The following is a 57122-nucleotide window of genomic DNA, read 5'->3' on the forward strand; positions in this document are numbered from 1 at the left end:
CGCGTCGGGGGCGACGACAGGACGAAAACCCCGTCCACCAGCCGCACCATCCAGTTCGCCGAGAAGGCGGCCGTCGCTTGTTCGGCTTCGGTCGAGCCGTCGAAGCCGTCCGCGAGCAGGCCGTCGACGAGTTCGCGCTGGACTCGCGCGACGGCCGCGGCGAAGGCGTCGTCGTCCACGATCCAGCTGTCCTTCAGGTGCATCCGGCGGCGCATCCGCTCCAGGGAACGGCCTGGGCGGCGGATTTCCGCGGTCAGCCGGGCATCGTCCAAAGAGGCCAGATCGACGGCGTGGGCCAGCCACTCCCCCAGTTCGGCGGCGACGGGCGCGTGCTGCAGGACGCCGATGCGGTGGAAGTCCTGCAGGTCGTGGATCGCGTACGCGATGTCGTCGGCAGTGTCCATAACGGACGCTTCCACTGTCTGCTGCCACGGCTCGATCCGGCCGGCGAACGGGGCGCGCGACTGTTCGAAGTCGTCCAACTCCGTGACATAGGCGGAAAACTTGCTCGCGCCGGTGCCGGGTGCGTCGTCGGGTTCGGCGGCGCCGCGGGGCGGCGACGGCATCGAGGTCGGGTGCGGCTGCGGGTAATGCAGGCGCGCCCACGGGTACTTCAGGACCGCGGCGCGGACCGCGGCGGTCAGGTCCAGGCCGATGGAGGACGGGCCGCGCACGTCCGTGGTGGTGAGGATGCGGAACGACTGCGCGTTGCCCTCGAAACCGTCGGCGAGGCCGAACCGGTGCCGCGCGATGCGGTCCAGGGTCTGCTCGCCGAGGTGCCCGAACGGCGGATGGCCGAGGTCGTGCGCGAGCGCGGCGGCCTCGCACGCGTCCGGGTCGCAGCCGCCGAGTTTCGCGGCCAGTTCGGCCGACTCGCTCGACCCGGTGATCCGCTCCGCGATCCCGCGCGCGACCTGCGCGACCTTCAGGCTGTGCGTCAGCCGGTTGTGCAGCAGCCCGGCCCCGCCCGCGCTGACCACCTGGGTGACCCCGCCGAGCCGCGCGAAGAACGGCGACGCGGTGATCCGGTCGCGGTCGACGCGGAACGGGCTGGTCGCCAGATCGGTGAACCCGCCTGCCCCGTTCTCCGGGTCCCGGCGCGCTGCCCTCGGATCGGTCTCGTCCATGTGTCCCACCGTATCCGCCCGTCCGGCAGGATTGCGGGATGACCGACGTGCTGGTGGCGGGCGGCGGCCCGGCCGGACGGGCGCTGGCGGCCGCGTGCGCCCGGCGAGGGCTGGAGACGGCCGTGCTCGACCCGGATCCGCACCGAAAGTGGCCGAACACCTACGGACTGTGGGCGGACGAAGTCCCTGAGCTGCCAGAGAAGGCGATCGCGGCGGCTCCGGCGGCGACGCTCGCGTACGGCACGCGCGAGCACCGCGTCGACCGGGCGTATCGGGTGCTCGACAACGCCGGTCTGCGCGAGTGGCTCACCGAGCCGAAGGTTCAGATCATCGTGGGCAAGGCGACCGGCGCGGAACACGGTCCGCACGGTTCGACGGTCCTGCTCGCCGACGGTCGGCGGCTGGCGGCGGCGGTGTTCGTCGACGCGTCCGGCGCGCCCAAGCTGCGCGGCCCGCGTGCCGAGCAGACCGCGTACGGGCTCGTGCTGCCCGCGGATCAGGCCGAGCGGCTGGCCCCGGCCGACACCGCCGTATTCATGGACTGGCGCGACGGCACGGACAGCTTCCGCTACCTGCTGCCACTCGGCGACGGCTCCGTACTGGTCGAGGAGACGTCCCTGGCCCGCAAGCCCGGGCTCCCGGTGGCCGAACTCGCCCGGCGGCTGCACACGCGGCTCGCCGGGGCCGGAATCCGTCCTGCCGGCCGGGTCGAGCGGGTGCGGATAGTGCTCGACGTCCCGCTGCCGAAGCGCGGCCAAGCGGTGCCGTTCGGGGTCGCGGGCGGGCTCGTGCACCCGGCGACCGGCTACAGCCTCGCGACGGCCTTGCAGCTCGCGCCTCGCGTCGCGGAAGCTCTCGCGGACTCGTTCGACGCGGGTCCAGCAGCCGCGGCCGGCGCGGCGCGGAAGGCATTGTGGCCAGCCGAAGCGCGCGCTGTGCATGCCTTGCGCCGCCACGGACTCCGTGCATTGTGCGGAATGTCACCTGCCCAGTCGGCGCAATTTTTCGACCTGTTCTTCGATCTTCCGGTCCCGGCGCAGCGCGCGTTCACCTCGGGCCGCGCCGACCTCCCCGGCACCGCCGCGACCATGGCAAACCTGTTCCGCACGGCTCCGGCCGGGATCCGCCGGAGGTTGCTCGGCTGACGGCGTGCCGGGAATTTTCCGGTGCCCGATCGAGGGAACGGGAAAGCATTTTGTTAGTCCGATCCGGTGGCCAAAGTGCCGTGCCGGTGAACATCAGCTGACAACGGTTTCGCAGCCCCCTTCGGCGATGCCAGTATCGCCTCCGTGACGACGCTGCGAGCGGTCCGATTCGCCTTCCAGCCGATGTACAGCCTGCACACCGGCGGGGTCGTCGCGTACGAAGCGCTGGCCCGGCCGGGCCGGGGCACGGCGCACGAACTGCTCGCCGAGGCCCGTCGCGCGGGCAAGCTCACCGAGGTCGACCTCGGTCTGGCCGCCGCCGCGGTGCGCCAGGAAGCCGAGCGGCCCAGCGCGCTCCCGCTGCACCTCAACCTTTCCGCGCGCACCCTCGCGTCGCCGCTGGAGGCGTTCGACGAGCTGATCGCCGAACTCGGCGCGGCCGGACGGCGCACCCGCGACGTGGTGCTCGAGGTCGGGCCGCCGTTCACGCATCTGCCCACCGGCCGCCTTCTCGACGGCATGCGCGCGCTCACCGAACAGGGCTTCCGGCTCGCGCTCGACGGGCTCGGCCGCGGCGACCTGCCGCTGGCGCTGCTCGCGCAGTCCCCGGTGGACCTGGTGAAACTCGACCGCAGCGTGCTGCGCGGCCTGCCCGGCGACCCGGCGTCGACCGCGGTGGTCGAGGCGCTGCTGCACTTCACGACGCGCACGAACACCCGGCTGGTCGCGACCGGGATCGAGACCGAGTCCCAGCTCGACGCGGCGCAGAACCTCGGTGTCCGGATCGCGCAGGGCAACCTGCTCGCGCCGCCCGCCGCGCACCGGTCCGCGCCCGCCGCCGGCGCGGTCGTCCCGGAGGACCGCCGCTCGCCCGTGCCTCCGCAGGCCCCGCGCGTCGGCGATTTCCTGCGCCCGGCCACCACCTTGCCGGTCGACGCGACCTGCGACGACGTCCGCGAGGTGCTCGCCGCCGCGGACGCGCCGAGCGGCGTGGTCGGCGTCGACGCGGACAACCGTCCACAGTGGTCAGTCGACCGGACGCGCTTCCTCGTGACCATCACCGGTCCGTACGGGCATGCGTTGCACGCGAAGCGGTCCGCGGCGAGGCTGGCCGACAAACCGCATCTGATCGAGGCGGGCGCGAGCGCGCTGGAGTTCCTGGAACTGGTCACCGACGCCGACTGGGGCCGCACCGGCGACGACGTCGTGGTGGTCGACGCGGCCGGGCATTGTCTCGGCGTGGTGCTGGTGACCGAGGTCGTGCGCGGTGTCGCCGAGGCGAAGGTCGAGGAGGCGGTCACGCTCAGCCCGCTCACGCGGCTGCCAGGCAGCGAAGCGGCGGCGCGTGACGTCGAACGCCGCATCGCCAGCGGCGAGCAGTTCGTGGCGGCGTGGCTGGACGTCGATGCCTTCAAATCGGTCAACGACAACGCCGGTTTCGCCGCGGGAGACGACCTGATCCGCGCGCTGGGCGAAACGCTCACCGATCTCTCCCGGCGGCTGCCGCGGATGCGCGTGAGCCACGTGGGCGGGGACGACTTCCTGATCGTGTGCGACGTGGACGAGATCGGCACGGTCGCCGCGGCGTTGCTGGACACGCGCTGGTCCGCCGAGGGCATGCCGGTCACGGTGTCGCTGGCGACGCTCGTCTGCGGCAGCGGGACGATTCCGTCCTATCGGGACGCTTCCCGGCTCCTCGCGCCGCTGAAAAAGCGCGCCAAGGCGGTTCCCGGATCGAGCTGGGTCCTCAGCCGGCCCGGCAGCGACCGCGTCGAAGTCCTGCGCGGCATCGGCCGCGACGTCGCCATCAGCCGGTCGGCGTGACGAACCCCGATTCGTAAGCCCGGATCACCGCCTGCGTCCGGTCCCTCGCGCCCAGCTTCGACAGCACGTTTCCGACGTGCGTTTTCACCGTCTGCAGCCCCAGATACAGCTCCGCGGCAATCTCCCCATTGGACAGTCCGGCCGCCATCAGGCGCAGCACGTCGCGTTCTCGTTCGGTCAGGAAGTCCAGCGGCGCCGCCGAAGCCGCGGCGGAACGGCGCGCGGCCATTCCCCGGATCGCCGCCGGGAACAACAGCGAATCCCCCGCCAGCACCGTCCGGATCCCGGCGACGATCTCCTCCGGGCGAGCGCGTTTCAGCAGGAATCCGCTGGCCCCGGCGAGCAACGCGTCGTACACGTAGTCGTCGTTTTCGAAGGTGGTCACCACGATCACCTTCGGCGGATCGTCCATAGTGGACAGAAGGTGCTCAGTCGCGCGAATCCCGTCCACGGCGGGCATCCGCACGTCCATCAGCACGACGTCCGGCCGCAGCTGCGCGACCAGTCCGGGCACCTCCGCGCCGTCGGACGCCTCGCCGACCACGGTCAGGTCCGGTTCGCTGTCCACGATCGCGCGCAACCCGGCCCGGATCAGCCGTTCGTCGTCCACCAGCAGGACTCGCACGCTCACCGGTTCCCCCACGGCACCGTCACCACGACCTCCCAGTTTTCGCCCGCCGGTCCCGCCGACAGCTTGCCACCCACCAGTTCCGCCCGCTCCGCCATGCCCCGCAGACCGCGTCCGCCCCGGGCGCGCGACGGCCGGGCGGAGCCCAGCGGGTTCGCGACCGCGGCCCGCAACTGCCCGTCCGCGACCGCCAGCGCGACGGTGACCGGCGCCTTCCCGTACCGCACCGCGTTGGTGAGGCATTCCTGCAGGATCCGGTACACCTCCCGGGAAACCACCGCCGGCACCGCGGCGACATCGCCCCGCACCTCGTAGCGGCAATCCGTGCCGGACTGCTGCGTCACGGTGATCAGCGCGGGCAGGTTGGCGAGACCCGCGTGCGGCGTCCGGTCGCGCGCTTCGTCGCGGAGCAGGCCGAGCACGTGGTCAAGGTCGTCGAGCGCGGTCCGTGCCGATTCCTCGATCGCGGTGAGCGCTTCCTCGGTGAAGCCGGGATCGGTGTGCAACGTCCGCCGCGCGGCCCCGGCTTGCAGCGTGACCACCGAAAGCGCGTGGCCGACGGAATCGTGGAGCTCGCGCGCGAGCCGGGTGCGTTCGGCGAGCAGGTCGGTGCGGCGTTCGAGCTGCGCGATGCGTTCGGCGGCGGACCAGCCCAGCAACCGGGCCGCCACGCGGCGCAGCATTCCGCCGACGCCCCACACGACGTAGATCAGCACGGCGAACGCCACCACGAACGCCGCGGGCAGCCACGCCGAAGCCCAGCCGCGCGGAACCGTCAGCTGGAAATCCGGCGTGTCGACAAGCCGACCGGTGAAGACCGCGTTGATCGCGAACCCGAATCCGGCAGGCACCGCGAGCGTCGCGAGTCCGATGGCCATCCCGGACCCGACGTGCAGCACGAACATCACCGCGCACCGCACCCGGCCGCGTCCCGGCGCGGGCTGGGCGAGCAGTTCCCGCACCGCCGCCGCCTCCAGCACTCGCACGGCGGGCAGGAACGCGGTCGCGGCCAGCACGGCGAGCGTCACGACGAATCCGGCCAGGCTCGCCCATCCCACCGTCGTGGTGAACGGCATCAGCGACGGCATCGCGATCATCGCGAGAAGCAGGTACGGCACGCTGAGCGCGGCACCGAGAATCAAGTACACCCACCGGCGATAGGTGACCCCGCTGACCAGCGGACGGAAGAAACGCACCCGCCAATCCTGACAGGCGGTTCCGGCGGGCGCCTCCCTCCAGCGCGGGACCCGGCCGCCGATTTTCTGGCACTGTGGATCTCATGCCTCCAGAAGAGACCACCGTGGTCAACGATTACGACCTGCTGGCGGACACCTACACCAGATGGTCGGACACCGAAATCCAGAACGCCTACTACGAGCGGCCCGCCGTGCTGGCGCTGGCCGGGGACGTGGCCGGACGGCGGATTCTCGACGCGGGCTGCGGCGCCGGACCGCTGACTGTCGCGCTGCGCGAACGCGGCGCGGAAGTATCCGGCTTCGACCTCAGCAGCGGCATGCTCGAGATCGCCCGCCAGCGGCTCGGCCCCGACGTGGACCTGCGCGTCGCCGACGTCGCCGAGCCGCTCCCCTACGCGGACAACGCGTTCGACGACGTCGTCGCCTCGCTCGTGCTGCACTACCTGGAAGACTGGGGCCCGGCGCTCGGCGAGTTCCACCGCATCCTCAAGCCCGGCGGACGGCTGATCGTGGTGGTCGACCATCCGTACGCGATCCACATGCTGCAACGCCAGGCCGGGCAGAAGACCGACTATTCGGCGACTTACGAGTGGACCGAGGACTGGGAGGTCGACGGCCGCACCACGCCGATGCGCTTCTGGAACCGGCCGCTGCACGCGATGACCGACGCGTTCACCGCGGCCGGGTTCCGGATCTCGGTGCTCAGCGAGCCGAAACCCGTGCCGGAGGCGGAAGAACTGTTCCCGGAGGACTACCGGATGCTGTGCGTCAGCCCGAGTTTTCTGTTCTTCGTGCTGCACGCGGAGTAGGGCGTCGTGTGCGCTGGCGCCGGTTCTAACCGGCGCCAGCACTCACGAGGTCCGGCGAGGACTTCCCGGCGCGGGCCCGAGTGCGCTGGGGTGTCGTGAGTGTTTATGCCGGTTCTCACCGGCATAAACACTCACGAGTCCTCAGTAGACAGTCGTCGTGACCCGAGTGCCCGCGGCCCGGACCCCGTTGGCCCACAACTGCTGCACCTTCGCCGACTCCTGCGCGTCCGGTTTCGCGTTGGTGCAGGACGTGCCCGGCCCGTGGCCCGACATCAGCTCCGTGCACGGACCCGAATAGTGGTCGGGCAGGCCGAGGTTGTGGCCGAGTTCGTGCGCGGCGATGCGGGTCGGGTCGTAGCCCTCGGCGACCTGGCTCGTGTCCAAATAGACGTCGCCGTTGCCGTGCCCGTCGGTCTGCGTGTACGAACCTCCGCTGTTCACCTCGTGGATCTTCACCGTCGCCTTGCCCTCGTCCTTCACCAGCTGCACGTCGCTGACCGCGGCGTTCCAGTTGGCCGCGCCCTGGTCGATCTGCGCGACGTAGTCCGGCGCGCCCGCCGAGCTGTAGTAGACGGTGGTCGCCGCGGCGGCGGACGCGGCGGGTGCGGTCGCCAGGCCGAAGCCCAGCGGAGCGGCGGTCGCCATGGCCAGTGCGGCGATCCGCCGGAACCCTCGTGCGTGCATCGTGTCCTCCGTACGTCATCGGGAAAGCAAGCAACCCTTGTCCGCTCGACGACGTTAGAAGTTCACCACCGGGGCGACTACGTCCGAAAGTAGGACGCTCCCCCGCGAGAGGGAGGCCCGTCCCGCCCCGGCTGGATCCGCGCGCGCCGCCGCGCTGGTGTGCTCGTCGGCATGCAAACGCTGCTGCTCGGCCTGCTGGCCTACGTCGTCGTGCTGTGGCCGCTCGTCGCCGCGGCCCGCAAAGTGCTCGGGGTCCGCGTCGGTCTCGTCCGGGCGCTCGGCGCGGCGCTGGCGGGCTGGCTCGTCGCGGGCACCGTCATCCGGACGTTCCCGCTCGTCGTGCTGACCACCCCCGGGGTCGCGGTCGGACTGCTGATCCCGCTCGCCGGCAGCGCGCTCGCGGTGACGCTGTTAGTCCTTTTTGTCGCCGAACTCGCGATTCCGTCCGGCGGGCCGGGATTGCTCGCCAGGATGCGGTCGTTGCGGTCCCGCGCGGCCCGCGCCCGGCGTTACTCGCGGATCATGCGCATCGCGATCCGGCACGGTCTCGGCTCGTTCCTCACCGGCCGCCGCACCGCGGGCCCCGACGGCTCGGCGAAGCTCGCCCGGTCGCTACGGCTGGCGCTGGAAGAGGCGGGCGTGACGTTCGTGAAGCTCGGCCAGTTGCTCTCGACTCGCGCGGATCTCCTGCCGCCGGTGTACATCCGCGAGCTCAGCCGGCTGCACGATCAGGTTCCGCCCGCGCCCGAAGACGAGGTTCGCGCCTTGCTGCGGGAGGAAATCGACCTCACCGCCTTCGCCCACATCGACGACGAACCCCTTGCCGCAGCGTCGATCGCGCAGGTTTACGGCGCTCGGCTGCGGTCCGGCGCCGAGGTCGTCGTGAAGGTGCAGCGGCCCGGGATCCGCGAACAGGTGGAACGCGACATCGACATCGTCCGCCGCCTCGCCACCGTCCTGTACGAACGAGCTGCCTGGGCACGGTCGCTCGGCGTGCTGGACCTGGCTGACGGATTCGCCGAGTCCCTCGAGGACGAACTCGACTTCCGCACCGAAGCCTCGAATATCGACGCCATCGCCGCACATCCGGTCGCCGGCGTCACGTTGCCGACCGTCCACAAAGCACTGTCCACAGAGCGCGTTCTGGTGATGCGACGGCTAGAGGGCAAACCGCTCGCCACAGGTTCCGCACACTCCCGCGAAGAACTCGCCCGCACTTTCCTGCGCGGCCTGCTCGACCAGGTGCTGCTCGGCGGGGTGTTCCACGCGGATCCGCACCCTGGCAACGTTTTGCTGCTCGAAGACGGCACGCTCGGCTTGCTCGACTTCGGCTCCGTCGGCCGCCTCGACGCACGTCTGCGCGCCGGTCTGCAAGCCCTGCTGCCCGCCATCGACCGAGGCGACCCGGCCGGCGTCCGCGACGGACTGCTGGAGATCGTCGACCGCCCGGACGATCTCGACGAACAACGCCTGGAACGCGCGCTGGGAGCCCTGCTCGCCCGGCACTTCGGCCCCGGCCGCAGCCCCGGTCTCGACCTGTTCACCGGCCTGTTCCGCGTCATCGCCGACTTCCGCCTCGCCGTCCCGCCGCCGATCGCCGCGGTGTTCCGGGCGTTGGCGACAATGGAAGGCACGCTCGCGACGCTGGCCCCGGACTTCGACCTGGTCGCCGAATCCCGCGCGTTCGCCACCGAGCGCATCGGCCTGCGCCCGGAAACCCTGCACCGCACCGTCACCGACGAATTCACCGCCTTGCTGCCGGTGCTCCGCCGCCTGCCCCGGCGCGTCGACCGGATCGGCGCGGCATTGGAAGAAGGCCGGCTGTCGGTGAACATGCGGCTGTTCTCCGACGAACGCGACCGCGACCTGGTGACCGGCCTGGTGCACGAGGTGCTGCTGGCGCTGGTCGGCATCGCGACCGGGCTGATGGCCGTGCTGCTGCTGTCCAGTTCGAGCGGCCCGCAGCTGGTGCCAGGGCTGACGCTGAACCACGTGTTCGGCTACAACCTGCTGATGATCAGCGCACTGGCGGGGCTGCGGCTGCTTTTCGTCGTCTTCCGGCGCTCCGGACGACGGTCACGAGCAGACCGGCGAACCCGATGAGGAACACGGCCGCCCCGATCCCGGCGGTGATCCGGCCGGTGACCGGCCCGGAATCCGGCGCTGTCGTACCGGGCAAACCGGCGTCGGCGAACGCGGTGGTCGCCGGGAACTGCTTGACCCACAACAGATTCCCGGTCGCCGAGACGACTCCGTACACCTGGGACAGCGGCACCGCTCCGGCACCGGGATTGTTGGCGCGCCACCGGGAATCATCCGCGGTATCCCGCTGGTCCCCCGCCACGAACACCGTGCCCTGCGGCACTTTCGCGTAAAAGGTCGTCTGCTCGCCGACCGCGTAAGGCTCGTCGATCGACTTGCCGTTCACCTTGATCCGACGGTCGTAGTCGCAGCACTCGACCTCGTCGCCGCCGACCGCGATCACGCGTTGCAGGAACATCCCGCGCCGTCCGTCGTTGAACGCGCCCGCGTTGAACACGACGACGTCGCCGCGGTGGATCTCCTGCCCCTCGCGCAGCCCGAAGACCACCCGGTCGCCCTGAGCCATGGTGTGCGCCATCGACCCGCCGGTCACGGTCACCGACCGGTAGCTGAACACCTTGAGGAGCCCGGTCGCCGCCACGGCCGAGCCCGCGATCACGACCACGATGAAGACCGCGAGCAGCCAGGGAAACCGGCGCGGCGCACGCGCGGCAGGAGGTGGAGCAGCTGGGAAGCTTTCCGTCACGAAGCGATCATCGGATCAATCCGGACAGTCGTTACCCCGCCGGAAGCCACCCCGCTCCAGCGGCCGCCCGGCGTCGTTTCCGGCTCCGGCGCACTCCCGTCGCCACCGCGCCCTGGAACCCGATCAGGAACACCCCCGCCCCTGCTCCTGCCCACACTCGCCCGAGGAACGGCCCGTCGTCCACCTCGGGCGCGCCCGGCAACCCGGCGGCGGTGAACGCCGTCGTCGGAGGCAGCGTACGCGCCCACCACCGGTTCGGCCCGGTGGCCACGACCACCCCGCACACCTCGGACAGCGGGATCGAGCCGTCCAGTCCGCTGGCTTCCACGTTCCGGGAGTCCCAGCCGAGATCGCGCCGGTCACCGGCCACGAAGACCGCGCCCTTCGGCACGAGCGCGCGGAACCGGGGTCCGTCACCGCTCGCGTAGGACTCGTCGACGGATTTCTCGTTCACCACGATCCGGTGCTTCTCGTCGCAACAGCGCACGTCGTCGCCGCCCACGCCGATCACCCGGCCCAGCACGGTGAACGCCCGGTCGCCCTGATGCGAGGGCATGCGAGCCAGCACCACGTCGCCGCGGTGGTAGACCTGCCCGTCCCGCTTGCCGATCATGATCGCCGTCCCGGCTGGCACAGCGGGCGCCATCACGTTCGTCGGCACTTTCACCCAGCGATAGCTCACCACCGTCATCAGCCCGTACCCGCATCCGGCAACCCCGGCCAGCGCGAGCACGACGCACAGCGCCAGCGCGGGCGAAAACCGGCGAGGGGCGCGGGAAACCGGCGGCGGGGCCGGAAAACCGTCGATCACCTCGCGAGGATCGGCGACAACCGAGAATCCGTTACGCGGCCCGGCATCGTCCGGGCGGATTGTGCCGCTCTGTCCATAATGGACAGCCGAGATCATCCGCCGCCGTATAGGTCGTTATACGATACTTACTGCCTGATGATCGAGTTGAGCGGTCGTCCGCCGTCGCCGTAAACGGGCATCAGTCCGGGGCTCACCGTGAACGCGACCGTCCCGGCCAGCGCCACCACCACCGTCAGCCCGCCCAGCAGCGAGCCTTTGCGGGCCAGGTCGCCGCCGTAGCGCCGCCCTCCCCCGAGCATCCCCAGCACCATCGCGAGCACTCCGGCCAGCAGCGCCGCGAACCACAGCGCGCCGAGCACCAGGATGAACACCTCGGCCACGATCGGATACACCCCGGTCATCAGCATCCGGGGCCGGACCAGCAGCCAGGCCAGCCAGGTCAGCACCGCGAGCGCGAAACTCACCGCGGCCACGGACACCGCTCCCACGGCCAGGCCGCGGCTGGGTCTTTCCTCGGAGGCGGTCACGGATTCGGAGTCAGGTTCGGTCATCGATCAGTCATAGCACCCAACCCCGACAGAATCCGGCGTTCCGCCTGGCAGCGCCCGAACGCACCAGCCCCGGATACGCCGAAGGCCGCCCCCGGCGAACCGGGAGCGGCCTTCGAAAACGCACGCCTCAGACAGTGAAACCGAGCGCCCGCAACTGCTCGCGGCCGTCGTCGGTGATCTTCTCCGGGCCCCATGGCGGCATCCAGACCCAGTTGATCCGGAAGTCGTCCACGAGACCGCCGGACGTCAGCGCCGCCGACGTCTGGTCCTCGATCACGTCGGTCAGCGGGCAGGCCGCGGACGTGAGCGTCATGTCGATCGTCGCGGTGTTGTCGGTCTCGACCCGGATGTCGTAGACCAGGCCGAGGTCCACGACGTTGATGCCGAGTTCGGGGTCGACGACGTCGCGCATCGCCTCCTCGACGTCCTCGATCTTCGCGATGTCGGCGGGGACGGCGGCGGTCTGCTCGGGCAGGTCCGCGGCGGTGCGCCCCTCGCGCGGGTCGGTGGCCGTCTCTTCGCTCATGCCTTCTCAGCTCCTGTGGTGGTGCTGGACACCGCGTCCTTGAACGCCATCCAGCCGAGCAGGGCGCACTTCACGCGCGCCGGGTACTTCGCGACGCCGGCGAACGCGACGCCGTCCTCCAGTACGTCCTCGTCCGGTTCGACCTTGCCCTTGCCCTGCATCAGTTCCACGAACGCGTCCATGGTCGTGAACGCCTCGTCGACCGTGTGCCCGACGACCAGGTCGGTCAGCACCGACGCGGACGCCTGGCTGATCGAGCAGCCCTGCCCGTCGTAGGACACGTCCTCGACTTTGCCGTCGCTGACCTTCACCCGCAAGGTGATCTCGTCGCCGCAGGTCGGGTTGACCTGGAACGACTCCGCGTCGAATGGATCGCGCAGGCCGCGCCCGTGCGGGTTCTTGTAGTGGTCCAGGATGATCTCCTGGTACATGCTCTCCAGGTTCACTTCTCGGCCCCGTCCTGGGCCACCCCGAAGAACTTCTGCGCCTCGCGGATCCCGGCGACCAGAGCGTCCACTTCGGACAGCGTGTTGTACAGGTAGAAGCTCGCCCGCACGGTCGCGGGCACCGAGCAGGCCCGGTGCAGCGGCCACGCGCAGTGGTGTCCCACCCGCACCGCGATGCCGAGGCTGTCGAGCACCTGGCCGGCGTCGTGCGGGTGCACGCCGTCGATCACGAACGCGACAGTCGCGCCGCGGTCCTTCAGGTCGGTCGGCCCGACGATGCGCACGCCCGGAATCGCGCTGATGCCCGCGATCGCGGCCGCGGCCAGCTCGTGCTCGTGCGCCGCGACGCGGTCCATCCCGATGGCGGACAGGTAGTCCACCGCCGCGCCGAGGCCGATCGCCTGCGACGTCATCGGCACCCCGGCCTCGAACCGCTGCGGCGGCGCGGCGAACGTGGTGCGCTCCATGGTGACCAGCTCGATCATCGAGCCGCCGGTCAGGAACGGCGGCATCGCTTCGAGCAGTTCGGTCCGGCCGTACAGCACGCCGATCCCGGACGGGGCCAGCATCTTGTGCCCGGAGAACACCGCGAAGTCGACGCCGAGCGCGTGGAAGTCCACCGGGAAGTGCGGAACGGACTGGCAAGCGTCGAGGACGGTCAGCGCGCCGACCTCTTTCGCTTTGGCCACCAGCTTGTCGACCGGGTTGACCGTGCCGAGCACGTTGGACTGGTGCGCGAACGCGACCACCTTGGTGCGCGGCGTGATCAGACTGTCCATATCGGACAGATCAAGACGGCCTTCGGCGGTGACCTTGAACCACTTCAGCGTCGCCCCGGTGCGCTGGCACAACTGCTGCCACGGCACCAGGTTCGCGTGGTGCTCCATCTCGGTGATGACGATTTCGTCGCCTTCGCCGATCCGGAAACGCTCAGCCTCCGGACCGGCGGTGGCGGCGTTGCTCATCGCGTACGCCACGAGGTTGATGCCCTCGGTCGCGTTCTTGGCGAACACCAGCTCTTCCGGGTCCGCGCCGACGAATTCCGCGGTCTTCGCGCGCGCGGATTCGTAGGCGTCGGTGGCCTCTTCGGACAGCTGGTGGGCACCGCGGTGCACGGCCGAGTTCGACGTGAACACGTACCGCCGTTCCGCGTCGAGCACCTGCACCGGCCGTTGCGAGGTCGCTCCGGAGTCCAGGTACACCAAGGGTTTCCCGTCGCGCACGGTGCGCGTCAGGATCGGGAAGTCGGCACGCAGTGCCGCCACGTCAAGGGGAACAGAGTTGGTCGGGCTGTTCGAAGCCGTGGTGGTCATCGAGCCAACTCCTCTCTCTCGGTGTCGTCGGGAACGGGGCGCGGGAAAACGTCAGGCCTTGGCGGGCTCGGGAGAGCCGACGTACTTGACGTAGCCGTTCTCCTCCAGCTCGTCGGCCAGTTCGCGGCCGCCGGACTCGACGATGCGGCCGTCGGCGAAGACGTGCACGAAGTCCGGGGTGATGTGCCGCAGGATGCGGGTGTAGTGCGTGATCAGCATGACGCCGACCTCGTTGCCCGACTTGTACTCGTTGACGCCCTCGGACACGACGCGCAACGCGTCGACGTCCAGGCCGGAGTCGGTCTCGTCGAGGATCGCGAACTTCGGCTTGAGCAGCGCCAGCTGCAGGATCTCGTGGCGCTTCTTCTCGCCGCCGGAGAAGCCCTCGTTCACCGAGCGCTCGGCGAATTCCTGGGAGATGCCGAGCTTGCCCATCTCCTCTTTGACCTCCTTGACCCAGTGGCGCAGCTTGGGAGCCTCGCCCCGGACCGCGGTGGCCGCGGTGCGCAGGAAGTTCGACATCGAGACGCCGGGCACCTCGACCGGGTATTGCATGGCGAGGAAGAGGCCGGCGCGGGCGCGCTCGTCAACGCTCATCTCGAGCACGTTCTCGCCGTCCAGCAGCACCTCGCCGGAGGTCACCGTGTACTTCGGGTGGCCGGCGATCGCGTAGGACAGGGTGGACTTGCCGGAGCCGTTCGGGCCCATGATCGCGTGCGTCTCGCCGGACCGGATGGTCAGGTTGACGCCCTTGAGGATCTCCTTGGCGCCTTCGTCGGTGTTCACCGAGGCGTGCAGGTCCTTGATTTCCAGGGTAGCCATTCTTCGTTTCCTAAAGTCTGCGGTGGAGGGCGTCAGGCGCCGACGGCTTCGAGTTCGGCCTCGATCGCGGCTTCGAGGCGCTCGCGCACCTCGGGGACGTCGATCTTCACCAGGATCTCGTGGAAGAACCCGCGCACGACCAAGCGGCGGGCGGCTTCTTCGGCGATTCCGCGCGACTGCAGGTAGAACAACTGCTCGTCGTCGAACCTTCCCGTCGCGCTCGCGTGGCCGGCGCCTTCGATCTCGCCGGTCTCGATTTCCAGGTTCGGCACCGAGTCCGCGCGCGCCCCGGGCGTGAGCACCAGGTTGCGGTTGAACTCGTAGGTGTCGGTGGCTTCGGCCGCGGCCCGGATCAGCACGTCGCCGATCCACACCGCGTGCGCGCCCTCGCCCTGCAGCGCGCCCTTGTAACCGACCCGCGACTTGCAGTTGGGCACCGCGTGGTCGACGAAGAGCCGGTGCTCCTGGTGCTGGCCGCCGTCGGCGAAGTAGACGCCGAGCATGTCGACGTCGCCGCCCTTGTCGGCGAAGGTCGCGGTCGGCGAGATGCGGACCAGGTCGCCGCCGAGGGTGATCACGGTGTGCCGCAGCGCGGCGTCGCGGCCCAGCTTGAGGTGCTGCTCGGAGACGTGCACCGCGTCGTCGGCCCAGTCCTGGACGCTGACCACGGTGACCTTGGCGCCGTCGCCGATGACGAACTCGACGTTGTCGGCGTAGGTGCCGGACCCGACGTGGTCGAGCACGATCACGGCTTCGGCGAACGCCTCGGCGCGGACCTGCAGGTGCCCGTAGGCGACCTTGTCCTCGCCCGGACCGTGGATGCGCAGCACCGACGGCGTCGACGCCTTCGTCTCCTTGGGCACCGTCACGACGGTGGCCTTGGCGAAGGACGAGTAGGCCTGCGCGGCGATCCGGTCGCTCGGCACGCCCGCCTGGCCCAGCCGCGAGTCGTCGCGGCCGACGGTCTCGATCTTCAGCTCGGGCGCGGCCTCGGTCTCCAGCGTGATCTCGCCGGAGGCGACGGCGGAACCGTCGTGCAGGCCGCGCAGGCGCTTCATCGGAGTGAAGCGCCAGTTTTCCTCACGACCGCCCGGGACCTCGAAGGCCTCGACGTCGTAAGAGGTGAACCGCTCCGCGCGGGAGGCCGCCGGAATGACGGCCCCCTCGCGAAGCGACTCGGAAACGTTGTTCTCTGCCACGGACATTTAGCCGACGGACCCTTCCATCTGCAGCTCGATCAAGCGGTTCAGCTCGAGCGCGTACTCCATCGGCAGCTCGCGCGCGATGGGCTCGACGAACCCGCGCACGATCATCGCCATCGCCTCGGCCTCGTCGAGGCCGCGCGACATCAGGTAGAACAGCTGCTCTTCGCTGACCTTGGACACGGTGGCCTCGTGGCCCATGGACACCTCGTCGTTGCGGATGTCCACGTACGGGTACGTGTCCGACCGCGAGATGGTGTCCACCAGCAGGGCGTCGCAGACCACGCTGGAGCGCGAGTGGTGCGCCCGCTTCGCGACCTTGACCAGGCCGCGGTAGGAGGTCCGGCCGCCGCCGCGCGCGACCGACTTCGACACGATGGTCGAGGACGTGTGCGGCGCGAGGTGCTCCATCTTGGCCCCGGCGTCCTGGTGCTGGCCCTCGCCCGCGAACGCGACCGAGAGGACCTCGCCCTTGGCGTGCTCGCCCATGAGGAAGACCGACGGGTACTTCATGGTCACCTTGGAGCCGATGTTGCCGTCGACCCACTCCATGGTCGCGCCCTCTTCGCACTTGGCGCGCTTGGTGACCAGGTTGTAGACGTTGTTCGACCAGTTCTGGATCGTCGTGTAGCGGCAGCGGCCGCCCTTCTTCACGATGATCTCGACGACCGCGGAGTGCAGCGAGTCCGACTGGTAGATCGGGGCGGTGCAGCCCTCGACGTAGTGGACGTAGGCGTCCTCGTCGACGATGATCAGCGTCCGCTCGAACTGGCCCATGTTCTCGGTGTTGATCCGGAAGTAGGCCTGCAGCGGGATCTCGACGTGCACGCCCTTCGGCACGTAGATGAACGAGCCGCCGGACCACACCGCGGTGTTCAGCGCGGAGAACTTGTTGTCGCCCGCCGGGATCACGGAGCCGAAGTACTCCTGGAAGATCTCCGGGTGCTCCTTGAGCGCGGAGTCGGTGTCCAGGAAGAGAACGCCCTGCTCCTCCAGGTCCTCGCGGATCTGGTGGTAGACGACCTCGGACTCGTACTGCGCGGCGACGCCCGCCACGAGGCGCTGCTTCTCCGCCTCGGGGATGCCCAGCTTGTCGTAGGTGTTCTTGATGTCCTCGGGCAGGTCTTCCCAGCTGGCCGCCTGCTTCTCGGTGGACCGCACGAAGTACTTGATGTTGTCGAAGTCGATCCCCGAGAGGTCGGCGCCCCAGTTCGGCATCGGCTTGAGGTCGAACAGCTTGAGCGCCTTCAATCGGGCGTCGCGCATCCACTCGGGCTCGGACTTCTTGCCGGAGATGTCGCGGACGACATCCTCGCTCAGGCCGCGGCGGGCGCTGGCGCCAGCCTCGTCGGAGTCCGCCCAGCCGAAGGCGTAGTTGCCAAGGGACGCGATGGTCTCTTCCTGGCTCAACGGCTCGGTGGTGGGAGTGCGCTGCTCGGCAGCGGCAGTCATGCGGGTTTCCCTCCATTCGGGATCCGTGGTGCGTGCCCTTCGGGCGGCGGGGCCGCTTCTCCGGGCGTCGTCGTGCGGTCCGGCTCGGGATGGGCCGGGATACCCGCCGGTCCGGCGGGTACGTGTGTGGTGCACGCGTTGTCTCCGCGCGCGATGGTCGCCAGCCGCTGGACGTGGGTGCCCAGCAGCTTCGCGAACGCTTCCGTTTCGGCCTCGCACAGCTGCGGGAATTCCGCGGCGACGTGCGCGACCGGGCAGTGGTGCTGGCACAGCTGCGCGCCGGCGTTCGCGGTCGGGGCTCCCGCGCCGATCTGGCGGGTCGAGGCAGCGTAGCCTTCCCTGCTCAGCGCGGTGGCGAGGGCCTCGGCGCGCTCGACCGGATCAGCCGATCCGGTGATCGCCTGGCGGTGCGGCCCGACGAGCCCTTCGACCCGGCGCTCGGCGAACGCGCGCACCGCGTCCGGGCCGGCGTGCTCGGCGAGGAAGCGGATGGCCGAGGAGGCGAGGTCGTCGTAGGCGTGCCCGAACCGGGCGCGGCCCGCTTCGGTGAGCAGGAACAGCTTGGCCGGGCGGCCGCGTCCGCGCGGGCCCTTGCGAGGGGCGTCGCGGGTCTCGGCCTCGCCGTCGGCCTGCAGCGCGTCGAGGTGGCGGCGGATCGCCGTCGGGCTGATGCCGAGCTGCTCGGCGACCACCGCGGCGGTCATCGGGCCCTGCTCCAGCAGCAGCCGGGCGACCTCGTGCCGGGTGCGGCCCTCGGCCACGTTCACCGCGCTGACCTGCACGGGAACGCCGACGGCCGCGGTGCGCGGCTGCTCGCCGCGCCCCTCGCCGGTGGTCCCGTTCTTTTTCACAACACAAGTGTGTCTTATTTCCGGCCAGCGGGCAAAGGCGGGGTGTCGGGCAGTGACCCGACTCACGCGCGGCCGGACTCGCCGCCGCAGGACCGGCCTCCAGTCCGTGAGGGCCGCCCTGAGGGAATCTGATTCCCTCAGGGCGGCCCTCACGGACGACAGGCACCGCCGCGCCAAACCCGGCGAGAGCCGCACCGACCCGACGGGAGCGACCGGTGCGGCACCGCGGACCGAACGGCTCGAAACTCCGCTCGAACCGGACTCGATACGCTTCCGGGCGTGGCAGTCGGCGAACACCCGGACCAGCGGGCACCGGAACCGGACTTATCCGGCAAACCGGGCGGTGCTGACGGCGCCGTGGCCGCTCCGCCGGTTCCCGAGGCCGCGCCGTCCCCGGTCGGCCCGCGCCGCACCGATCCGCTGAACGCCGCCGAGACCCGCGGCCTCGACGCGGTCCGCCGCTTCGGCACGGTCGGCTCGCTGTTCCTCGCGCTCGGCTCGCTCGGGGCCGGGGCCGCGCCGGTGATCAACCCGGTGCAGGACCTGCCGGTGCTGCGCCTGTTCATCCGGATCCCGACGGTCTCGCTCGCGATCGCCTTCTCCGGGATGGGCATCCTGGTGCTGAGCTGGCTCCTGCTCGCCCGGTTCGCCCGTCCGGCGAGCGCCCGGCTGGCGACCAGCGGCCAGCTGGCCCGCACCGTCGCGATGTGGGTCGCGCCGCTCCTGCTGATCCCCCCGCTGTTCTCCCGCGACGTCTACAGCTATCTCGCGCAGAGCGAGATCGTGCACCGCGGCATGGACCCCTACCAGCTGGGCCCGGCCCAGGCGCTCGGCGTCGCCGACCCGCTCACCGCGGGCGTCACCAACATCTGGCGCGAGACCCCCGCCCCGTACGGCCCGCTGCTGCTGCGGCTGGGCGGCTGGCTGGCTCCGGTCGGCGGCAACAACATCGTCGTCGGCGTGCTGCTGCAGCGCGGCCTCGCGATGGTCGGCGTGCTGCTGATCGTGTGGGCGGTGCCGCGGCTGGCCCGGCGGTTCGGCGTGCAGCCGGCCACCGCGCTGTGGCTCGGCGCGGCGAACCCGTTGCTGATCTTCCATTTCGTCGCGGGCGCGCACAACGATTCGCTGGCCATCGGGCTCATGGTGGCCGGGCTGGAGATCGGCATCCGGCGGCTGCCGGTGCGGGTGAAAGGCGACAGCCCGCCGCCCTTGGCGAAGGGCGAACTCCTCTTCATCGCGCTCGGCGTCGTCATCATCACCATCGGCGCCACGGTGAAAATCCCGGCTGTGCTGGCGTTGCCGTTCCTTTCGGTGATGGTCGCGCGCAGATGGCACGGACGGCTGAAGGACCTGGTGTGGGCGGGCGCCCCGATGGCGCTGCTGTTCGGCGTGGTGCTCACCGGCATCTGCGTCGGCACCGGACTGGGCTTCGGCTGGATCGGCGCGACGGCGAGCACCCCGGGGCTGGTGCGGTCGTTCATCTCCCCCACCGCGGAGATCGCGAACCTCAGCGGCGTCCTCGGCATCGCGCTCGGGCTCGGCAACCACACCGACGCGCTGGTGCCGATCCTCGGCACGCTCGGCAACGTGATCACCGCGGCCGTCACGGTCAAATTCCTGTGGGCCAGCTTCAAATGGCGCTACCGGCCGATCATCGGGCTCGGCGTCTCGCTGGGCGCGGCGATGATCCTGCAGATCAACCTGCAGCCGTGGTACCTGCTGTGGGCGGTGATCCCGCTCGCCGCGGCGGCCGGGACGTCGCGGTTCCGGGTGGTCGCCACGGTCATCAGCGCCGGGCTGCCGTTCCTGCTTCCGCCCACCGGCGGCACCTTCGACGGCCGCTCGTACATCCTGCCGTGGGCCTACGGCGCGGCCGCTCTGGTGACCCTCGGCGGGCTCGCGATCGTGTACCGGGTTTCGCCGCTGCTGTTGTCCAGGACACCTCCGGCGTCCCCAGCACCGCGCGCGCCCGCCGACGTCGTATCGTGATTCGTTGTGGACAACCCCGCCGTCGAGATCTCCGGCTTGGCGAAAAGCTACGGCTCCACCACCGCGGTCGACGGCATCGACCTGCGCATGGAGCGTGGTTCCCTGCTGGCCCTGCTCGGGCCGAACGGCGCCGGAAAAACGACCACTGTCGAGATTTGCGAGGGTTTCCGCAGACCTGACGCGGGCCGGGTGCGCGTGCTCGGCCTCGACCCCGTCGCGGACAGCTCACGGCTCCGCCCGCGCGTCGGCATCATGCCGCAAGGCGGCGGCGCGTACCCGGGCGTGCGCGCGGAGGAAATGCTGCGGCTAGTGGCTTCCTGCGCGGCGAACCCGCACGATCCGGCGTGGCTGCTCGACGTGCTCGGGCTGGCCGGCGCCAAGCGGACGCCGTTCAAACGGCTCTCCGGCGGGCAGCAGCAGCGGCTTTCCCTGGCGTGCGCGCTCGTCGGCCGACCGGAGCTGGTGTTCCTGGACGAGCCCACCGCGGGCATGGACCCGCAGGCGCGGCGGCTGGTGTGGGACCTGCTCGCGGCGCTGCGCGCGGACGGCGTGAGCGTCCTGCTCACCACGCACCTCATGGAGGAAGCGGAAACGCTGGCCGACCAGGTGGTGATCGTGGACCACGGCAAGGTCGTCGTCGAAGGCACGCCGCATTCGCTGACGCTGGAGGCGGGCGAGGCGGCGCAGCTGCGGTTCCGCGCCCGCACGAAGCTCGACACGACTTTGCTCGCGGCCGCGCTGCCGGAGGGGTACCGGGTCAGCGAAACCGCACCCGGTTCGTACCTGGTGGAGGGCGCGGTCGACCCGCAGGTGGTCTCCGCCGTCACCGCGTGGTGCGCGCAACAGGGCGTCTTGCCCGAACAACTGCAAGTCGGACGGCGGACGCTCGAAGAAGTGTTCCTCGAACTCACCGGACGGGAGCTGCGCGCATGAGTTCTCCGTTCCCCGCAGGCACTTTCGCCCCCGCGCCCGGCCGCGGCTCGCTCGGCAAGATGCTGCGCACGCACGCGCGCGTCGAGGCCGCGCTGACCCTGCGGCACGGCGAGCAGCTGCTGCTCACCCTGATCATCCCGCTCGCGCTGCTGATCGGCCTGAGCTCGCTGGACATCCTGCCCGCGAGCCAGCTCGGCTCAGCGTCCAAAGTGGACTGGATGACGCCGAGGATCCTCGCGCTGGCCGTCATGTCGTCGGCCTTCACCGGACAGGCGATCGCCCTCGGCTTCGACCGCCGGTACGGCGTGCTGAAGCGCCTTTCGGCGACGGCGCTGCCGCGCTGGCTGCTCGTGGCCGGACGGGTCGTGGCCGCGCTGGTCGTGGTGGCGCTGCAGTCCGTGGTGCTCGGCGTGGTGGCGGCTTTCCTGGGCTGGTCGCCGTCGGCCGCCGGGATCGGCTCCGCGGTCGTGCTGCTGGTGCTGGGGACGCTGGCTTTCGGCGCGCTGGGCGTACTGCTCGGCGGCGCGTTGCGCGCGGAAGCCGTGCTGGCGCTGGCGAACATCGTGTGGTTCGTGCTGCTGCTGGCGGGCGGGATTCTGCTGGCGCCGTCGGCGTTGCCGTCCGGGGTCGGCGCGGTGGTGTCGCTGCTGCCGTCGGGTGCGCTGGCGGAAGGCATGCGCGCGGCGCTGGTGGACGGCCAGTTCCCGCTCGGCCCGGCGGCGGTGCTGCTGGTGTGGGCCGCGGCGGCCGGAGTCCTGGCGACACGGACTACGAAACTCACCTGAATCCCACATCCGGTTTCCGTGCGGAATTCGACCTCCGAATGTGACGGCCGCCGCACCCGATTCCTTGCGCGCGCTGGCAAATCCGCGCCGGACAATACCGCCGCGTGAAGGCGGGAAAACGCGCGCGAGTATTCTTTCCGCGTGTCCCTTCGCAGTTTGATCGCCCGCCTGCCGTATCCGTCCGCCGCGGTCCAGCGCGCGGTCGGGATCGCCGCGGTGGTCGCGCAGGCAGGAATCGGCGTCACCGGTTCCGTGGTGCGGGTGACCGGGTCCGGGCTGGGATGCCCGACCTGGCCGCAGTGCGTCGCGGGCAGCCTGGTCCCGGTGCGGCACTCCGGCATCGACGCGGTGACGCAGTGGATCGAGTTCTCGAACCGGATGCTGACCGGCGTCGTCATCGTGGTGGCGGCGCTCGCGGTGCTCACCGCGTGGCGGATCCAGATCGACCACCCGGAACGCAAGCGGCTGGTGAAGCTCGCCTGGACGATGCCCGGCGGCGTCGTGCTGCAGGCGGTCCTCGGCGGGCTGACCGTGCTGGCGAAACTGGAATGGTGGACGGTCGCGATCCACTTCCTGGCGTCCACGCCGCTGGTGTGGCTGGCGGTGCTGCTGCTGAAGGCGTTCCGCGAAGGAGACGAACCCGCGCGCCCGCTGGTCCCGAAGCTGGGACGGCAGATGCTGGTGCTGCTGACGGTGCTGATGTGGGCGGTCCTGATCGCCGGCACGACGGTCACCGGAGCGGGCCCGCACGGCGGCGACGTCAACACGCATCGCCTGGACGCCCCGATCGAGCAGCTGGCTCGGGTGCACAGCGCATTGCTCATCGCTTATCTCGTGGTGCTGGGGGTCTTCGGGCTCACGCTGATGCGCGTCGGTGCGCCGAAGAGCGTGTGGCAGCGGTATGCGTGGGTGTGGATTGTCGCGCTGCTGCAAGGCGTTCTGGGGACCGTGCAGTACGCGCTGGGCGTGCCTGAGGCGATGGTGTCGTTCCACGTGCTCGGCTCGGCGCTCGTGATCGTGGTGACGGCCGTGCTGTGGACGGGGACGCGCGACCGCGGGCCGGTCACTTCGCTGGAGCCCGCGCCGAAGCGGGAACTCGCCACCGCGAACTGACGCTCCCCGCGCTCGGCAGCGCTCCCCGGCCAACTCGTCACCGCGAACTGACGGTCATCCGGGCGTAACTGCGCGTCGGCCCGGCGGACAGGTCGGCGGCTTACCGTCATCGCCGTCCGGCTTTCCGAAAGCCCCGAAAAGCCCGAGGTGCCGCCATGCCGACCGCCCCTGCCCGCCCCGGCAAACCCCTTCTGTCCGGCCGCCGCGGGACCGCCGAGATGATCGTGCTCAAGACGTTCCTGCTCGTGCCGTTCGCCGCGCTGGTCGCCGCCGTGCCGCTGCTGTGGGGGTGGGGCATCGGCTGGACCGACCTGATCCTCGCGACCGTCTTCTACGTGCTCGCGACGCTCGGCGTGACCGTCGGGTACCACCGCTACTTCACCCACGGCGCTTTCAAAGCGAGCCGCCCGCTGCGGATCGCGCTCGCCATCGCGGGGAGCATGGCCGTGCAGGGTTCGGTGATTTTCTGGGTCGCGAGCCACCGCCGCCACCACGCGTTTTCCGACCGCGAGGGCGATCCGCATTCCCCGTGGCTGTTCGGCACCTCGCCCGCCGCGCTGCTGCGCGGGTTCTGGCACGCGCACATGGGCTGGATGTTCCAGCGCGAGGTCACCAACGCCGACCGCTTCGCCCCCGACCTCGTCAGCGACCGCGACCTGCGGCTGGTGAACCGGTTCTTCTGGCTGTGGATCACCCTCAGCCTCGCCCTGCCCGCCGCGCTCGGCTGGGCGTTCAGCGGCACCTGGCAGGGCGCGCTGACGGCGTTCTTCTGGGCCGGCCTGGTGCGGATCGCGTTCCTGCACCACGTGACCTGGTCGGTGAACTCGGTGTGCCACCTGATCGGCGACCGCCCGTTCGCGAGCCGCGACCGCGCGGCGAACTTCTGGCCGCTGGCCCTGCTGTCCATGGGCGAGTCGTGGCACAACTCCCACCACGCCGACCCGACCTGCGCCCGGCACGGCGTGCTGCGCGGGCAGGTGGATGTCTCGGCCCGGGTGATCTGGGCGTTCGAGCGGTTCGGATGGGCGAGCGACGTCCGGTGGCCCCGGGCGGAACGGCTCGCCGCCAAACGCCGCGCGAGCTAGGCCAGCTAAGCCAGTTTCTGCCACACCAGCCGACGTCAACCGCAGCGGCGCACCCGCAACCAAGCTCAGCTCCAGCTCCAGCGGACGCCAATCACCGCCGCGAACTGGTCCCCACGCAACGAACCACCTCGGCCGAGCAACTCACATCCGCTGCCCCCGGGCGGAACGGCTCGCCGCCAAACGCGTGCAGCAGCCCGGCTGAAGCGTTGGCGGGCCCCAGCTAGGCCAGCTGCTGCCGCACCGCGGACGCGAACCGCAACGGAGCACCCGCGTCCGCGTGCCGGAAGCCCAGCGACGGCTCGGTCAACTCCAGCTCCAGCACCAGCGGACGACCGTCGTCCCCGCGGACCAGGTCCACCCGCGCGTACAGGAGCTCCGCCCGCAAAATCCCCAGCAGCCCGCACGCAGCGTCCAGCGCGTCCTCGGCGACCGCACGCACCTCCGGCGCCGGGACAGCAGCCGCGAGCCGCTCCTCCCGGTACAGCCCGGAAGAGTCCACTTCGGACTCCAGCGTCACGAATTTCGTGAAGGCGTGCGAATAAACGCCGCCGAAGTACGTCACCGCGATCTCGCCCTGAGTGTCCACACTGGACTGATACGGCTGCACGAGAGCCGTGCGCCCGTCGTCGTGCAACGCGCGCAGATGCTGCTCCGCGTCCGCGCCGAAGGACGAGAACCGGGCGGCGTCGCGGCCTCCCGCGCCCACCGAAGGCTTCACCACGAACGGTTTCTTCGGCCAGCGCGGCTTCTCCCCCGGCGGCACGATCTCGACCGGCACTGTCGGCACGCCCGCGTCGAGCAGTTCGCCCAAGTAAGTCTTGTCGGTGTTCCAGCGCACGACCGTGGCCGAATTGCTCAACCCGGGCACATCCTCGCACCAGCTGAGGAATTCCTCCCGGCGCTCCGGGTAATCCCAGGCGGCGCGCAACACCACGATGTCCGCCGAAGCGAAGTCGGCACCCGAATCCCAGGCCGCCCAGCTCACGGTGAACCCGAGGTCCGCGAGCGCGGGCAGCACCGCGGCCTCGTCGCCGTCGCCTTCGGGCAGTGCGGCGCAGCCGACGAAAATCGCCGAGCGGGTCACCGGCCCGCTCGCGGCCCGGCCATCTTGCGGCGGTGCGCGGCGCCGATCTTGACCGTCTTCACGGTTTCGCTGTCCCACTCCGCGGCCTCGAGGTCGTCGACCTGCTCGACCAGCGCGTTCCCGGTCTCGACCCCGGCGACCAGCACGTCGCCCATCGCCCCGTCCGGGCCCACGAGCACGACCCGCGCGCCGGCCAGGCCGATGTTCTCGACCACGGCGCGCGACGGTTTGCCGTGCTTCGCCACGAAGTCGCGGGCGGACGCCAGCTGGCGGGCAGTCGGCGCGGTCGGCGTGTTTTCGGTCTCCTCAGCCACGTCCGGAGCTTAACCCGAGACCCCCGCCCCCGCGGCCCGACCGTGTTCTCGGCCATAGTGGATGCCAGACGCGCCCATTACGAGGAGGAACCATGCCGACCGCAGTGCAGGTGGCCCGGACCGGCGGCCCGGAAGTGCTGGAACTGGCCGAGATCGAGCCCGGTCCGCCCGGCGCGGGCGAACTCCTGGTCGACCTCGCCGCGTCCGGCGTCAACTACATCGACACCTACCAGCGCCAGGGCATCTACCCGATCGACCTGCCGTTCGTCCTCGGTTCCGAGGGTGCCGGGACGGTCGTGGAGACCGGCGAGGGCGTCACCGAATTCGCCCCCGGCGACCGGGTGACCTGGCAGGGCGTGCTCGGCAGCTACGCCCAGCGCGCGGTGGTCCCGGCCAGCGCCACGGTGAAGGTGCCGGACGGCGTGTCCGACGAGATCGCCGCGGCCACGATGCTGCAGGGCATGACGGCGCACTACCTGGTGCGCTCGACCTACGAAGTGCAAGCGGGCGACGACATTCTCGTCCACGCCGCGGCCGGCGGCGTCGGTTTGCTGCTGGTACAGCTGGCGAAGGCGCGCGGCGCGCGAGTTCTGTGCACCGTCTCCACCGACGAAAAGGCTGAGCTGGCCCGCGGAGCCGGCGCGGACCACGTGATCCGCTACGACCGCGAGGACTTCGCCGCCGCGACCCGCGAGCTGACCAACGGCGAAGGCGTCGCCGTGGTCTACGACGGCGTCGGCAAGAGCACCGTCGACGGCAGTCTCGCCAGCCTCAAGATCCGCGGCACGCTCGCGCTGTTCGGCGCGGCCAGCGGCCCGGTGCCGCCGATCGACCCGCAGCGGCTCAACTCCGGCGGCTCGCTCTTCCTGACCCGGCCGACGCTCGGCCACTACCTGCGCACCCGCGAGGAACTCGACTGGCGCGCCGGCGAACTGTTCGCCGCCGTGGCCGACGGTTCGCTCAACGTCCGCATCGGCGGCCGCTACCCGCTCGCCGACGCCCGCAAGGCCCACGAGGACCTGCAGGGACGCCGGACGACCGGGAAGCTGCTGCTGATTCCGTAACTCGGCCCCGCCCGCAGCGGGGCGGCAGCAGCCCCGGCACTCACGCCGCCCCGCCCGGGATCACCGTCGGTGATCGATGTCCAGACGCGTGGACAAACGCTGCTCAGGCCAGGTCGCCGGGCGAGGACCGCAAGGTCCGCACAGCATGAGGTAGTGAAAGACGAACTTCAAGTTCGCGGTCCCGTTGTTCTTCACCTTGAAGACACAGGACCCGTAGAGGTCGTAGGGAGTGTTGTCGGATTTGTTTCCCTGCACCGTCGAATGCCAAAAATAGTCGACCGGGATATTGCTGTGGGCATCGTGGTACGGGAGCTGCATATGACCGGCAGTGCAGTTCATCGAGCTCACCGCGATAGCCTGGACGGCGGGCGAGATCCGGAAAGACCACGCCATCGGAACTTCCCTCCCGGGAAATGTCACCGCCTGGCCGGTGAACCGCCCGTTCGCGTCCGTCGCGTCGAACGTCGTGTTGTCCTGGGTGAAGGTGTGGTAATGGTCCGCACTCGCCGTCCCGGCCGCCAGCGCCAGCGCAGCCAGGACGACGGCACCGACGGCAACCGCCTCAGCGGCTTTCTTCCGGCCCATTCCCGCGCTCCTTCGCCGACATGATCCACGAGGCCCGCAGGCGAAAATCGTCCTGCTCGGCGTGCTCGACGATCAATCGGACTTCATCGCCCACGTAAAGCTGGCGAAATCCGCTGTCGAGCACGCCCCGGCTCGCCGGATCGACAACCGAGTAGTGCACCCAAATCGGATCGCTGAAACTGTCGGATTCGACAACTCCCCATCCGTTGTCCGCGTCCCATTGGCTGACTCGGCCCACGTAGACCAGACCATCCGAATACGCCATTTCGCGACCTCGCTCCTCAACGACGGTATGCACTGACGGCAACGTGGTCAACACTTTCCGTGAGGAACACCCGAAAGCGGACTCGGAAGACTAACCAAGCCCGCCGAGCGCGGGCACCGCCGGACCGGTCCGCACCACGCCGAGCCGCTGCGTCGCCCGGGTCAGCGCCACATACAGGTCATTGAGCCCGCGCGGCGAGCCCGCCACGATCTCGTCCGGCGATACCAGCACGACCCCGTCGAACTCCAGCCCCTTGGAACGGTCGACGGTCAGCACGCTCAGCCGTTCGTCCTCCGGAAGCAGCTTCCGCACCTCGTCGACGCGACCGCCCGGCACCAGCACCGCCACGGTCCCACCGTCCACAGCGGACAGTTCCGCGGCCACCAGCGCGGGCAGTTCCTCTTCCAGCGAAGCGACTTCCACGCCCCACGGCGGCACCCCGGTCTCCCGCACCGACGCCGGCGCGGCCAGATCGACGTCCAGTTCGGCGAGCACGCCCGCGGCCACCTCCATGATCTCCGCCGGGGTCCGGTAGTTCACCGTCAGCTGCTCGAGCCGCCAGCGGTCCGCGACGTAGGGCGACAGCACCTCGTCCCAGGTCCGCGCTCCCCCGGCGGCCCCGGTCTGCGCGACGTCGCCGACCAGCGTCATCGACCGGTTCGGCGTGCGGCGCATCAGCAGCCGCCAGTCCATCGCGGACAGTTCCTGCGCCTCGTCGACGATCACGTGCCCGAACGTCCACGTCCGGTCCTGCGCGGCACGCTGCGCCGCGGTCAGCTCGCTGCGCGCCTGCTGGCGTTCGGCGAACAACTCGGCGTCCAGCACGTCGGACACCCGCAGGATCTCCTCGTCCTGGATTTCCTCGTCCTGCTCGAGGATGTCCAGCACGCCCTCGGCATACGCCCGCTCGACGCGTTCGCGGCGCTTGTCCTCGGCCTGTTCCTCGGAGTCGTCGACGCCGAGCAGTTCGGCCAGTTCGTCGAGCAGCGGCACGTCGGCGGGCGTCCACTTCGCGGTGCGGCCGCTCTCCAGATGCGTCCGGTCCTCTTCGGACAGCAGGTCGCCCGCCGCCCGGTCGAGGTGTTCGCGGTCGGCGAACAGGTCGTCCAGCAGGCCGCCCGGGGTGAGTTTCGGCCACAGCGAGTTCAGCGCGGCGGCGACCGCGGGGCTCGCCGCCAGCTCGACGCGGATGTCCTGGACGTCCTGCGCGTCCAGCAAATCCTCGCCCAAAGCGCGGGCGGCCTGCCGGGTGAGCGCGTCGAGGACGTCGGAGACGAACAGCCGCCGCGCGAGATTGTGCGGCCTGCGCGAACGGCGTGCCCGGGTGCGGGCCTGCGCGCAGGTCTTCCGGTCGAGCTTGAGGATCTCGCGTTCGTGCTCGATCTCGATCACCGGATCGGGTACACCTTGCCGATCGCGGACGGCCTTGGCGAGCACGTCGGCCATCACCAGCCGGCCCTTCACCTCGGCCGCCTCCGGAGAGTCGACGCCGTCGGCGTCCAAGCCCGGCCACAGCTGGCCGATGGTCGACAGGAGCACGCCGGTCTCGCCAAGCGAGGGCAGCACCTGGCCGATGTAGCGCAGGAAGGTCGAGTTCGGGCCGACGACCAGCACGCCGCGCGTGGTCAGCTGCTGGCGGTGCGTGTAGAGCAGATACGCCGCGCGATGCAGGGCGACCGCGGTCTTCCCGGTGCCCGGCGCGCCCTGCACCACCATCACCCCGCCGAGCGGCGCGCGGATGATCCGGTCCTGTTCGGCCTGGATGGTGGAGACGATGTCGGCCATCTCGCCGGTCCGGCGGCGCTCCAGCGCGGCCAGCAGCGCGGCCTCGCCGGCGAGCCCGAGGTCTTGGCCCTGGTCAGCGGCGGTCAGATCGAGGATCTCGTCGTCGAACCCGGTGACGCGACGGCTCAGCGACCGCAGATGCCGGCGGCGGCGCACGCCGTCCGGCGAAGCGGCGGTGGCGAGGTAGAAGGGCCGCGCGACCGGCGCGCGCCAGTCGATCAGCAGCGGCCGGTAGTCGTCGTCCTCGTCGAACAGGCCGAGCCGTCCGATGTAGGCGGTCTCGTCGGCGTCTTCGGAGGTGCTGCCCGGCACGAAGTCCAGCCGCCCGAAGCACAATCCCTGCTCGACCGACCCGAGCTGGGCGAGCCGGTCGCTGTGCAGGATCGTGGCGGCTTCGCGTTCGGTCCGCGCCTGCGGCGTCCCGCCGGTCTGGCGCAGGGTTTCGTCCAGCCGGCGCTGGGTCTGGGTGCGTTCGGAGTCGAGCTTCGCGAACAGGGCGTCGGTGTAGGCCTGTTCGCGGCGCAGCTCGGCTTCGTAGGCCGGTTCCTCGGGCAAGGAAAGGTCCTGCTTTCAGGTCGGGATCGGGGCCGGAAGAGTGCAACCGGCGAGGATCCCGGGCCATTCCTGTCCGGGCCGAAACGGGGCAGAACGGATCAGAAGGGCAGGCCGAGGACCGGCAAGCCGATCGCCGAGTCGACCGCCAGCGCGACGAACACGATCATCAGGTACGTGTTCGACCGGTGGAACAGCGCCATCGGCTTGGTTTCCTCGCCGCGGTGCACGGCGGCCTGCAGCCGGTGCGCGTAGAAGAGGAACCAGCCGCCGGCGAGGATCGCGAAGGTCGCGTACAGCCAGCTCGTGACCGGGAGCAGCAGCAGCGTCCAGGCGACCATCACCCACGAGTAAATGACGATCTGCCGGGCCACGTGCTCGGCGGTCGCGACGACCGGCAGCATCGGCACGCCGGCGCGCTCGTAGTCGTCGCGGTACTTCATGCCCAGCGCCCAGGTGTGCGGCGGGGTCCAGAAGAAGATCACGCCGAACATCACGAACGCCGGCCACTGCACGGTGCCGGTGACCGCGACCCAGCCGATCAGCACCGGCATGCAGCCCGCGGCCCCGCCCCAGACCACGTTCTGCGACGTCCGCCGCTTGAGGCCGAGGGTGTAGACGAAGATGTAGAACAGGATGGTCGCGATCGCGAGGACCGCCGCCAGCAGGTTCACCGTGAAGTACAGGACGGCGAACGAGGCGACGCCCAGCACGAGGCCGAAGATCAGCGCGTTGCGCCGCGGCACCGCGTCCTTCACCAGCGGACGCCGCTTGGTGCGGTTCATGACCTTGTCGATGTCGCTGTCGATCACGCAGTTGAGCGCGTTCGCGCTGCCCGCGGCCATCGTGCCGCCGACCAGCGTCGCGACCACCAGCCACGGGTTCGGCACCTCGCGCCCGGCGAGGAACATCGCGGGGATCGTGGTGACGAGGAGAAGCTCGATCACGCGCGGCTTGGCCAGCGCGGCGTACGCGCCCGCCACCTGGCGGAAGCTTCGCCGGGCCCCGCGCGGTCGCCCGCCGTCCGGGGGTACGGCGCTGGTGTCTTCACTGCGTCCGTGCGCAGCGTTCACCAACGACATTTCTCTCCCTGAGTCAGTCCTGGGCCGGGCGGCCCGGAAGAAGAGGTGGTGCTCATGGAGAACTTCCGTGCCTGGCCCGCGATCGATGTTAGACGTGGCGGATGGGCTCAACGCCCGCGGGTCCGGGACACGCCCGGCAGTGTCTCCTCCGTCACGCCGCCCGCCGTGAGTCGCGGACGCCCGCGGCGGGTAGCCGAAGAAGGACAGGCGGGCAGGATCACCTCACCCGCAAGGTGCGCGCCCGCGCTCGCGCGCACGCGTACGCACTAGGGTGACAGCGTCGGGCCGCTCGCTCCGCCTGCACAGCGCCGTCAGCAGGAATATCGTCCCTTCGGGATCGATTGAGATAACTGAGGGCGCACACCGCAGCACTTGAGCGGCACGCACGGAATACAGCCATCACTTCACCGACGCAGGAGTTCGAGTTCAGTGTCCGAAACCTCTAGCAGCGAGACCAGCCCCTTGCTCCGGCGCAACCTGCCGGCCGACTGGACCGAGACCGACACCCGCGCCGTAGACACCGCCCGCGTGCTGGCCGCGGACGCCGTCGAAAACTGCGGCAGCGGGCACCCGGGCACTGCGATGAGCCTGGCGCCGCTGGCGTACACGCTGTTCCAGCGCACGATGCGGCACGACCCGGCCGACCCGGAGTGGCCCGCCCGCGACCGGTTCGTTCTTTCCGCCGGGCACTCCAGCCTGACCCTCTACATCCAGCTGTACCTGGCCGGGTTCGGCCTGGAGCTGGAAGACCTCGAGCAGCTGCGCCGCTGGGGCTCCAAGACCCCGGGCCACCCGGAGTACCGGCACACCAAGGGCGTCGAGACCACCACCGGCCCGCTGGGCCAGGGCCTCGCGAACGGCGTCGGCATGGCGATGGCGGCGCGGCGCGAGCGCGGCCTGCTGGACCCGGACGCCCCCGCCGGCGAGAGCATCTTCGACCACCACATCTACGTGATCGCCTCCGACGGCGACATCGAAGAGGGCGTCACCTCCGAGGCCTCGTCCATCGCGGGCCGCCAGGAGCTGGGCAACCTGATCGTCTTCTACGACGACAACAAGATCTCCATCGAGGACGACACCAACATCGCGCTGTCCGAGGACGTCGCGAAGCGGTACGAGGCCTACGGCTGGCACGTGCAGACCGTCGAGGGCGGCGAGGACGTCGTCGCGCTCGAGGCGGCCATCAAGGCGGCGCAGGCCGAGACCACGCGGCCGTCGTTCATCCAGGTGCGCACGATCATCGGCTACCCGGCCCCGACGAAGATGAACACCGGCAAGGCGCACGGCGCCGCGCTGGGCGCGGAAGAGGTCGCGGGCGTCAAGAAGGCGCTGGGCTTCGACCCGGAGAAGAACTTCGACGTCGACGAGGCGGTGCTCGCGCACACCCGTCAGGCGATCGAGCGCGGCGAGAAGCAGCGCGCCGAATGGCAGGAGCGCTTCGAGGCGTGGGCCGCGGCCAACCCGGAGCGCAAGAAGCTGGCCGACCGGCTGTCGACCCGCACGCTGCCCGAGGGCTTCGCGGACAACCTGCCGTCGTGGGAGCCCGACGCCAAGGGCATCGCCACCCGCAAGGCCTCCGGCGAGGTGCTCAACGCGCTGGCCGAGCCGCTGCCCGAGCTGTGGGGCGGTTCCGCGGACCTCGCGGAGAGCAACAACACCACCATGAAGGGCGCCGACTCGTTCGGCCCGGCCGCGGCCGGCACCGACATGTGGAAGACCAACCCGTACGGCCGCACGCTGCACTTCGGCATCCGCGAGCACGCGATGGGCTCGATCCTCAACGGCATCGCGCTGCACGGCGGCACCCGCCCGTACGGCGCGACCTTCCTCACCTTCTCCGACTACATGCGCCCGCCGGTCCGGCTCGCCGCGCTGATGAAGGCTCCGGTCATCTACGTGTGGACGCACGACTCGATCGGCCTCGGCGAGGACGGCCCGACGCACCAGCCGATCGAGCAGGTCGCCGCGCTGCGCGCGATCCCGGGCCTCAACGTCGTCCGCCCGGCGGACGCCAACGAGACCGCGTACGCGTGGAAGGCCGTGCTGGAGGACGTGCACCACCCGTCCGGCTTCGCGCTGACCCGGCAGAACGTGCCGGTGCTGGAGGGCACGAACGCCGAGGGCGTCAAGAAGGGCGGCTACGTGCTGGCCGAGGCGTCCAACGGCACCCCGGAGGTTGTGCTGATCGCGACCGGTTCCGAGGTCCAGCTGGCCGTCGAGGCGCGCAAGACCCTCGAGGCCGACGGCATCCCCACCAGCGTGGTCTCGATGCCGTGCGTCGAGTGGTTCGACGCGCAGGAGCAGGACTACAAGGACGCCGTCCTGCCGCCGACGGTCAAGGCCCGCGTTTCGGTCGAGGCCGGGATCGCGATGCCGTGGCAGCGCTTCACCGGCGACGCCGGCGAGAACGTGTCGATCGAGCACTACGGAGCCTCGGCCGACGCCGCGACGCTGTTCCGCGAGTTCGGCTTCACCGCCGAAGCCGTGGTCGACGCCGCCCGTCGTTCGATCGCCAACACCAAGAACTGAAAGGGGATCACGATGACTGACCGACTCGCACAGCTGTCCGAAGCAGGCGTCTCGATCTGGCTGGACGACCTTTCGCGGGAGCGCCTGAACTCGGGCAACCTCGCCGGGCTCATCCGCGACAAGCACGTCGTCGGCGTGACCACCAACCCGACGATCTTCGCGAACGCGCTGTCGAACGGCGCCGCCTACGACGAGCAGGTCAACGACCTCGCCGCGCGCGGTGCGGACCTCGACGGCACCGTCCGGGAGCTGACCACCACCGACGTGCGCAACGCCGCGGACCTGTTCCGCGACGTGTACAACGCCACGAACGGCGTCGACGGCCGCGTGTCCATCGAGGTGGACCCGCGCCTGGCGAAGGACACCGACAAGACGGTGGCCGAGGCCAAGGACCTGTGGAAGACCGTCGACCGGCCGAACGTGATGATCAAGATCCCGGCGACCGAAGAGGGTCTGCCCGCGATCACCGCCGTGCTCGCCGAGGGCATCAGCGTCAACGTCACGCTGATCTTCTCCGTCGAGCGCTACGAGGCCGTCATCAAGGCTTTCTTCGCCGGCTTGGAGCAGGCGAAGGCCAACGGCCACGACCTCAAGGGCATCCACTCGGTCGCGTCGTTCTTCGTGTCCCGTGTGGACAGTGAGGTCGACAAGCGGCTGAACGCGATCGGCACCGACGAGGCCAAGGCGCTGCTGGGCGAGGCGGCCATCGCCAACGCGCGGCTCGCGTACGCGGCCTTCGAGAAGCTGTTCGCCACGGACCAGTGGAAGGCGCTCGCCGAGGCTGGCGCGAACGCTCAGCGTCCGCTGTGGGCCTCCACCGGCGTGAAGGACCCGGCCTACTCCGACACCCGGTACGTCGACCAGCTCGTGGTCAAGGACGTCGTGAACACGATGCCCGAGAAGACCATGGACTCGGTCGCCGACCACGCCGAGATCACCGGCGACACGGTTTCCGGAAAGGGCGAGCAGGCGCAGGCGATCTTCGACAAGCTGTCGGCAGCCGGCATCGACGTGCCGGACGTGTTCGTGACACTGGAGACCGAGGGCGTCGAGAAGTTCGAGAAGTCCTGGCAGGAACTGCTGGACACGGTGACCGGGCAGCTGAACAAAGCGAAGGGCTGAACCAGAGACCATGAGCGGGGACGAAACCGGCGTCGTGATCGTAGACGCCGAACTGGCAGAAAAGGCAGCGCCGCTGGCGCAGCGGCTGGCCGCCGACGGCGCCGCTGCCAAGCTCGCCGCCAAGGACTCCACGCTGTGGGGTCCGGACGCCGAGTCCGAAGCGTCGATCCGATTGTCCTGGACGACGTTGCACAAGTCGTCGCGTCCGTTGATCGGGGAAATCGAAGCGCTGCGCGCGGAACTGCGCAGCGAGGGCGTGGACCGCGTGGTGCTCGCCGGCATGGGCGGCTCGTCGCTCGCGCCGGAGGTCATCACCGCCACCGCCGGCGTCCCGCTCACGGTGCTCGACACGACCGACCCCGGCCAGGTGGCCGACGCGCTCGCGGGCGACCTCGAGCGCACCGTCATCGTGGTGTCGTCGAAATCCGGCGGCACCGTCGAAACGGACAGCCACCGCCGGATTTTCGCCAAGGCGTTCGCGGACGCCGGGATCGACGCGGCGCGGCGCATCGTCGTCGTCACCGATCCCGGCTCCCCGTTCTCCGAACTGGCGGAGAAAGAGGGCTACCGCAAGACCTTCCTGGCCGATCCGCACGTCGGCGGCCGCTACTCCGCGCTGACCGCGTTCGGCCTCGTGCCGGCCGGTCTCGCGGGCGCGGACGTCGCGCGGCTGCTCGACCAGGCCGCGTCGGTGGCGGAAACGCTCGCCGAGGACGCGCCCGAGAACCCGGCCGTGCAGCTGGCGGCGGCTTGGGGCGCAGCCCACGAGGCGGGCGCGGAGAAGGTCGTGCTGGCCGACACCGGTTCGGGCATCAAGGGATTCCCGGACTGGGCGGAGCAGCTCATCGCCGAGTCCACCGGCAAGCTCGGCACCGGCCTCCTGCCGGTGGCTGTAGAGGGTCCGGACGCTCCCGGGTTCGCCGACCACGGCAAGGACGCGACCGCGGTCGCGATCGGCGCCCCGGAAGGCGCGGCGCAGATCTCGGTGACCGGCCCGCTCGGCGCGCAGTTCCTGTTGTGGGAGTTCGCGACCGCGCTTGTCGGACGGCTGCTGGAGATCAACCCGTTCGACCAGCCGGACGTCGAAGCGGCCAAGAAGGCGGCTCGCGCGCTGCTGGACGACCCGGAGAAGCTCAAGGGCGGCGAGACACCGGCCACTGTGGACGGTGCGGTCGAAGTCTTTGGCAGCGAAGGAGTTTCGACGGACGGCAAGCTCGCCGACGTCCTGCGCGCGTTCTTCGGTTCGGTGGCCGACGGCGGCTACATCGCCGTCCAGGCGTACCTCGACCGGCTGGACGACGCGTCGACTTCGTTGCTGCGCGGCGAAATCGCCAAGCGGACCGGCGTGCAGACCACGTTCGGCTGGGGCCCGCGGTTCCTGCACTCCACCGGGCAGTACCACAAGGGCGGCCACCAGAACGGCAGCTTCCTGCAGATCACCGGTGCTGTCGACGAAGACCTGTCGGTGCCGGACCGCCCGTACACGCTGGGGCAGCTCCAGCACGCGCAGGCCCTCGGCGACGGCCAGGTGCTCGCCGAGCACGGGCGTCCGGTGCTGCGGCTGCACCTGACCGACCGCGCCGCCGGGCTCGCCGAGCTCGTCCGGGCAGTGCAGGAGGCCGCTCAGTGACCTGGCACAACCCGCTGCGGGATCCCCGCGACAAGCGGCTGCCGCGGATCGCCGGGCCGTCGAGCCTGGTGATCTTCGGCGTCACCGGCGACCTGGCGCGCAAGAAGCTGATGCCGGCCATTTACGACCTCGCGCACCGCGGGCTGCTGCCCGCCGGGTTCTCGCTGGTCGGCTTCGCCCGCCGGGACTGGGAACACCAGGACTTCGGCGAGCTGGTGCACGATTCGGTGCGCGAGCACGCGCGGACGCCGTTCAAGGAGTCGGTGTGGAACCGGCTCGCCGAAGGAATCCGGTTCGTCCAGGGCACTTTCGACGACGACGACGCCTTCGACCGGCTCGCGCAGACCGTGCGCGAGCTGGACGAGGAACGCGGCACCGGCGGCAACACGGCGTTCTACCTCTCGATCCCGCCGGGCGCGTTCCCGGTGGTGACCAAGCAGCTGGCGCGCTCGGGCCTCGCGCAGGCCGACGAGAACACCTGGCGGCGCGTGGTCATCGAGAAGCCGTTCGGCCACGATCTCAAGAGCGCCAAGGAGCTCAACGCGATCGTGAACGACGTCTTCCCCGAGGAGTCGGTGTTCCGCATCGACCACTACCTCGGCAAGGAGACGGTGCAGAACATCCTGGCGCTGCGCTTCGCGAACCAGCTGTTCGAGCCGATCTGGAACGCCAACTTCATCGACCACGTGCAGATCACCATGGCCGAGGACATCGGTCTCGGCGGCCGCGCGGGGTACTACGACGGGATCGGCGCCGCGCGCGACGTCATCCAGAACCACCTGCTGCAGCTGCTCGCCTTCACCGCGATGGACGAGCCGCTGTCGTTCGAGCCGAAGGCTTTGCGCTCGGAGAAGGCCAAGGTGCTGGCGGCGACCAAGCCGATGCTGCCGCTGCACGAGACCACCGCGCGCGGGCAGTACGCGGGCGGCTGGCAGGGCGGCACCAAGGTCCCGGGCCTGTTGCAGGAAGCCGGGTTCGCGAAGGACTCGAAGACCGAGACCTACGCCGCGGTGACGCTGGAGGTGCAGAACCGCCGCTGGGCGGGCGTGCCGTTCTACCTGCGCACCGGCAAGCGGCTCGGCCGCCGCGTCACCGAGATCGCGGTCGTGTTCAAGCGCGCGCCGCACCTGCCGTTCGACTCCACCTCCACCGAGGAGCTGGGGCAGAACGCGCTGGTCATCCGCGTGCAGCCGGACGAGGGCATCACGCTGCGGTTCGGGTCGAAGGTGCCGGGGACCACGATGGAGGTCCGCGACGTCACGATGGACTTCGGCTACGGCCACGCGTTCACCGAATCGTCGCCGGAGGCCTACGAGCGGCTGATCCTGGACGTGCTGCTGGGCGAGCCGTCGCTGTTCCCGGTGAACGAGGAAGTCGAGCTGTCGTGGGAAATCCTCGACCCGGTGCTGTCGCACTGGGCGAAGCTCGGCACCGCGCCGGAGCAGTACCCGCCGGGCAGCTGGGGTCCCAAATCGGCTGACGAAATGCTGGAGCGTACCGGCAGGCACTGGAGGCGTCCGTGATCATCGACCTGCCGTCGACCACGACGTCGGCGCTGAACAAGAAACTGGTGGAGATCCGCGAGCAGGGCGGCCAGGTCGCGCTCGGCCGGGTGCTGACCCTGGTGATCGTCGCGGACGACGACGCCAAGCTCGAGGAAGCCATCGAGGCCGCGAACGACGCCAGCCGCGAGCACCCGTCGCGGGTGATCGTCGTGGCGAAGGGCGCGCGCACGGCCGCGCCGCGCATAGACGGCCAGATCCGCGTCGGCGGCGACGCCGGCGCGAGCGAGGTCATCGTGCTGCGGCTGTACGGTCCGCTGGCCGCGCAGGGGCAGAGCGCCGTGGTGCCGCTGCTGCTGCCGGACGCGCCGATCGTCACCTGGTGGCCCGGGGCCGGTCCGAAGGCTCCCGCGGAGGATCCGCTCGGCCAGCTGGCACAGCGGCGGATCACCGACTCCGCCGCGGAAAAGAGCCCGATAAGGTCTCTCACCACGCGTGCGAAGTCCTATGTGGAGGGTGACACCGACCTGGCGTGGACCCGGCTGACGCACTGGCGGGCGCAGCTGGTGTCGGCGCTGGACCTCCCGCCGTACGAGAAGATCACCGGTGCGACGGTGACCGGCGAGGCGGATTCGCCGTCCACCGAACTGCTCGCGGGCTGGCTCGCCGAGTACCTCAAGGCACCGGTGCACCGGGTCAAGAGTTCGAGCGCGCAGGGCATCATTTCGGTGAAGCTGGAGCGGAAATCGGGCGCGGTGGAGCTGACGCGGCCGGACGGGCGGGTCGGCACGCTGACCCAGCCGGGCCAGCCGACGCGGCGGATCGCGTTGCAGCGGCGCAGCAATCCGGAGTGCCTCGTGGAGGAACTCCGGCGGCTCGACCCGGACGAGATCTACGAGGCGGCGCTGCACGGGCTGCACAAGATCGCCGCGTCCAACGGGTCGAAACCCGCTGCTGCCAAGGCTTCCGCCAAGCCCGCGGCTGCGGCGAAGCCGAAGGCGGCCAGCCGCAAGACGGCGGAAAAGAGCACCTCATGAGCCGGACCGAGGTCGTCGTCTACGAAAACCCGGACCTGCTCGCCGCGGCCGCCGCGGCACGTCTGGTGACCCGGATCGTCGACGTGCAGGCAGCTCGCGGTGCGGCGTCGGTGGTGCTCACCGGCGGCGGCACCGGCATCGCCGTGCTGCGGGAGCTGCGGGAGTCGAGCGCGCGGGACGCGATCGACTGGTCGCGGTTGGACATCTACTGGGGCGACGAGCGGTTCGTCCCGGCGGATTCGGACGAGCGCAACGAGAAGGGCGCGCGCGAAGCCCTGCTCGACCACGTTCCGCTGGCTCCGGAGCGGGTGCACGCGATGGCCCCGTCGGACGGCGAATTCGGCGACGACGTCGACGCGGCCGCCGAGGCCTACGCGAAGGTCCTCTCCGACGCGGCGGGTTCCGGCGAGGACGTGCCGGAGTTCGACATCATGCTGCTGGGCCTCGGCGGCGAGGGTCACACGGCGTCGCTGTTCCCGGAAACCGCCGAGGTGCGCGAAACCCAGCGCTCGGTGGTGCCGGTCCGCGACTGCCCGAAACCCCCGCCGACGCGCGTGTCGCTGACGCTGCCGGCCATCCGCCGCGCCCGCGAGGTGTGGCTGATGACGGCAGGCACCGCCAAGGCGGACGCGGTCGCGCAGGCTCTGGCCGGTGCGCCGGAAACGCAGATCCCGGTCTCGGGCGCTCGCGGCTACCGGCGGACGCTGTGGCTCCTGGACCGCGAGGCGGCCGGGAAGCTGACGAAGGTGTACGAGCCGCCAGCTGAGTAAGACTGTTTGCCGGAAGGGCTCCTCGCGCGTTGGCGCGGGGAGCCTTTTTCGTTGCGGCGCAAGGGAAGTGTGCGGGCGCGAGGGTCGTGCGCGCCTATCCCGATTCTAACCGCGGTTAACGCTCACGAGCCCTGCTCCCCCGCCGCCTCAGCGCCGGCCAGCAGCGCCGCTGTCGCCCCCAAGTGGTCCGTCAGCAGCCCTGCCGCCACCTCCGGATCCCGGCCCAGCGCCGCCCGTTCCAGCTCCTCGTGCTGGGCGAGCACGTCCTCCACGGGGAGCCGGTACGCCGGGTGCACCGTCCACCGCCGGGCCAGCTCGCTCGCGGTCCACATCCGGTCGAAATTCTCCAACAGCACCGCGTTTCCGCAGCCGTCGAGCAGCGTGCGGTGGAACAAGCGGTGCGCTTCCGCCCAAGCAGCGGAGTAGTAGCTGCCTTCGTCCGGCACATACATCGGCGTCCGGGCGAGCCGGTGTCCCGCCGCACGCACCCGCGTTTCCCACTCCAAGTCTCCGCGCACGACCGACAACCGCAGCATCGCGGGCTCGACCGTCTGGCGCGCCTCGACGATCTCCTGCCACCGCCGGTCGGCGAGCGCCGGCACCGCGAAACCGCGGTTCGTCAGCCGTTCCGCCAGTCCCTCCCCCGCCAACCGGACCAGCGCCTCTCGCACCACGGCGAGGCTGACCTCGTACCGCGCCGCCAGCTCCTGCGGTTTCAGCGCCTGCCCCGGCTCGACCTCGCCGCGCATGATCGCGGCGCGGACCTGGTCGTAGATCTGCTCGGACAGCATCTGCTTCATGCCCTCAGGATAGACGATCTGCCAAATCATCGATTATTAGTGCTATCGTCGATCAGGTACCGCTTCCAGTGAGAGGAACCCATGTCCGCCAACTCCCCGTTCGCGCGCCTTCCCGAGGTGCCGAGCTTCACCGTCACCAGCACGACCGTCGCCGACGGCGCGGCCTGGCCCGCCGAGCAGTTCTCCGGGATTTTCGGCGTGCCCGGAGGCAAAGACACGTCGCCGCAGCTGTCTTGGACCGGCGCGCCGGAAGGCACGAAGAGCTACGCCGTGACGGTCTACGACGCCGACGCGCCGACCGGCTCCGGCTTCTGGCACTGGGCCGTCGCCGACATCCCGGCCACCGTCACCGACCTGCCGGAGGGCGCGGGCGACGACACCGGATCCGGGCTGCCCGACGGCGCGTTCCAGCTGCGCAACGACGCCGGGGCCGCCCGCTTCATCGGCGCGGCCCCGCCCGCCGGCCACGGCGAACACCGCTACTTCGTCGTCGTGCACGCCTTGGATGTCGAGTCGATCGGCGTCCCGGCCGACGCGACGCCCGCCGTCCTCGGGTTCACCATGTTCGGCCACGTGCTCGGCCGCGCGGTGCTCGTCGCGACCGCGGAGACCCCCGCCTAGACCTCGGCGGGCCGATCACTCGAAGGCCGCCGCGTCGTGCTTCGCCACGACGCGGCGGCCTTCGACTGCGCAGCGACACTTCCCACCCACCCGCACGGGTGATCTCTCCCCTGTTCGCGTGGCTCGGATCCAGCGTCGACCTGGGAGGCAAACGGAGTAACTGACACTCGGCCAAAAAGCGGCTCACCAGTATGTGGGAACCGCCGTATGGTGAACATAAGGTGATGTGATCGACACTAGGTGATGTCGACCGCGCTTAGTTCATCCTGTTGGAGCAGTTGTGGAGATTACAACACCACAAGAACCACTCTGGGTGAAACTTACTGGCAACACACACGTTCCCGTTAGCATCCGCACATTTGTTCACCGCCGCGCGTCCCGATCGGGTGGCCGGAGCATCTCATCACTAAGTCCACAAGACGAATGGGGTCGCCGCGATGAGCACTGAGGGACTCTCGATTCCTGGCATCTCGATGAGCAGCTCCGCAGCGAGAGCCGCTCGACGGGCCAGGCGCGCCAGCCTGACCGGCGTGTTCGCCGTGTTCCGGAAACCCCTCGTCGCGACAATCGCCGTCGAAGCGGTCGTCGTGCTGCTGGCGGTGCTCGACGTCTGGCTGGTCGTGCCGCCGAAAGCACAGCCCTATTCGCTGTACCTGTCGGCCGCCGCGTGTCTCGCGGTCGTGGTGCGGCGGCGCTTCCCGTTCCTCGCGGTGCTCGCCGCGGCGCCGGGATTCCTCGCCGGATGGGCGCAGCTGGCGTCGATGCTCAACCTGGGCATGCTCGCGACGCGGCGGCAATTGCACTGGCAGACCTGGGTCGGCGCGGGACTGGTGTTCACCTGCCGGTTCGTGCGGTGGCCGCTGTCGGAGTTCGCGGAACTGAGCTGGCGCGAACACGTCCTCGACGGGATCTACGGCGTCCTGGTCGCCGGAATGCCGATCGCGATCGGCCTGCTGATCGGGGCGCGCGCGGAGATCTCGGCGAAGCTGCGCGAGCTGGCGAAGAGCCGCGACCGCGAACGCCGCTTCCACGCCGACGCGGTGCGAGCCGAGGAACGCGCGCGGCTGGCCCGCGAGATGCACGACGTGGTGTCGCACCAGATCACGCTGATCGCCATGCAGGCCGGCGCGCTGCAAGCACAGGCCAAGGACGGCCCGGCGCTGGAAACGGCGCAGGTCATCCGCCAGCTCTCGACGCGGACGCTGGAGGAACTGCGCTCGCTGGTGAGCGTGCTGCGCTCCGGCTCCGGCGACGACGGCCCGCGGCCCGGAATCGGAGAGCTGGACCACCTGATCCGCGAGTGCGACGTGCCGGTGCAGCTGACCGTCGAGCAACTGCCGGACACCCTGCCGAGCCAGGTCTCGGCGGCGGCGTACCGGACGGTGCAGGAATGCCTGACGAACGTCCACAAACACGCCCCCGGCGCGACGGCGACGATTCGCATCCACGCGGCAAGCGGCGCGCTGGACATCGAGGTGGAGAACGCCCGCGCCTGCCGCGCCGGCGAAGCCTTCCCGTCGGGCGGCCACGGACTCACCGGACTCGCCGAACGAGCCCGGCTGCTGGGCGGAAGCTTCGAAACGTCCGGCACAGAGGACGGCGGGTTCCGGGTGCGGGCGCGGTATCCGCTGGACCGCTGAGCCTGGCCGGGATTGGTCTGGACCGGTCAAGAACCCTGTCCGCATCGCGTTTTCCGGCGGTCAGGTCCGGAGCGGCATCGACGCGGGCCGCGCGGAAATCCACCGCTGCGGACGTGCGTCCGAGGCGGCCGTGGAACCTGCGTCGCGGAGGTCCAGACCACCGGAAAGCTTCGCCGCGAGCCGATCCGCCAGGTCCGTTCCGCAGCCCGCCCGGCTCGGTTCCGCAACCCGCCAGATCCGGTTCCGCAACCCGCCCGGCTCAGTCCCGCAGCGCGCCGCCCGGCTCGATTCCGCCGCCCACCCGATTCGGTCCGCAGCCCCGCCCGGCTCAATTCGCAGCCCGCCCGGCTCCAGTCCTGCAGCGCCACCCGGCTCGTTTCCGCAGCGCCGCGCGACGCCAGGCAGGCCATTCGGGGATGGCCTTGCTGCCGGGCAAGACCTCCGAGATCGCCGCACCGCAGCCGTTTCCGGTCACCAGGCTGACGACGCGATTGGTCTGGACCGGTCAAGAACTGCTCGAGTCAAGAACCCTTTGGCGCCCGACCCCTCGCAGAGGTCCAGACGTGCCTCCCCCGAGGCACCGTCGTCCAAACCGGACCATTCACCGAACCGTGCCACCCGGGCCGCACAGGTCCAGACCTATCCCCCTACCAAACCAAGGTCGCCCAGACATCACCAGGAGCGCGTCTCCCCCGAAACTGAGCCGCCGCCCCGCCGAGGCCTGGACCCGTCCGCCAGATCCAGCCCCCTCGGAGAACACCAGCGGTCCCGCCGCCCGAGCCGGAGCCTCACCCCCGAACCGAGCCACCCGCAGAGGTCCAGACCTGCCCCTCACAGCCCAAGGCCCCTCGGACGGCACCAGCTCCCCGCAGCACGACCAGAAGCTTCTCCGCCGACCCAGAGCCGCCCGTCCCACCCATGGTCTGAACCTCCCTCAACCAGGTCCAGACCACCCGAAACCCGCCCCCGGGAACTAAAAAACCACCGGCCCTCGCCCTCGCGGACGGGAAGCCGGTGGTCCCGGAGAAAAACCGTGCCTCAGATCAATTCTCGGCGTTGGCGGAGGCGCTCGAGCGCTTCGGCGAGGATGGCCTCTCCGTCGGCGTCGCTGCGGCGTTCCTTCACGTAAGCCAGATGCGTCTTGTACGGCTCGGTCCGAGGCGCGGCGGGCGGATTCTGCTCGTTCTGCCCGCCGGGAAGCCCGCAGCGCGGGCAATCCCATTCTTCGGGGACCTCCGCGTCCATCGCGAACGACGGGCGGGCTTCGTGCCCGTTCGCACACCAATAGGACACCCGGCGCCGTGGCGCCGATTCACCCCGCTCCGATTCGCCCGAAGGACCGGCACCCACGCGGGTGCCGCGAATCGCGTTACCGCCAACCATGAATCCTCACCCGTTGGAATCGGCGGCGCGCCCCCCAATAGGCACGCCGATCGCAAGTCCCCTTCCGGGGACCCGGTCAGACCTTGAGCAGGAGGCCGAGGCCCACGATGCTGATCAGCCAGATGGCCCCGAGCAGCAGCGTGATCCGGTCGAGGTTCTTCTCGGCGACGCTGGACCCCGCGAGACTCGACTGCATCCCGCCGCCGAACAGGGACGACAGGCCGCCGCCCCGGCCGCGGTGCAGCAGCACTGCCACCACCAGCAGGACGCTGGAGGCGATCAACAGGATTTGCAGGAACAGCTTCATGTCATCCTCTGTGCTTGTCGGAGCATGCAGGGGTACGGCCGGACCCGCACAGTGTGCGGATCTTCACCGTACCCCTGGACTCGTCCACTGCTCTAGTGACGGACCGAACACACAGGCTACCCGGTAGTGCCCACGATCAGGGCAGCGGGCCACCGGCGGCGAGCGCGCAGAGCTTGGTGAACTCCTCGCCGTCCAGGCTCGCGCCGCCGACCAGCGCGCCGTCGATGTTGTCCGCGCCCACCAGCTCGGAGACGTTGCCGGCCTTCACCGAGCCGCCGTAGAGCACCCGGACCGCGGTGGCGACCTCGTCGCCGTACTTCTCCGACAGCGTCCCGCGCAGGGATTTGCAGACCTCTTCGGCGTCGGCCGCGGTCGCGACCTTGCCGGTGCCGATGGCCCACACCGGCTCGTACGCGATCACGACGGCCTGCACCTGCTCGGCCTTGAGTCCCTTGAGGGCCTCGACGAGCTGGTTGCGGGTGTGCTCGAGGTGCTCGCCCGCTTCGCGGATCTCGAGCTCCTCGCCCACGCACAGGATCGGCGTGATGCCGTGCTTGAGCGCGGCCTTGACCTTCTTGTTGACCAGTTCGTCGGTCTCGCCGTGGATCGCGCGCCGCTCCGAGTGGCCGACGGTGACGAAGCTGCAGCCCAGCTTCGCCAGCATCGGGCCGGAGATGTCGCCGGTGAACGCGCCCGAATCCTGCGGCGACAGGTCCTGCGCGCCGTAGGTGAGCGAGAGCTTGTCGGCGTCGATCAGGGTCTGCACGCTGCGGATGTCGGTGAACGGCGGCAGCACCGTCACGTCCACCTTCGCGTAGTACTTCTCCGGCAGCGCGAAGGCGATCTTCTGCACCAGGGCGATGGCCTCGAGGTGGTTGAGGTTCATCTTCCAGTTGCCTGCCACCAGGGGCTTGCGTGCCACTTAGTTCTTCCCCTCCAGCGCCGCCACGCCGGGCAGCTCCTTGCCTTCCAGGTACTCCAGCGAGGCGCCGCCGCCGGTGGAGATGTGCGAGAAGCCGTCCTCGGGCAGGCCCAGCTGCCGCACCGCGGCCGCCGAATCGCCGCCGCCGACGACGGTGAACGCATCGCTCTTGACGAGCGCCTCGGCCACCGCGCGGGTGCCGCCGGCGAACGCCTCGAATTCGAAGACGCCCATCGGGCCGTTCCAGAAGACGGTCGCCGCGTCAGCGAGTTTCTGCGCGAACAGCTCGGCGCTGCGCGGGCCGATGTCGAGGCCCATGCGGTCGGCCGGGATGGCGGTGACGTCGACGGCCTCGTGCGCCGCGTCGGCGGCGAACCCCTCGGCCGCGAGCACGTCGACCGGCAGCACCAGTTCGACGCCGCGCTTGTCGGCCTCGGCGAGGAAGCCCTTGACCTGGTCGATCTGGTCTTCCTGCAGCAGCGACGTGCCGACCTCGTAGCCCTTGGCCTTGAGGAACGTGTACGCCATGCCGCCGCCGATGAGCAGCCGGTCGACCTTGGTGAGCAGGTTCGCGATGACGCCGAGCTTGTCGGACACCTTCGAGCCGCCGAGCGCGACCACGTACGGCCGCTTGACGTCGTCGGTGAGCTTCTTCAGCACGTCCAGCTCGGCCAGCACGAGCCCGCCCGCGTACGCCGGGAGCACCGCGGCGATCTCGTAGACCGAGGCCTGCTTGCGGTGCACGACGCCGAAACCGTCGGAAACGAACGCCCCGCCCGGCGTCAGCGCGGCCAGCTCGGCCGCCAGCTCGGACCGGTCGACGGCGTCCTTGCTGGTCTCGCGCGCGTCGAAGCGCACGTTCTCCAGCAAGACGACACCGCCGTCGTTCAGTCCGGCCACGAGCGCCTTCGCCGACTCGCCGACGAGGTCGCCGGCCAGCGGGACCTCGGAGCCGAGCAGTTCGCCCAGCCGCTTCGCGACCGGCGCGAGCGTGAACTTCGGGTCCGGCTCGCCCTTGGGGCGGCCGAGGTGCGCGGTGACGACGACCTTCGCGCCCGCGTCGGCGAGCTTCTTGATCGTCGGCAGCGCGGCGCGGACCCGGCCGTCGTCGGTGATGGCCGACCCGTCGAGCGGGACGTTCAGGTCGCTGCGCACCAGCACGTAGCGGCCCTGAACGCCCTCGCTCAGCAGGTCTTCCAGGTTTTTGACGCTCATCCGGTTCAGAGCTTCGAGCCGACGAGCTTGATCAGGTCGGCGAGGCGGTTGGAGTAGCCCCACTCGTTGTCGTACCAGCCGACGACCTTGACCTGGTTCCCGATCACCTTGGTGAGCGGCGAGTCGTAGATGCAGGACGCCGGGTCGGTGACGATGTCCGAGGACACGATCGGGTCGACCGAGTACTTCAGGATGCCGGCCAGCGGGCCTTCGGCGGCGGCCTTGTAGGCGGCGTTGATCTCGTCGACGGTGGCCGGCTTCTTGAGGGTGACGGTCAGGTCGGTGGCCGAGCCGGTCGGGACCGGGACGCGCAGCGCGTAGCCGTCCAGCTTGCCGAGCAGCTCCGGCAGCACGAGGCCGATCGCCTTGGCCGCGCCGGTGGAGGCCGGGACGACGTTCAGGGCGGCGGCGCGGGCGCGGCGCAGGTCCTTGTGCGGGCCGTCCTGCAGGTTCTGGTCCTGCGTGTAGGCGTGGATCGTGGTCATCAGGCCCTGCTCGATGCCGAAGGCGTCGTTGAGGACCTTGGCCAGCGGGCCGAGGCAGTTGGTGGTGCAGGACGCGTTGGAGATGATCGTCTGCGAGCCGTCGTACTTGTCGTCGTTGACGCCGAGGACGACGGTCAGGTCCTCGCCCTTGGCGGGCGCGGAGATGATGACCTTCTTCGCGCCGCCGGCGATGTGCGCCTTGGCGGCGTCGGCGTTGGTGAAGAAGCCGGTCGACTCGACGACGACGTCCACGCCGAGGTCGCCCCAGGGCAGGTTGGCCGGGTCGCGCTCGGCGAGGGCCTTGATGGTCTTGCCGTCGACGACGATGCCCTCGTCGCTGACGCTGACCTCGCCCGGGAAGCGGCCGAGGATCGAGTCGTACTTGAGCAGGTGGGCCATGGTGGCGACGTCGCCGAGGTCGTTGAACGCGACGACCTCGATGTCGTGACCGCTCGCCTTCACGGCACGGAAGAAGTTGCGGCCGATCCGGCCGAAGCCGTTGACACCTACGCGAACGGTCACTGCTGCCACTCCTCTGGTGTTGATCACGGCGGCGGCCCACCGGCCGCCGACCGCTGAAGTTGGACACTGCGGAAGTTCCCCGGGGCGCCCGCCCCGGACGACTTCTGCGACTTCCGGGTTTCGGCGCAACCCTAGCGTGCGGGCGCCGTTGCCCCGGACTGCCCTGACGAGACTTCCACCACTGCCGGAAGACGTCAAGAATCGATTAAGAACCCAGCTCAGCCGGGTGAGCGCCCGAAACGGGGCGGGCGCTCCCGCAGGGGTCCGGGGCGGGAGCGGACCAGTGGCTTGATCGGTCTTGGTGCCCCGGTTCACGCTGTCGGGCGGCGCTGTCGGAGGAGGCGAGGCGGACGGGGCGGGGTCCGGAGGTCTGGTCGGGCGCGACGGGGCGAGGAACGGGACGCGCGGGACGACACGGGCGGTGGGAATCGGGCGGGGGCGGAGGCGGGTGTTCGGGGATGGCCTGGATCCGATGCTCGCAGGGGCTGGCGCAGGGCGCAGCGGCCAACCGGTGCCGGAGACGGGTTGCTCGGGGACGGGCTGGATCCGACGCTCGCGGGGACTGACGCAGGCAACCGGCGCCGGAGACGGGTTGCTCGGAGGCGGCCTGGATCAGAACCCACCGGACTGGCTCAGGGCGCAGCGGCCCAACGAACTGCCAGGCGGAGTCGGAGACGAGGGCTCGGGGACGAAATGGACCCGAAGCTCACCGCGACTGACGCAAGGCGCAGCGGCCGAACGAACTGCCAAGCGAGGACGGAGTCAGGTGCTCAGAGGCGACCTGGATCCAAAGCTCACCGCGACTGACGCAGGGCGCAGCTGCCAACCGGCACCGGAGACGGGTGCTCAGAGGAGGCCTGGATCCGACGCCCGCCGGGCTGCCCCAGGGCGCAACAGCCGGACGAACTCCCAAGCGACCCCGGCGCGCTGTGGCCTCTCACCGCCGGGCCAATCCGATCACCACGCAGCCCAGCCGCTGAGCCATTCCCCCGCCATGCCCGACCGGTCGTCCGGCCCAGCGCACTGCCCATGCGACAGCTGGTCATTTCGGCACAGCGCGAACCGCTATCCAGACAGCTCCTTCTCCGCCGGGGTGCGGAACTTCGGCACCACTCGTGCCTCCCCCAGCCATTCGCTCAGCCGGGCTGCCTCGGCCTCCACCGCGGCGGCCTTCTCGGCTCCCACGTCCTCCAGCAGGCGGACCGCGACTTCGCCGGACGCGCGGTGTGCCCACGCTCCGACAATCCGGCCGTCGCTCCAGACTGTCGGGCCGATATTGCCGCTGCGGTCGAACAGGGCGGGGCGGTGCGGGCCGACGTACCAGTCTCGGGACTGCCAGCCCATCGCGGTCGGGTCCAGGGCGGGGAGCAGGGCGATCCATGGGTCGGGAGCGGGGACCGGAGCGAGATCGCCGGACAGGGCGATTGCGGGTTCGCCGTCCAGGTCCACCTCGACGGGGGCGACGGCGGTCAGCGCCTTTTTCGTTTGGCCTGCGTTCCAGCCGGTCCACCAGCGGAGATCTGCGACCGGGGCCGGGCCGAAGGCGTGAAGCCATCGACGGGCCAGGGCGGCTCGGGCTTCGTCTTCGGAGAGGGCTGGCCAGCCGGGGGCGGAGCGGGCTGACCCGGCATCGGAGCGGGCTGACCCGGCAGGAGCAACGGCGGCGGAGCCGGTGGCCGGACCGGGGCGGGCAGCAGGGACAGAGCCGGAAACAGCGTCCGCCAGCCAATCGGTGAGTGGGGACCAGTAGTACTGCGTGCTCTGCCAACTCCCCCGCGGACGGCCGCGCACGATGTGGCCCTCGGCGGCCAGCTGGAACAACACCCGGCTGGTGACATTGCCGATCGACTCGTACGGTTTTCCCTTCGCCATCAGCAGTTGCTGACGCAGGCGCGGTTCGTCGTCCGCGAGTTGCTGGGCGGTTGCCGATTCCCTGGCGCGCAAGGCTTTTTCGACGCTCGCCATCACCTCGTCCAGCCATTCGCCCGGATTCGGGACGTTCTCCGGGTGGCCCAGGGTGCCTAGTTGCTTTTCCAGCAGACGGCGTTGGCGAGCCGCGATGTCGTACGAGCACGCCGCTTGCATCAAACCGGCGGTGGCGACATCGGTGACGAACATGGTGCGCCGCATGCCCAGCAACCGCAGGAGGGTGCGGCGGGAGTACAGCGCCTCCTCGACATCGGCGACCGAGACCTCGCGTACGCGCGACCAGGCAGACAGGTACACCGAAGCGGGATCGGTGGCGTGCAGCGCGACGACACCGTCGACTGCGTCCTCGACGGTCGTCGTCCGGGCCGCCAGGTGGTGGCGTGCGCCGAGGCGGGCCCGGCGCTGGGCGAGGGTCATCTTCACGACTCGATTCCTACCACCAGCGACCGACAGAAAACGCATTTGTGCTGGTCAAGAGGGCAAGCCAGCAAGCATGGCGGTGCGTGCGCGGTCCCGGAACCAGAGCTGGGCCGGGTCGGCGGCGGTCCGCGGGTGCCAGGCCAGGCCCAGTTCGATCGGCGGAAGGTCCAGCGGGATAGGGAAGGTCCGCAGGCCAAGGGCGTCGAGGAAGGGGGCAAGCCAGCCTGCGACGCCGATGGTTACCAGGTCGCTGCTGCTCGCCAAGGCCAGGGCGCTCGGGTGGCCGGGGACGACGACGGCGACCCGGCGGTGCAGGCCCAGCTGGGCCAGGGCAGTGTCGATCGGACCGTGTTGCTTGCCTCTGCGGGAGATGCCGATGTGTTCGGCGGAGGCGAAGCTGACCGGGTCGATGGGTTCGTCGAAGAGCGGATTTCCTTGCCGCGCAATGCCTAGGACTGTCGATCGCACCACCGGCTCGGTGCGGGTTTCCGGGTCGTGATGACCGGCGGCGCCGATCTCGAGGTCTACCCGGCCGTCGCGCAGCGCTCCACTGTCCTCTGTGGATTCCGGCAGGAAGATGACCTCGACGTGCGGAGCTTCGGCGCGAATGCGGGCGGCGAGGGGACCGGCCAAACCGCTTACCACCAGGTCGGCGGCTTGGACGGTAAAGGTGCGGCGCAAGTCCGCGGGAGTGAAACCGGGGCCGGGGCCCAGGATGCGGTCGGCGCGGTGCACCAGGGCACCGACTTCGTCCTTCAGCTCCAGGGCGCGCGGGGTCGGGACCAGGCCTTGGCCCGCGCGCACCAGAAGCGGGTCGCCGGCGGCGCGGCGCAGTTTGGCGAGCGTGCGGCTCACCGCGGCGGGCGAGCTGCCCAGCCTGGCCGCGGCGCGCGTGACGCTGCCTTCCTGCAGCAGGACGTCCAGCACGCGCAAGAGGTTGAGGTCCATGACCGTCCCGGAAGGTTTGCGTGAGGCGGAAGAATTCCGTGCCGATTCTTGCATCGACGCGCAATCCGCGGCAGCCCAGAGTGGATCTGGCAAGCCACCTTGAGGAGACGAACTATGCAAGAAGCGATACTCGCGGTCGCGGGAGCGAAGGGGCCGGCGGTCGCGTTCTTCGACGTCGGGTCCGGGAAGCATCTCGGCACCGTCGAAGTGCCTGCCCAGCCGCACGACCTCTGTTTCGATCCGGTCCACCGGCTCGTCTGGTGCGCGAGCGCGTACCGCGACGGTGCTTATCACCGCCACGGCGCGCGGGCGACCGAACTGACTGCGATCGATCCGGATTCGCGCGAAATCCTGGAGGTCGTCGACATCTCGCCGGAGCACGCGCCGCACGGGTTGGCGATCGACCCGATGCGCGGGCTGCTGTACGCGACGGTCGAGGCGGGTCCGGGGAGCGAAGGCGGTCTCGTGGTGGTCGACACTGCGACGCGACGGCCGGTGCGGCATCTCGCGACTGGTGCGCCGGGGCCGCATTGGGTCGCGATCAGTCCGGACGGACGGCGTGGGTACGTGACCAACAAGGAAGCGCCGTTTGTGTCCTTTGTGGACCTTGACAGCGGCGAGGTCGATCACGTCTCCGTGCCGGGCAGTGAGGGCCTGGAGATTTCCCGGGACGGCAAGCGGTTGTACGTCGCGACGCCGTATCTGGACAACGGCACCGATCCGGTTCGCGCGGCGCCTGGGGTCCGGGTGTTCGACGCGGTCACCGGGTCGCTCGAAACCATTCTTCAGACGGAACGTCCGGTGTTGCCGATCCATTGCCCGAAGTCCGGCGAAGTCGTCGCGGCCGAGCTGGGCGGGCGGTTGCTGGTGTTTTCCGCTGCCAGCAACGAGTTGCTCGGATCGATGGAGCTGCGGACGGAGTTTCCACTCACCATTCTGTCCGATCCGGACGGTCGGGTCGCTTTCGTGTCCGGGGCGGCGTCGACCGAAGTGGAGGTCATCGATCTCGAGACCCGCACGCTGGTGACCACTTTGGACACCGAAGCGGCGGGGGCGCCCGGCGGGCACGGGCTGGCGTACGTGCCCGTCGGCTGACGGGTCTCGGCGCGCGGTGTGTCCTCCCGGACAGACCGCGCGCCAGCCAGACCGTCAGGCCGGTTGTTCTTCTTCCGCGGACGAGTCCGCCGAGGGAGAAGAAGACGCCCGGCTGAACATCCGCGTCGCCGAAAGCCGGGCCACCCCGTCGGGATCCCCGAGATCGTCGAGGGAATTCCGGATCGTCGCGTCCACCGACAGGTACTTCCGCCCGGCGCGCAGGTCCGCGTCGTTGCGCAGCCGCACGATCAGCGGGAATTCCGCCAGCGCACCAGCGTCGAACAGGCCCGTCGTGTAGATCAGCTGCACGCCCAGCGCCTCCGCGACGGCCCGCTGCAGCTCCAGCAGATACCCGGCCGACGCCCGGCCGATCGGGTTGTCCAGGAACAGTACGCCCGAATGCCGGTTCCGTGCCTTGCCCCGGTTGTTGGCCCGCAACGCCGCCAGCGTGCAGTACAGGATGATCGCCGCGGTCAGCTGCTGGCCGCCGGAGAACACGTCGCGGATTTCGGACACCCGCTGACGTTCGGTGCGCAGCACGGAGTCCGGCTTGAGCATGTCGACCCGGTACCCCTTGGGCGAGGCGACGTGCACCCCGCGCAGCACCAGCGACAGCCCGTCGCGCTTCACGTCGCGGCCGTCGGCGGTCTTGCCCGCGGCGGCCTCGTCGACGACCTCGCCGAGTTTTTCCGCCAGCACATGGTCTTCCAGCTCGGTGAACCGGATCCGCAGGAACTCCTGGCCGGACCAGTCGCCGAGCCCGTCCGGCAGCCGCGACACCCGCTGCGCCGACCGCAGGGTGCGCAACGCGCCTTCGACCATCCCCTGCAACCGCGTGATGATTCCGCCGCGATGCCGGTCGATCTGCGCGAGGTCGTCGGTCAGCGTCCGCAGCCGGGGCCGCAGGGCCTCGCCCCATTCCGCCGCGTGTGCGGGAAGTTGGTCCCGCTTAACGGAAATCACCTGCTGCCGAACCGGCGTGCTGAGCTTCTCGAATCGCTTCTCGGTCGCGTACTGCGCCAGCTGGTCCGCCGCCGCGCGCACTCGGCGGTCGCCGGAATCGGCGGCCGACTGCGCGTCGTTCAGCACGGTGTTGAGCTGGTTGTACCGGGTCCGCGCAGACTCGACATCGCCGTCGTACGCGTCCGCCGGCTCCTCAGAACGCAAGTGCGCCAACGATTCCGACAGCAATCCGAAGCCGGATGCCGAAGCCTTGGCCGCGTCCAGCGTCGCTTCCGCGGCGGCTCGGCGTTCCTGCAGCTCTTCCCATTTCCGGGCCGCTGCGGACACTTCCAGCGAAGCCGCGTCGATCAGCTCAAGGCCGTGTTCGATGTCGCGCGGTCGCTCGGCCGGAGAAGCGACGCCGGTCTGCAACGGCAGCACGTCCAGCTCGGCCCGACGCGTCGACACCTGACCGATCGCCTCGGTGCGTTCCTCCTCCAACGCATCGACGACTCGCCGCGCGCGAGCCAACGCCGCCGCCCGCGTGGAAGAGTCCGAACCGTCCGGCGTCTCCAGCAACGTCGCCGCGCGCCTCCGGACTTCTTCGTCCAGCGCTTCCAAAGCGGACGAGGCCGCTGCTTCGGCGGATTCGGCCTGCTCCAGTTCGGCCCGAAGATCGCTGCCGACCTCGACCTTCGCGTACGACTCGGAAGCCGACACGAAGGTACGCCGCAACGCGTCCACCGGTTCCGAAGGCGCTTCGACGTCCTCCGGCAGCTCTGCCGCGCCCGGCACCTCGGCCAATTCGGAACGCGCGGTGGTAACGGTGCGGCGGTGTCCGTCGGCGGTCCGCTGCTCCTCCCCCGCCTGCTCGCGCAACCGCGCCGCTCGCGCCGACGCCTCGGCCGCCGAATTCTCCGCGCGTTCCGCGATTTCCGTTGCCCGCTCGACCTCTTCGGTCCATTCCGCGACGCGTGCGGCCCGAGTGGACAGTTCGCCGAGCCGACGTGCCTTCTCCTCGGCTTCCGCGGCAGCGGTCCGCAACGCCGGGACCCGCTCCCGCAGGGAAGTGACTTTTTCGCTCAACCGGGCGAATTCCGCCTCCGCCTGCCCGAGCGCGGTCTGCGCCGTCTCCCGTGCGACACGAGCGGTTTCGGCCTGCTCGGCGAGCGTCCCGATCGCACCGGCAGGGTAGTCCTCGCGCCAGGTGGTGAGCTTCCACGTCAACGCTCCGTCGGCGGCCAGCGACTCCGACAGCTGCTCCAGCCGACGCTGTCGTTCGGCATGCCGCTGCGCCACGGCTTCCCGTTCGGTGTCGGCGGCTTCCTCGTCGTACATCGCCGGGTTCGGCGGCACGAGGAACTCGACGCCCGCCGCGGCCGGACCGTCCGCGCTCTGGAACGCATCCGTGGTCCCGACCGCGATCACCGCGCTCGGCAGCAACCTTTCGGACGCCAGCACTTCACGCGCCCGCTTCACCTGCGCCGCGTCGTTCAGCAGCACCCCGGCGACGAGCTGCGGCATCCGTTCCAGCACTTCGTCGCGCCGCACCGAGTCCAGTTTGGACAGATAACGCCAGCCCGACCACGCGGTGATTCCGGCCTGCTCCAACGCATCCAGCGCGGCCTGCACGTCCTCCGGCGGCGGAAGCAGCCCGCCCGAACCGAGCGCGGCGAGCGCCCGTTCGTCGGCCGACTCCTCCATCCGCAGCGCGGTCTGTTCCTTCTCCACCGCCGCGCTCGCGTCCCGCAAACGCTGCAGCAGCACCGGAAGATCGCTCTCCAGCTTGACGTCGTCCGCGCCGAGCAGCTCCATCAACCGCGGCTCAGCGGCCAGCGCGTCGGTGCGCCGGTGCGCGCGTTCGAGGTCTTCGGCCGTCCGGACAAGACGGTCCTGAGTGGACCCGGCGAGCTGGTGCGCCTCGTTCACCGAACGTTGCGCCGCTTGCAGATCCTCGCCGATCCGGTCGAGTTCCTGTTCCCGGCGAACGGATTCCGCCGTCGTGGCCTCAGCTTCGGCCCGCGCCGCCCTGGCTGCCTCCGCGACATCGGACCCGGAAGCCAACAGTCCACTGCGGACAGACTCCGAGATTTCCTCGCGCAGCTCGGCGATCCGCGACGACAGCCCGCGCGCCTCGGCCCGACGGCCAGCAGCCAGATTCGCCGCCTCGTCCCTTTCGGTCTGCGCCTTCTCCGCTTCAGCCCGCAACGCGTCCGCGTGTGCCTCGGCTTTGTCCGCCTGACGCTGGGCATCACGCGCCAGCGAAAGCAAACCGCGCCCCAGCGCGACCGCCGCCGCATCCCGTGCGGCCAGCGCCGGTTTCGCCTTCTCCTCGCGGTTTCCGACCAGCTCACGCAGGTCTTTCGCCTTGCGCGCGGCGTTCAGCCGGTTCAGCACAGTCGCGGTTTCGCGCCACGCCTCCGCTTGCGTCTTCGCCTCGGCCAGCTCGCCGTCGACGCGCTCGCGTTCGATCTGCGCTTCTTCCAGCCGCAGCACCGCGACCAGCCGGCGCAGCTCGGTGACGCCCGCGGTCAGCCGCCGATGGTCGCCCTCGGCAAGCTTTTCGGCGGTCCGCACCTCGTCGACGTGCTCCTCCAGCCCGGACAGCCGCGCGTTCTCCAGCTCATTGCGCGCGTGGATCCGCCCGGCCAGCTCGCCGAGGTCCTCCCGCGCCGATTCGGCGATCCGGCGCGACGCCGCCGCCACGCCTTCTTCCTCGGCCAGCGGACCGAGGAGTTCCAGCGCACCCTCGACGAAATCCTTCTCCGCCATCAGATCGCCGCGCTGCGAAAGGTTGTTCGCGTACGTCGACACGACCTCGGCGAGGTCCTTCGGCTCGTCCTCGGAGAGCACCGCGCGCAGCAGGAACTCCACGAACGCCTCGTCGGTGGAGAACTGGAACGCGTCGGCCGCCTCGCCCTCGCCCGCGTTCATCGCACGCTGGTAGCGGAACAGCTCGGTGTCGAGGCCGAGCTGGTCGAGCCGTCCGGTCCACTCGTGGTGCCGGCGCGTCCAGAACAGCTCCAGCTCCGGTTCGGCCATCGCCGCGCCCGCGATCCGGTCGTGGAACCCGGACATCGTCAGCAGCCTGCCGTCCTCGGTCAGCGGCAGCGAATCGAGCGCGACGTCGGCGGTCGGGCGGAAGCAGTACCAGGAGTCGACGAGGTTTTCCGAATCCGCGGACGTGACGTGCCCGCGCCACTCCGACACCTTGCCGGTGATCACCCGCTGCCCGGTCTCGACGTGCAGCCACTCAAGGACGACGTGCGCGACGTCCTTGGCCGTCACGAACTTCTCCAGCACCTTCGTGCTCGTGGTGCCGACGACCTGGCGCCGCCCGGGCAGCATGACGGAGAAGATCAGCTTGATCAGCACCGATTTGCCGCCACCGTTCTCAAGGAACAGCACGCTGGCAGGCGACGGGCGGCGCACCGGGCCGCCGGCGTGGATGCCTGCGGAGAACAGCGCGTCCTGCTTCGGCGCGGTGATCGTGGCCCCGACGCCGCTGAAGTCCAGCACGACGTCCTGGTACCGGGCGCCCGCCGGGCCCACCGAATGCAGGCGGACCCGCGAAAGCTCGTACATCCGTTTCCCCTCTTACTGCAGCGTGTCCGAGGCGATCGCGCGCAGCGTGCCCCCAGCACCGGCGACCGCGACGACGTCGAGCGCGAGCAGGTCGTCGAACGCGGCGTCCGCGGCCAGCTCGCGCACCTGGATCTGATACCGCGGCGTCGTCCGGTAAGTGCCGCCCTGCTCGTCGCTCACCTGCACCAAAAAGCCTTGATCGGCAAGGAAACGCAGCGCCCGCGACACCATCCCGCGAGTGGTGTCCGCCGCCATCCGGCCGTCCTTCGTCGCCGCGGCGGCCGGACGGCGGGCGTACGCGCGCCACGCCTGCTCCAGCTCCGGTGCGTCCGCGAGCGGGTCGTTGTTCGCCTCGGCCAGCTGCGCCCGCTCGTCGAGCACGCGCGCCGCTTCGCGGACCATCGCGTCGACCTGCTCGACGCTCACCCGGCCGATGTACGTGTCGTTGGCCAGGTCGTCCGGCCGCGGGTAGCCGAGCGCGGCCGTCGCGAGGTGGATAAGGCCGTGCAGCACCTTTTCCGTCTCGCGCCGCTCGCGGATCTTGGCCTGCCGCGCGTAGCTGTCCATCTTGATCTCGAAGACGGACTCGTCGGTGGCCGCCAGCACGCATCCGGCCTGCTGCGTCACCTCCAGCACCATCAGCCCGAGCCCGGACGCGACCGCGTGGGTGAGCGCCTTGAACGCGTTGTCCTCGCTGTAGCGGCGCACCAGCTCGCCGTACACGACGTCGCGGGCGGGCAGCTGCTTCGGGCGCATGCCGAAAGCGACGAGGCGCGCGGCGGCCTCGGCGTCGACGCTCGTGTGCGTCACGGGCATCAGGCGACCTCCTCGGTCTCGTCGTCCGCTCGTTCGACCTGCGCGGTGGACAGCAGCAGATCAGCCCCGCCGAAGTCCGGGTCGTCGAGCA

At 70.2% G+C, this 57122-nt stretch carries 50 protein-coding genes (2 of these 50 cut by a window edge); 19 read left to right on the top strand and 31 right to left on the bottom strand.

From position 1 onward, the window contains the following. A protein-coding gene (locus ACZ7OI_RS34400; RefSeq protein ID WP_470268259.1) for a deoxyguanosinetriphosphate triphosphohydrolase family protein crosses the window boundary here: on the bottom strand, positions 1-1127 show its 5' portion. Its footprint begins 436 nt before the window's first position; the window shows 1127 of its 1563 coding nt (coding positions 1-1127); the start codon lies at positions 1125-1127; the stop codon falls past the left edge of the window. A 38-nt stretch (positions 1128-1165) separates the two neighbouring features. On the opposite strand from ACZ7OI_RS34400, the gene ACZ7OI_RS34405 reads away from it, so the two are divergent. Together ACZ7OI_RS34405 and ACZ7OI_RS34410 are read left to right on the top strand one after the other, a co-directional pair. Then, a complete protein-coding gene (locus ACZ7OI_RS34405; protein ID WP_470268260.1) occupies positions 1166-2272 on the top strand; it encodes a lycopene cyclase family protein in 1107 nt (368 codons plus the stop codon). A gap of 144 nt (positions 2273-2416) precedes the next feature. Beyond that, complete coding sequence (locus ACZ7OI_RS34410) at positions 2417-4096, top strand: EAL domain-containing protein (protein WP_470268261.1); 1680 nt, start codon at positions 2417-2419, stop codon at positions 4094-4096. Here the strand turns inward: ACZ7OI_RS34410 and ACZ7OI_RS34415 are convergent. Then, a complete protein-coding gene (locus tag ACZ7OI_RS34415; protein ID WP_470268262.1) occupies positions 4080-4727 on the bottom strand; it encodes a response regulator transcription factor in 648 nt (215 codons plus the stop codon). The genes ACZ7OI_RS34410 and ACZ7OI_RS34415 overlap by 17 nt on opposite strands. After that, positions 4724-5920, bottom strand: coding sequence for a sensor histidine kinase (locus tag ACZ7OI_RS34420; protein ID WP_470268263.1), 1197 nt, complete (start codon positions 5918-5920; stop codon positions 4724-4726). The genes ACZ7OI_RS34415 and ACZ7OI_RS34420 overlap by 4 nt, the downstream gene beginning before the upstream one ends. 83 nt (positions 5921-6003) lie before the next feature. Here ACZ7OI_RS34420 and ACZ7OI_RS34425 point away from each other — a divergent pair, with 83 nt between their 5' ends. Beyond that, positions 6004-6729: a class I SAM-dependent methyltransferase gene (locus tag ACZ7OI_RS34425; RefSeq protein ID WP_470268264.1), complete on the top strand. Its 726-nt coding sequence runs from the start codon at positions 6004-6006 to the stop codon at positions 6727-6729. Positions 6730-6870: 141 nt separating this feature from the next. Here the strand turns inward: ACZ7OI_RS34425 and ACZ7OI_RS34430 are convergent, their stop codons facing one another. Next, the gene (locus ACZ7OI_RS34430; protein WP_470268265.1) at positions 6871-7413 is read right to left on the bottom strand and encodes a snapalysin family zinc-dependent metalloprotease; all 543 of its coding nucleotides are present in this window, start codon (positions 7411-7413) and stop codon (positions 6871-6873) included. A 171-nt stretch (positions 7414-7584) separates the two neighbouring features. On the opposite strand from ACZ7OI_RS34430, the gene ACZ7OI_RS34435 reads away from it, so the two are divergent. After that, positions 7585-9516, top strand: coding sequence for an ABC1 kinase family protein (locus ACZ7OI_RS34435; RefSeq protein WP_470268266.1), 1932 nt, complete (start codon positions 7585-7587; stop codon positions 9514-9516). Here the strand turns inward: ACZ7OI_RS34435 and lepB (ACZ7OI_RS34440) are convergent. The 10 genes from lepB (ACZ7OI_RS34440) to ACZ7OI_RS34485 all read right to left on the bottom strand — a co-directional run bounded on the left by lepB (ACZ7OI_RS34440) (position 9431) and on the right by ACZ7OI_RS34485 (position 18175). Continuing rightward, on the bottom strand, positions 9431-10201 hold the full coding sequence (gene lepB / locus ACZ7OI_RS34440; protein ID WP_470268267.1) for a signal peptidase I: 771 nt from the start codon (positions 10199-10201) through the stop codon (positions 9431-9433). The genes ACZ7OI_RS34435 and lepB (ACZ7OI_RS34440) overlap by 86 nt on opposite strands. A 31-nt stretch (positions 10202-10232) precedes the next feature. Beyond that, positions 10233-11108, bottom strand: a complete 876-nt coding sequence (gene lepB, locus ACZ7OI_RS34445) for a signal peptidase I (RefSeq protein ID WP_470268268.1) — start codon at positions 11106-11108, stop codon at positions 10233-10235. 29 nt (positions 11109-11137) lie between these two features. Beyond that, entirely contained in the window at positions 11138-11563 is a 426-nt protein-coding gene (locus tag ACZ7OI_RS34450) for a hypothetical protein (RefSeq protein WP_470268269.1), read from the bottom strand. Positions 11564-11690: 127 nt separating this feature from the next. Beyond that, positions 11691-12089, bottom strand: a complete 399-nt coding sequence (locus ACZ7OI_RS34455; protein ID WP_378403637.1) for a metal-sulfur cluster assembly factor — start codon at positions 12087-12089, stop codon at positions 11691-11693. Next, complete coding sequence (gene sufU, locus ACZ7OI_RS34460) at positions 12086-12535, bottom strand: Fe-S cluster assembly sulfur transfer protein SufU (protein WP_037814681.1); 450 nt, start codon at positions 12533-12535, stop codon at positions 12086-12088. Before sufU ends, ACZ7OI_RS34455 begins: the two co-directional genes overlap by 4 nt. Further along, entirely contained in the window at positions 12532-13848 is a 1317-nt protein-coding gene (locus ACZ7OI_RS34465; RefSeq protein WP_470268270.1) for a cysteine desulfurase, read from the bottom strand. The genes sufU and ACZ7OI_RS34465 overlap by 4 nt, the downstream gene beginning before the upstream one ends. Positions 13849-13899: 51 nt before the next feature. Further along, on the bottom strand, positions 13900-14670 hold the full coding sequence (sufC, locus tag ACZ7OI_RS34470; protein ID WP_470268271.1) for a Fe-S cluster assembly ATPase SufC: 771 nt from the start codon (positions 14668-14670) through the stop codon (positions 13900-13902). A 32-nt stretch (positions 14671-14702) separates the two neighbouring features. Further along, a complete protein-coding gene (gene sufD, locus ACZ7OI_RS34475) occupies positions 14703-15875 on the bottom strand; it encodes a Fe-S cluster assembly protein SufD (protein ID WP_470268272.1) in 1173 nt (390 codons plus the stop codon). Beyond that, positions 15876-17324, bottom strand: a complete 1449-nt coding sequence (gene sufB / locus ACZ7OI_RS34480; RefSeq protein ID WP_470268273.1) for a Fe-S cluster assembly protein SufB — start codon at positions 17322-17324, stop codon at positions 15876-15878. Then, a complete protein-coding gene (locus ACZ7OI_RS34485; RefSeq protein WP_470268274.1) occupies positions 17321-18175 on the bottom strand; it encodes a helix-turn-helix transcriptional regulator in 855 nt (284 codons plus the stop codon). Before ACZ7OI_RS34485 ends, sufB begins: the two co-directional genes overlap by 4 nt. 357 nt (positions 18176-18532) lie before the next feature. On the opposite strand from ACZ7OI_RS34485, the gene mptB reads away from it, so the two are divergent. The 5 genes from mptB to ACZ7OI_RS34510 all read left to right on the top strand — a co-directional run bounded on the left by mptB (position 18533) and on the right by ACZ7OI_RS34510 (position 24080). After that, positions 18533-20164: a polyprenol phosphomannose-dependent alpha 1,6 mannosyltransferase MptB gene (gene mptB, locus ACZ7OI_RS34490; RefSeq protein WP_470268371.1), complete on the top strand. Its 1632-nt coding sequence runs from the start codon at positions 18533-18535 to the stop codon at positions 20162-20164. Positions 20165-20170: 6 nt separating this feature from the next. After that, entirely contained in the window at positions 20171-21097 is a 927-nt protein-coding gene (locus tag ACZ7OI_RS34495; RefSeq protein ID WP_009075909.1) for an ABC transporter ATP-binding protein, read from the top strand. After that, a complete protein-coding gene (locus tag ACZ7OI_RS34500) occupies positions 21094-21882 on the top strand; it encodes an ABC transporter permease (protein WP_470268275.1) in 789 nt (262 codons plus the stop codon). The genes ACZ7OI_RS34495 and ACZ7OI_RS34500 overlap by 4 nt, the downstream gene beginning before the upstream one ends. Before the next feature lie 141 nt (positions 21883-22023). Further along, entirely contained in the window at positions 22024-22995 is a 972-nt protein-coding gene (locus ACZ7OI_RS34505; RefSeq protein ID WP_470268276.1) for a COX15/CtaA family protein, read from the top strand. A 155-nt stretch (positions 22996-23150) separates the two neighbouring features. Continuing rightward, a complete protein-coding gene (locus ACZ7OI_RS34510) occupies positions 23151-24080 on the top strand; it encodes an acyl-CoA desaturase (RefSeq protein ID WP_470268277.1) in 930 nt (309 codons plus the stop codon). A 220-nt stretch (positions 24081-24300) separates the two neighbouring features. On the opposite strand, the gene ACZ7OI_RS34515 is transcribed toward ACZ7OI_RS34510, so the two are convergent. After that, positions 24301-25164 (bottom strand): ATP-grasp domain-containing protein, encoded by an 864-nt coding sequence (locus ACZ7OI_RS34515; protein ID WP_470268278.1) that lies wholly within the window; start codon positions 25162-25164, stop codon positions 24301-24303. Continuing rightward, positions 25161-25478 (bottom strand): hypothetical protein, encoded by a 318-nt coding sequence (locus ACZ7OI_RS34520; RefSeq protein WP_009075903.1) that lies wholly within the window; start codon positions 25476-25478, stop codon positions 25161-25163. The genes ACZ7OI_RS34515 and ACZ7OI_RS34520 overlap by 4 nt, the downstream gene beginning before the upstream one ends. Positions 25479-25570: 92 nt before the next feature. Here ACZ7OI_RS34520 and ACZ7OI_RS34525 point away from each other — a divergent pair, with 92 nt between their 5' ends. After that, complete coding sequence (locus ACZ7OI_RS34525; RefSeq protein WP_470268279.1) at positions 25571-26542, top strand: quinone oxidoreductase family protein; 972 nt, start codon at positions 25571-25573, stop codon at positions 26540-26542. 60 nt (positions 26543-26602) lie between these two features. Here ACZ7OI_RS34525 and ACZ7OI_RS34530 read toward each other — a convergent pair whose 3' ends face one another. The 4 genes from ACZ7OI_RS34530 to ACZ7OI_RS34545 form a co-directional block, all read right to left on the bottom strand. Continuing rightward, positions 26603-27127: a hypothetical protein gene (locus tag ACZ7OI_RS34530; RefSeq protein ID WP_470268281.1), complete on the bottom strand. Its 525-nt coding sequence runs from the start codon at positions 27125-27127 to the stop codon at positions 26603-26605. Then, the gene (locus ACZ7OI_RS34535) at positions 27105-27392 is read right to left on the bottom strand and encodes a cold-shock protein (RefSeq protein ID WP_470268282.1); all 288 of its coding nucleotides are present in this window, start codon (positions 27390-27392) and stop codon (positions 27105-27107) included. Before ACZ7OI_RS34535 ends, ACZ7OI_RS34530 begins: the two co-directional genes overlap by 23 nt. A 90-nt stretch (positions 27393-27482) precedes the next feature. Next, positions 27483-29732, bottom strand: coding sequence for a HelD family protein (locus ACZ7OI_RS34540; RefSeq protein ID WP_470268283.1), 2250 nt, complete (start codon positions 29730-29732; stop codon positions 27483-27485). A gap of 98 nt (positions 29733-29830) precedes the next feature. Next, positions 29831-30811, bottom strand: coding sequence for a heme o synthase (locus tag ACZ7OI_RS34545; protein ID WP_470233886.1), 981 nt, complete (start codon positions 30809-30811; stop codon positions 29831-29833). 429 nt (positions 30812-31240) lie between these two features. On the opposite strand from ACZ7OI_RS34545, the gene tkt reads away from it, so the two are divergent. Genes tkt through pgl form a run of 6 tightly spaced genes read left to right on the top strand, consistent with a single transcriptional unit; the run spans position 31241 to position 39401 of the window. Continuing rightward, on the top strand, positions 31241-33340 hold the full coding sequence (gene tkt / locus ACZ7OI_RS34550) for a transketolase (protein ID WP_470268284.1): 2100 nt from the start codon (positions 31241-31243) through the stop codon (positions 33338-33340). A 12-nt stretch (positions 33341-33352) separates the two neighbouring features. After that, positions 33353-34462 carry a transaldolase gene (gene tal / locus ACZ7OI_RS34555; protein WP_470268285.1) on the top strand — a complete coding sequence of 370 codons (1110 nt, stop codon included), beginning with the start codon at positions 33353-33355 and terminating at the stop codon, positions 34460-34462. A gap of 10 nt (positions 34463-34472) precedes the next feature. Continuing rightward, a complete protein-coding gene (locus tag ACZ7OI_RS34560; protein ID WP_470268286.1) occupies positions 34473-36092 on the top strand; it encodes a glucose-6-phosphate isomerase in 1620 nt (539 codons plus the stop codon). Next, positions 36089-37615, top strand: coding sequence for a glucose-6-phosphate dehydrogenase (gene zwf / locus ACZ7OI_RS34565; RefSeq protein WP_470268287.1), 1527 nt, complete (start codon positions 36089-36091; stop codon positions 37613-37615). Before ACZ7OI_RS34560 ends, zwf begins: the two co-directional genes overlap by 4 nt. Beyond that, positions 37612-38631 (top strand): glucose-6-phosphate dehydrogenase assembly protein OpcA, encoded by a 1020-nt coding sequence (gene opcA / locus ACZ7OI_RS34570; protein ID WP_470268288.1) that lies wholly within the window; start codon positions 37612-37614, stop codon positions 38629-38631. The genes zwf and opcA overlap by 4 nt, the downstream gene beginning before the upstream one ends. Further along, entirely contained in the window at positions 38628-39401 is a 774-nt protein-coding gene (pgl, locus tag ACZ7OI_RS34575; RefSeq protein WP_470268289.1) for a 6-phosphogluconolactonase, read from the top strand. The genes opcA and pgl overlap by 4 nt, the downstream gene beginning before the upstream one ends. 122 nt (positions 39402-39523) lie before the next feature. On the opposite strand, the gene ACZ7OI_RS34580 is transcribed toward pgl, so the two are convergent. After that, on the bottom strand, positions 39524-40192 hold the full coding sequence (locus ACZ7OI_RS34580) for a GntR family transcriptional regulator (RefSeq protein ID WP_470268372.1): 669 nt from the start codon (positions 40190-40192) through the stop codon (positions 39524-39526). Positions 40193-40282: 90 nt separating this feature from the next. Between ACZ7OI_RS34580 and ACZ7OI_RS34585 the strand changes: the two genes are divergently transcribed. Further along, a complete protein-coding gene (locus tag ACZ7OI_RS34585; RefSeq protein WP_470268290.1) occupies positions 40283-40822 on the top strand; it encodes a YbhB/YbcL family Raf kinase inhibitor-like protein in 540 nt (179 codons plus the stop codon). 437 nt (positions 40823-41259) lie between these two features. Beyond that, a complete protein-coding gene (locus tag ACZ7OI_RS34590; RefSeq protein ID WP_470268291.1) occupies positions 41260-42462 on the top strand; it encodes a sensor histidine kinase in 1203 nt (400 codons plus the stop codon). Positions 42463-43500: 1038 nt separating this feature from the next. On the opposite strand, the gene ACZ7OI_RS34595 is transcribed toward ACZ7OI_RS34590, so the two are convergent. From ACZ7OI_RS34595 to ACZ7OI_RS34625, 7 genes are all read right to left on the bottom strand, one after another. Next, a complete protein-coding gene (locus ACZ7OI_RS34595) occupies positions 43501-43845 on the bottom strand; it encodes an RNA polymerase-binding protein RbpA (RefSeq protein ID WP_344267249.1) in 345 nt (114 codons plus the stop codon). A gap of 76 nt (positions 43846-43921) precedes the next feature. Then, the gene (gene secG, locus ACZ7OI_RS34600; protein WP_033292761.1) at positions 43922-44152 is read right to left on the bottom strand and encodes a preprotein translocase subunit SecG; all 231 of its coding nucleotides are present in this window, start codon (positions 44150-44152) and stop codon (positions 43922-43924) included. 136 nt (positions 44153-44288) lie between these two features. Beyond that, positions 44289-45074 carry a triose-phosphate isomerase gene (tpiA, locus tag ACZ7OI_RS34605; protein WP_470268292.1) on the bottom strand — a complete coding sequence of 262 codons (786 nt, stop codon included), beginning with the start codon at positions 45072-45074 and terminating at the stop codon, positions 44289-44291. Then, a complete protein-coding gene (locus tag ACZ7OI_RS34610; protein WP_470268293.1) occupies positions 45075-46289 on the bottom strand; it encodes a phosphoglycerate kinase in 1215 nt (404 codons plus the stop codon). It lies immediately after the preceding gene. A gap of 5 nt (positions 46290-46294) precedes the next feature. Then, a complete protein-coding gene (gene gap / locus ACZ7OI_RS34615; RefSeq protein WP_470268294.1) occupies positions 46295-47296 on the bottom strand; it encodes a type I glyceraldehyde-3-phosphate dehydrogenase in 1002 nt (333 codons plus the stop codon). Between the two features lie 1065 nt (positions 47297-48361). Next, complete coding sequence (locus tag ACZ7OI_RS34620; RefSeq protein WP_470268373.1) at positions 48362-49642, bottom strand: winged helix DNA-binding domain-containing protein; 1281 nt, start codon at positions 49640-49642, stop codon at positions 48362-48364. A 54-nt stretch (positions 49643-49696) separates the two neighbouring features. Beyond that, positions 49697-50593, bottom strand: a complete 897-nt coding sequence (locus tag ACZ7OI_RS34625) for a LysR family transcriptional regulator (protein ID WP_470268295.1) — start codon at positions 50591-50593, stop codon at positions 49697-49699. Between the two features lie 114 nt (positions 50594-50707). Between ACZ7OI_RS34625 and ACZ7OI_RS34630 the strand changes: the two genes are divergently transcribed. Then, on the top strand, positions 50708-51688 hold the full coding sequence (locus ACZ7OI_RS34630; protein WP_470268296.1) for a YncE family protein: 981 nt from the start codon (positions 50708-50710) through the stop codon (positions 51686-51688). Positions 51689-51742: 54 nt separating this feature from the next. Here ACZ7OI_RS34630 and ACZ7OI_RS34635 read toward each other — a convergent pair whose 3' ends face one another. The 3 genes in view from ACZ7OI_RS34635 to ACZ7OI_RS34645 are tightly spaced (at most 12 nt apart) and all read right to left on the bottom strand, a layout consistent with a single transcriptional unit that may run on beyond the window. Further along, on the bottom strand, positions 51743-56215 hold the full coding sequence (locus ACZ7OI_RS34635) for a coiled-coil domain-containing protein (protein WP_470268297.1): 4473 nt from the start codon (positions 56213-56215) through the stop codon (positions 51743-51745). Positions 56216-56227: 12 nt separating this feature from the next. Further along, positions 56228-57031: a hypothetical protein gene (locus ACZ7OI_RS34640; RefSeq protein WP_470268298.1), complete on the bottom strand. Its 804-nt coding sequence runs from the start codon at positions 57029-57031 to the stop codon at positions 56228-56230. Beyond that, a protein-coding gene (locus ACZ7OI_RS34645) for a hypothetical protein (RefSeq protein ID WP_470268374.1) crosses the window boundary here: on the bottom strand, positions 57031-57122 show its 3' end. Its footprint extends 1372 nt past the window's final position; 92 of the gene's 1464 nt are visible here — the last part of the coding sequence; its start codon lies beyond the right edge, outside the window; its stop codon occupies positions 57031-57033. Before ACZ7OI_RS34645 ends, ACZ7OI_RS34640 begins: the two co-directional genes overlap by 1 nt.

It is taken from the genome of Amycolatopsis sp. NPDC114503 (genome assembly GCF_055633655.1).

Excerpts from the sequence above, each read along its gene's own strand:
- ACZ7OI_RS34610 (WP_470268293.1), bottom strand. The coding sequence starts at position 46,289 with ATGAGCGTCAAAAACCTGGAAGACCTGCTGAGCGAGGGCGTTCAGGGC.
- ACZ7OI_RS34590 (WP_470268291.1), top strand. The coding sequence starts at position 41,260 with ATGAGCACTGAGGGACTCTCGATTCCTGGCATCTCGATGAGCAGCTCC.
- ACZ7OI_RS34545 (WP_470233886.1), bottom strand. The coding sequence starts at position 30,811 with ATGTCGTTGGTGAACGCTGCGCACGGACGCAGTGAAGACACCAGCGCC.
- sufB (WP_470268273.1), bottom strand. The coding sequence starts at position 17,324 with ATGACTGCCGCTGCCGAGCAGCGCACTCCCACCACCGAGCCGTTGAGC.
- ACZ7OI_RS34510 (WP_470268277.1), top strand. The coding sequence starts at position 23,151 with ATGCCGACCGCCCCTGCCCGCCCCGGCAAACCCCTTCTGTCCGGCCGC.
- ACZ7OI_RS34500 (WP_470268275.1), top strand. The coding sequence starts at position 21,094 with ATGAGTTCTCCGTTCCCCGCAGGCACTTTCGCCCCCGCGCCCGGCCGC.
- ACZ7OI_RS34525 (WP_470268279.1), top strand. The coding sequence starts at position 25,571 with ATGCCGACCGCAGTGCAGGTGGCCCGGACCGGCGGCCCGGAAGTGCTG.
- lepB (WP_470268268.1), bottom strand. The coding sequence starts at position 11,108 with ATGATCTCGGCTGTCCATTATGGACAGAGCGGCACAATCCGCCCGGAC.
- ACZ7OI_RS34465 (WP_470268270.1), bottom strand. The coding sequence starts at position 13,848 with ATGACCACCACGGCTTCGAACAGCCCGACCAACTCTGTTCCCCTTGAC.
- ACZ7OI_RS34635 (WP_470268297.1), bottom strand. The coding sequence starts at position 56,215 with ATGTACGAGCTTTCGCGGGTCCGCCTGCATTCGGTGGGCCCGGCGGGC.
- ACZ7OI_RS34435 (WP_470268266.1), top strand. The coding sequence starts at position 7,585 with ATGCAAACGCTGCTGCTCGGCCTGCTGGCCTACGTCGTCGTGCTGTGG.
- ACZ7OI_RS34585 (WP_470268290.1), top strand. The coding sequence starts at position 40,283 with ATGTCCGCCAACTCCCCGTTCGCGCGCCTTCCCGAGGTGCCGAGCTTC.
- pgl (WP_470268289.1), top strand. The coding sequence starts at position 38,628 with ATGAGCCGGACCGAGGTCGTCGTCTACGAAAACCCGGACCTGCTCGCC.
- ACZ7OI_RS34640 (WP_470268298.1), bottom strand. The coding sequence starts at position 57,031 with ATGCCCGTGACGCACACGAGCGTCGACGCCGAGGCCGCCGCGCGCCTC.
- ACZ7OI_RS34560 (WP_470268286.1), top strand. The coding sequence starts at position 34,473 with ATGAGCGGGGACGAAACCGGCGTCGTGATCGTAGACGCCGAACTGGCA.
- ACZ7OI_RS34535 (WP_470268282.1), bottom strand. The coding sequence starts at position 27,392 with ATGGCGTATTCGGATGGTCTGGTCTACGTGGGCCGAGTCAGCCAATGG.
- ACZ7OI_RS34595 (WP_344267249.1), bottom strand. The coding sequence starts at position 43,845 with ATGGTTGGCGGTAACGCGATTCGCGGCACCCGCGTGGGTGCCGGTCCT.
- ACZ7OI_RS34530 (WP_470268281.1), bottom strand. The coding sequence starts at position 27,127 with ATGGGCCGGAAGAAAGCCGCTGAGGCGGTTGCCGTCGGTGCCGTCGTC.
- sufC (WP_470268271.1), bottom strand. The coding sequence starts at position 14,670 with ATGGCTACCCTGGAAATCAAGGACCTGCACGCCTCGGTGAACACCGAC.
- tal (WP_470268285.1), top strand. The coding sequence starts at position 33,353 with ATGACTGACCGACTCGCACAGCTGTCCGAAGCAGGCGTCTCGATCTGG.
- ACZ7OI_RS34625 (WP_470268295.1), bottom strand. The coding sequence starts at position 50,593 with ATGGACCTCAACCTCTTGCGCGTGCTGGACGTCCTGCTGCAGGAAGGC.
- ACZ7OI_RS34630 (WP_470268296.1), top strand. The coding sequence starts at position 50,708 with ATGCAAGAAGCGATACTCGCGGTCGCGGGAGCGAAGGGGCCGGCGGTC.
- ACZ7OI_RS34580 (WP_470268372.1), bottom strand. The coding sequence starts at position 40,192 with ATGCTGTCCGAGCAGATCTACGACCAGGTCCGCGCCGCGATCATGCGC.
- ACZ7OI_RS34430 (WP_470268265.1), bottom strand. The coding sequence starts at position 7,413 with ATGCACGCACGAGGGTTCCGGCGGATCGCCGCACTGGCCATGGCGACC.
- ACZ7OI_RS34425 (WP_470268264.1), top strand. The coding sequence starts at position 6,004 with ATGCCTCCAGAAGAGACCACCGTGGTCAACGATTACGACCTGCTGGCG.
- sufD (WP_470268272.1), bottom strand. The coding sequence starts at position 15,875 with ATGTCCGTGGCAGAGAACAACGTTTCCGAGTCGCTTCGCGAGGGGGCC.
- ACZ7OI_RS34620 (WP_470268373.1), bottom strand. The coding sequence starts at position 49,642 with ATGACCCTCGCCCAGCGCCGGGCCCGCCTCGGCGCACGCCACCACCTG.
- secG (WP_033292761.1), bottom strand. The coding sequence starts at position 44,152 with ATGAAGCTGTTCCTGCAAATCCTGTTGATCGCCTCCAGCGTCCTGCTG.
- ACZ7OI_RS34455 (WP_378403637.1), bottom strand. The coding sequence starts at position 12,089 with ATGAGCGAAGAGACGGCCACCGACCCGCGCGAGGGGCGCACCGCCGCG.
- ACZ7OI_RS34450 (WP_470268269.1), bottom strand. The coding sequence starts at position 11,563 with ATGACCGAACCTGACTCCGAATCCGTGACCGCCTCCGAGGAAAGACCC.
- ACZ7OI_RS34405 (WP_470268260.1), top strand. The coding sequence starts at position 1,166 with ATGACCGACGTGCTGGTGGCGGGCGGCGGCCCGGCCGGACGGGCGCTG.